This is a genomic window from Piscinibacter sp. HJYY11 (genome assembly GCF_016735515.1).
GTDB lineage: Bacteria > Pseudomonadota > Gammaproteobacteria > Burkholderiales > Burkholderiaceae_C > Rhizobacter.
Genome location: NZ_JAERQZ010000001.1, coordinates 4,226,840 through 4,284,510, shown reverse-complemented (window position 1 = coordinate 4,284,510; position 57,671 = coordinate 4,226,840). Strand labels below are relative to the sequence as shown.

Sequence of the window (57,671 nt, the reverse complement as noted above, 5' to 3'; positions counted from 1 at the left end):
ACATGTCGGACTGGCGCATCACCGCCACCGGCGCGGGCGCGGCCTGCAGCACTTCTTCGGCGGCCTTGCGGCGCAGCGCGACCACCGCATGGCGGCGGCGCGACTCGGCGTAGGCCAGCAGGCACAGCAGCATCACGACGCCGCAGGCCTCCACCCACAGGCCGCGCAGGGCCGTGAGGCGCAGTTCGGCGCGGTCGACCATGAGCACGTAGCGCCAGGGCGTGGCCTCGATGTCGAACACGGCGGCCGATTCGGCGCCCAGGTGGAGCCGGTTGTTGGCTGGCGCGGTGCTCAGCAAGGCCCAGCTGCCGGGCGCTGCACCCCGCGTCTGCGCCACCTCGTCGAGCGTGGGCGCCTGCGCGGTCGACACAGTCACCAGCGTGGGGTGGGCGATGACACGCTCGTCGTCGTTCAGCACGAAGGCGGTGGCGATGCCGAGCGCGGGCCGCCGCAGGTACTGCGAGAGGTTGTCGAGCTGGAAGTCCATCGCGGCCACGCCGCGGTAATGGCCTTCGGCGTCGTCGATGGGGATGGCCAGCGTGCTGATGAGGCCGTTGCCCTTCGGGTCGTCGTAGGCCACCGACCATGCGGGCAGGCGGCCCGGGTTGGAAGCGACGAGCCCGCTGCGGTAGGCCACGCCCTGCAGCATGTCGGGCGTGAAGAGCTGCAGGTCGTCTTGCGCGGGCGGGTAGACGAGGTGGAAGCCCTGGCCCGAGAGGTAGTACACCGCGACGGCGGCCGACTGCGTGTGCTTGGCGCGGACGAGTGCCGGGCTGAGCGAGAGGGCGAGCTCGATCTCGCGCGCGAGATCGCTGCCGCGCGCGGGCACCGCGCCCACCAGGCTGAAGGCGGGCCAGTCGCGGTGGATGGTGTTGGTGAGGCGCGCTTCGCGGTGCACCGCCATGGCGTTCGGCATGAGCACGAAGGTGCCCGGCAGGTCGAGCCGCTGGACGATCTGCGTGCGCCGTGCCTCGCTCATCTGGATGCCCGGCTGGCGAAAGAGCCCGTTGGCCACGCCCTGCAGCATGTAGACCGCATCGCGCGCCGAGCGGGTCGAGAGGCTCACCTCGCGCGCGGCGTCACGGCCGGCGTCGACCATGCCCTGCCACAACTGGTCCTGGCGGGACGACCAGGCCGCCGCAAACGCGCCGAGGGCTGACGCCGCCACGGCGAGATACGCAACCCACAACCAACGAGCGCTGACAGACTTGAGCACGGTGCCTCACTGCAGCCCTCACCACTGCGTTCCCCGGGATAGGGCGTGAGACTGCAACACTGGTATCGGCAGCCCGAAAGCGCTCTTGATACCGCTGCGCTCCCAAAGGCGCACCTTTCGCACGAAAACGGTGCGGACTACCTCACCCAACGCACCTTTCCGCGCAGCGCCGGTTCTGAGAACTCGCAGTGTTGCTCGAAGCGCATCTCAAGGGACGTGATTTCGTCGCCAGCGTAAGTGACGCTGTCGACCATGAACCATCCCCAAAGGTCGTTGCAGGCGCGACCTTCGCCAGACCACTCCATCCCTCCCTTCGCCGGGTTGTGGAACGGCGCGCGAAACACTCCGAAATAGAAACCAGGAGCAAGTCGCGGCAGCGAGCTCATGGGGTAGAACTCGCCGTCCCAGGATCGGTCATTGCCCACCAGGACGCGCACGCTCCGGTCTACATAAGCCGTGACCCGAATAGGGGACTCCGGCGCAGTGAACAAACGCGTCATACCTTGGCCGATGTAGTCGCCCGCATCGGACTCTAGGTAGACGTAGTTCCCCGTCCCGGGCGTGCTGCCTGCGGTAGGCTGCCAGAGCCCGGGGGGTGGCACCTGCGGCCCAGGCGGCTCAGTAGTATCGCTGGCCAACCACCTCGCCTGTCCTCGAAACACACTCACGTTGTTGACACACTGCTGTTCGAAGCGAAGACTGAGCGAGGACAGGGCTCCGCCGGTGTAGGTCACCTCGTCGATCACGACCCACCCGGAGGGCCGCTCGCACGCCTGAAGGCTGGAAAAGAAGCGGCCTCGCGCAGGGTTTCCGGCGAGCGAGACGCCGCGATAGAACCCTGGCTGCAACAGCGTCAGGTTCTGCATGGTCGTGAAATCGAGGTGCCACGTTTCATCGCCGTTCACACGGATCTCGAGTCGACGTCCGTCCGCGTCCACTTGCATGACCGAATCCGAGCGCGTGAAGAGGCGTGTGGCGGCGTTGCCGAGCACGGGATCGGACGGAGCCCGGTGCAGGTACAGGAAGCTGCCGTCGGCCGGCACCGCACCCGATGGCGCGCGCCAGAGACCGGTAGGCGGCGGAACGATCGGAGCCGGCGGCTGCGTCGAATCTCGGGCGACCCATCGAACGCGCCCGCGCAAGGCCGCGGCTGAACCCTCGCATCGCTGCTCGAAGCGAAGGTCGATCAGCGTCGGCGTCGATCCGCTGTAGGTCACCTGATCCACGACGATCGAACCGTTGACCGAGCTGCAACTCCGCCCTTCCCCGGACCAGAACAAGCCGCCTGCCGCCGAGGGAACGGTCAGCCTATTAAGGTTCAGATAGGTGCCAGGCGCGAACTGGGCGAGATTTCCAGGCAATTGGAAGCGCCCATCCCACAGTTCGTCAGCGATCACCCTGACGCTGAGGGTGGAGCTGTCCGGCTCGAACACGAGCATCGCGTTCGCCTGGTCGTACACGTGCCGCTCACCTTGCAGCACGAAGTCTCCCGGGTCGCTCTCCAGCACGACCAAACTGCCGGGGTTCGCAGGAATGGCGACTCGAGCGCTCGCCACCGCGCTGTTGTCGTAGACGAAAGGGTCACCCAGGGCGCTGACGTACAGCTTGTTGGTGACCGGGCCGACCGTTCCCGGCCAGGGCAGCGCCGTGACGGAGAAGTGCAGGCTTGCGCCCACGGGCAGCTCCGGAACGCTCATCGCCGCGCCGACGACAGCAGGGCAGGTGGCGCCCCCGTCCGCTGTGCAGGTGACGCCTTGCAACAACTGCTCGGCATCCACGAAGTTGTGGATCGCCACGCGCACCGCTGGATCCGGTCCCGCATTGGTGACGGACATCGTGTAGGAGATCGGCGCGCCAGCGCTCGTTTCCAGAGCCGGCGCAGTCCCGCTGACCTGTAAGTCGGCGGAGTAAGCCCGCAGGTCGATGTGCGCCGAATCGTTGCTTCGGACAAGCATGTCATTGGCAGCGGTGACCCGTGCTGTGAACCGCGTCGAACCTCGTTGGTTCTGCCGCACGAACACCCGATACCGAAGGACTCCGCCCACCGGGAGCGCGGCCACCCGCAGGGTCTCGGCAGACGCCGGACAGGTGGCCCCTTGAGATGCGAAGCACATCACATCGATCGGCGACAGCGCATCGGGACGGTGTGTCTGCACGCTCACGTCGCTCGCCTCGTCAGGCCCCTCATTGGTCACGACCATGTCGAACCAGTGCGGCTCCGCGACGGGTGCCGGATTCGCGCCCGGTTCGATCGCAATCGACACATCGGCAACCGAAGCCCGAGGCGGCGGGGTCGATGCCCCAGGCGAGTCCCCGCTTCCACCGCCACCCCCACAGGCGCCGAGTGCCCACACTGCGGCTACGGCCGCGATCGTCCAAAGTTTCATTTCTTGTGTCCCTGCTGCACACAGATCCGTGCACAGACCCCTCACCTGGCTGGATGTCAGCCGCCTCCCGGAAGGATAGCGCCGAGTGACCTGCTCAACGCGCCAACACCGGCCGCAAGGCCGCCCCGGTGTGGCTCGCCTTCACCTTCACCAGCGAGGCCGGGTCGGTGGCCGAGACCACCGTGCCGCCGGCCGCGCCGCCTTCGGGGCCCATGTCGATCACCCAATCGGCCTCGGCGATCACGTCGAGGTCGTGCTCGATGACGATCACGCTGTGGCCGCCGTCGACCAGGCGGTGCAGCACGCGGATGAGCTTCTCCACGTCGGCCATGTGCAGGCCCACCGTCGGCTCGTCGAGCACGTAGAGCGTGTGCGGCGCCTTCTGGCCTCGTCGGGTGACGTCGTCTCGCACCTTGGTCAGCTCGGTGACGAGCTTGATGCGCTGCGCCTCGCCGCCGGAGAGCGTCGGTGACGGCTGGCCGAGCGTGAGGTAGCCGAGGCCCACGTCCTTCATCAGCTGCAGCGGGTGCGCGATGTTGGGCATGCTGGCGAAGAACTCCACCGCTTCGTCGATCTCCATCTGCAGCACGTCGCCGATGCTCTTGCCGCGCCAGGTCACCGCCAGCGTCTCGGGGTTGAAGCGGGCACCGTGGCACACGTCGCAGGGCACCTTCACGTCGGGCAGGAAGCTCATCTCGATGGTGCGCATGCCCTGCCCTTCGCAGGCGGGGCAGCGGCCCTCGCCGGTGTTGAAGCTGAAGCGGTTCGGCGCGTAGCCGCGGGCACGCGACTCCAGCGTGTCGGCGAAGAGCTTGCGGATCACGTCCCAGAAGCCGATGTAGGTCGCCGGGCAGGAGCGCGGAGTCTTGCCGATGGGCGTCTGGTCGACTTCGAGCACGCGGTCGATCTGCTGCCAGCCGTCGATGCCGTCGCAGCCCTGCCACTTCGGTTTCGCACCGCGGGTGTTGATGAACTGCAGGTTGGCGAGCAGCACATCGCGCGCGAGCGTGCTCTTGCCGCTGCCGCTCACGCCCGTCACCGCGACGAGGCGGTGCAGCGGGAACGGCACGTCGACCTGCTGCAGGTTGTGCAGGCTCGCGCCGCGCAGCAGCAGCTGCGGTTGCTCGGCGCCGACGTCGCGCCGCGCTTGCAGCGGGTGCAGCAAGGGCTTGGCGAGGAAGCGGCCCGTCAGCGAGTCGGGGTGCGAGGCGAGCTCGGTCACCGTGCCTTGCGCGACGAGGCGGCCGCCACGTTTGCCGGCGCTCGGGCCGATGTCGATGATGTGGTCGGCACGCCGGATGGTGTCTTCGTCGTGCTCCACCACCACCAGCGTGTTGCCCTTGTCACCCAGCTTGTGCAGCGCGTTGAGCAGCACCTGGTTGTCGCGCGGGTGCAGGCCGATGGTGGGCTCGTCAAGCACATAGCAGACGCCTTGCAGGTTGCTGCCGAGCTGCGCGGCGAGGCGGATGCGTTGCGCTTCGCCGCCGCTGAGCGTGGGCGCCGCGCGGTCGAGCGTGAGGTAGCCGAGGCCGACCTCTTCCAGGAACTCCAGGCGGTTCTTGATCTCGATGACGACGTCGCGGGCGATCTCGGCATCACGCCCGGTCAGCTTCAGGTCTTCGATCCACTCGCGGCACTGGCTCACCGACCACTGCGCGATCCAGGCGATGGAATGTTCGTCGAAGGTCACGGCGCGCGAGACGGGGTTGAGGCGCGTGCCGGCGCAGATCTCGCACGGCGCGTCGACCACGCCTTCGACTTCTGCCTCTTCGGCCGGGAAGCTCTGCTCGCGGCCCTGCTCGTCGCGCTCGATCACCGAGTCGTCGTAGGCCTTGCGCTGCTCCTTGGTCAGCGCAAGGCCGGTGCCCACGCAGCCGGGGCACCAGCCGTGCTTGCTGTTGTAGCTGAACATGCGCGGGTCGAGCTCGGGGTAACTCGTGCCGCAGGTCGGGCAGGCGCGCTTGGTGGAGAAGACCTTCACGCCGCCGATGCGCTTGGTGCTGCTGCCCGCCATCAGCGCGCCCTTCAGGCCGTCGAGCGGGGTGAGCAGGTGCATCACGCCCTTGCCGAGGTCGAGGGCCTGCGTGAGCAGTGCACGCAGCTCGGCTTCGTTGTTGACGCTCACGACGAGGTCGCCGACCGGCAGCTCCAGCGTGTGCTCCTTGAAGCGGTCGAGACGCGGGAATGGGTCGACCGGCAGGAACTCGTCGTCCACCCGCAGGTGTGAATGGCCGCGCTGCTTGGCCCATTTCGCGAGGTCGGTGTAGACGCCCTTGCGGTTGACCACCAGCGGCGCGAGCAGGCCCACGTGCTGGCCCTTGTGGTCGCGCACGATCTGCGCGGCGATGCTCTCGGCGCTCTGCGGCTTGACCGGCGAACCGTCCTTCACGCAATGCTGGATGCCGAGCTTCACGTACAGGAGGCGCAGGAAGTGCCACACCTCGGTGGTGGTGGCGACCGTGCTCTTGCGGCCGCCGCGGCTCAGGCGCTGCTCGATGGCGACGGTCGGCGGGATGCCGTACACCGCATCCACCTCGGGCCGGCCCGCGGGCTGCACGATGCTGCGGGCGTAGGCGTTGAGCGACTCAAGGTAACGGCGCTGGCCTTCGTTGAAGAGGATGTCGAAGGCGAGCGTGCTCTTGCCCGAGCCCGAGACGCCGGTGATCACGCTGAACTTGCCGCGCGGGATGCTGACGTCCATTGACTTCAGGTTGTGCTCGCGCGCGTTGACGATGCGGATCGATTCGTCGATCGGCTGGCGCAGCACGGTCTGCAGCGGGCGGCCTTCTTCCACACGCAGTGCGCCATTGAGGCCGAGTGCGCGGTCATAGGCGGCCAGGGCACGGCCGGTGTGCGAGCTCGGGTGCTGCTTGACGTCTTCGGGCGAACCGACGCACACCACCTCACCGCCGCCTTCGCCGCCTTCGGGGCCGAGGTCGATCAGCCAGTCGCTGGCGCGGATCACGTCGAGGTTGTGCTCGATCACGATCAGCGAGTGGCCGGCTTCGAGCAGCTTGCGGAAGGCGCGCATCAGCTTGGCGATGTCGTCGAAGTGCAGGCCGGTGGTCGGCTCGTCGAACATGAAGAGCGTGCCCTTCTTGGCCACCGCCTGCTTGCTCGCGGTCGCGCTCTGCGCCGCTTCGGCCAGGAAGCCGGCGAGCTTGAGGCGCTGCGCTTCGCCACCGCTCAAGGTCGGCACCGGCTGGCCGAGCTTCACGTACTCCAGGCCCACGTCGAGGATGGGCTGCAGCACACGCAGCACCTCGCGGTCCTGCGCGAAGAGTTGCACGGCTTCGCTCACGGTGAGCTCCAGCACATCGGCCACGCTCAGCTCGCGCATCGCCTCGCCGGGCAGGCGGCGGTCGATCTTTACCTCCAGCGTTTCGGCGCGATAGCGCGTGCCGTCGCAGTCGGGGCAGCGCAGGTAGATGTCGGAGAGGAATTGCATCTCCACATGCTCGAAGCCCGAGCCGCCGCAGGTCGGGCAGCGCCCGTCGCCGGCGTTGAAGCTGAACATCGCCGCCGTGTACCCGCGCTGCTGCGCGAGCGGCGATTGCGCGAAGAGCTTGCGGATCTCGTCGAAGGCGCCGACGTAGCTCGCCGGGTTGGAGCGCGCCGTCTTGCCGATGGGCGACTGGTCGACGAAGACGGCATCGCTCAACCAGTCGCCGCCCAGCAGGCGGTCGTGCTCACCGGGCGTTTCGGTCGCCTTGCCGAAGTGGCGGGCCAAGGCGGGGTAGAGCACGTCCTGCATCAGCGTGCTCTTGCCGGAGCCGGAGACGCCGGTCACGCACACCAGGCGCTGCAGCGGGAACTCGACCGTCACGTTCTTCAGGTTGTGGTCACGCGCGCCTTCGAGGATGAGCCGCGGCGTGCTGTCGGTCACCAGCCGCTTCATGCCCATGCCGACCTGCTTGCGTGCGCCGAGGTAGGCACCGGTCAGCGTGTCGGCGTCGCGGATGGCCGCGGGCGTGCCGTCGAACACGATCTGACCGCCGCGCTCGCCGGGGCCGGGGCCCATGTCGATCAGGCGATCGGCGGCGAGCATCACCGCGGGGTCGTGTTCGACGACGACCAGCGTGTTGCCGGCATTGCGCAAGCGGTGCATCGCTTCGACGATGCGGTCCATGTCGCGCGGGTGCAGGCCGATGCTGGGCTCGTCGAGCACGAACATGGTGTTGACCAGCGAAGTGCCGAGCGCGGTGGTGAGGTTGATGCGCTGCACCTCACCGCCGCTGAGCGTGCGGCTCTGGCGGTCGAGCGTGAGGTAGCCGAGGCCGACGTCGCAGAGGTACTTCAAGCGCGTGCGGATCTCGTCGAGCAGCAGCTTGAGCGCGTCGTCGAGCATGCTGCTGGGCAGCGAGATGCCGTCGAAGAAGCGCCGGATGCGGTCGATGGGCATCAGCATCAGGTCGTGCACCGTGAGGCCGGGCAGCGCTTCGAGCTGCTCGCGCGACCAATCGACGCCCTGCGGCATGAAGCGCTTCTCCGGCGCGAGCACACCATCGGCATCGGCCTTGGTGCCCATGCGCCACAGCAGCGCCTCGGTCTTCAAGCGCGCGCCATTGCAGGTTGGGCAGGTGGTGTAGCTGCGGTACTTCGACAAGAGCACGCGGATGTGCATCTTGTAGGCCTTCGATTCGAGGTACTCGAAGAAGCGCTTGATGCCGTACCACTGCTTGTTCCACTGGCCCTTCCAGTTGGGCGAGCCGTTGATGACCCAGTCGCGCTGCGATTCGCTGAGCTGCGACCAGGGTGTGTCGCGCGGGATGCCGGCGTCGCCGGCGTACTTCAGCAGGTCGTCCTGCGATTCCTTCCATGCGGGCGTCTGGATGGTCTTGATCGCGCCGGCACGGAGCGTCTTGCGGTGGTCGGGGATCACGAGGCCCCAGTCGACGCCGATCACGCGGCCGAAGCCGCGGCAGGCGTCGCAGGCGCCCATCGCGCTGTTGAAGGAGAAGAGCGCGGGCTGCGGGTCGGCGTAGCGGATGTCGCTGTCGGGGCAGTGCAGGCCGGTGGAGTAGCGCCAGAGCTGCGGCTCGGGGCCTTCCTCGGCCGGCAGCACGTAGACGTTGACCCGGCCGCTGCCGCGCTTGAGCGCCATCTCGATGGCCTCGATCGCCCGCACCTTCTCCGTGCCCTGAAGGCGAAACCGGTCGGCCACCACGTCGAGCACCTTGCGCGGGCCGGTGGGCGACGCGACCTCGCGCTCGGCCTGCACACGGGTGAAGCCGCTCGCGGCCAGCCACTGGTCGATCTCGGTGGCGGTGGTGTTGGCGGGCAGCTCCACCGGGAAGGTGACGACCAGACGAGGGTCGTCTGGCTTCGTGCGCGCCATCAGCTCCGCATGGATCGTCTCCGGCGAGTCGTGCCGCACGAGCTGCGCCGTCTTCTTGTCGAACAACTCCGAGGCGCGCGCAAAGAGCAGCTTCAGGTGGTCGTTGAGCTCGGTCATCGTGCCCACCGTCGAGCGCGACGTGCGCACGGGGTTGGTCTGGTCGATGGCGATCGCCGGCGGCACCCCGTCGACACGCTCCACCGCCGGCCGGTCCATGCGGTCGAGGAACTGGCGCGCGTAGGCGCTGAAGGTCTCAACGTAGCGGCGCTGCCCTTCGGCATACAGCGTGTCGAACACCAGGCTGGACTTGCCCGAGCCGCTGGGCCCGGTCACCACCGTCATCTCGCCGGTGCGAATGTCGAGGTCGAGGTTCTTGAGGTTGTGCTGGCGGGCGCCGCGGATGCGGATGAGGCCGGAGGTCATGGGGGGAGGAGGCGCGCAGACGGGGAGGGGCGGGAATTCTAGGAAAGCGCTCCTGCCAGACAGCCGACAAGGGCCATCACAATACAAGTCCAGTTGCCGCCTGCCTGTAGACCCCCATGCCCGACACCCTGCACCACCTGCTTTCCCGCGGCGCCGACGAGGCCATCGCCATCTCGGCCCCCGGTCGCCCTGCCCTGCGCTACCGCGAGCTGCGCGCGCTCGTCGAAGCGACGCTCGCGAGCCTCAACGCCCTGGGCGTGGGCCGCAACGACCGTGTGGGCATCGTGCTCCCCAACGGCCCCGAGATGGCCACCTGCTACATGGCCTGCGCCTCGGGCACGACCAGCGCGCCGCTGAACCCGGCCTACCGCGCCGACGAGTTCGAGTTCTATTTGTCGGACCTGAACGCCAAGGCGCTGATCGTCGAGCAGGGCAGCACCTCGCCCGCCATCGACGTGGCCCGGAAGCTCGGCGTGCGGGTGGTCGACCTCGTCGTGCCGGCCGGCGCCCCCGCGGGCAGCTTCACGTTGCAGCCGCGCGAAGCGGGCACCGCGACGCCGACCCCCGATGGCGGCTACAGCCAACCGGAAGATGTCGGCATGGTGCTGCACACCTCGGGCACCACCTCGCGGCCGAAGATCGTGCCGCTGTCGGTGGGCAACCTCGTCGCCTCGGCCGGCAACATCCGCACGACGCTGCAGTTCACCGAGAAGGACGTCGGCCTGAACATCATGCCGCTCTTCCACATCCACGGGCTCATCGCCGGGGTGCTGGCGCCGCTGTCGGCGGGCTCGCAGGTCTTCTGCACGCCGGGCTTCAACGCGCTCAAGTTCTTCGCGTGGATGGACGAGGCCAGGCCCACCTGGTACACCGCGGTGCCGACCATGCACCAGGCCATCATCGGCCGCGCCAAGGGCAACCTCGACGTGATCGCGCGCCACCCGCTGCGCTTCCTGCGCTCGAGCTCGTCGTCGATGCCGCCGCAGGTCATCAAGGAGCTGGAAGAGATCTTCAAGGCGCCGCTGATCGAGGCCTACGGCATGACCGAGGCCACGCACCAGATGGCCTCCAACCCGCTGCCGCCGCTTCCTCGCAAGCCCGGCACTGTGGGCCTGGCCGCCGGCCCCGAGGTGCAGATCATGGGCGAAGACGGCCGGCTGCTCGGCCCGGGCGAGATCGGCGAGATCGTCATCAAGGGCCCCAACGTCACGCTCGGCTACGAGAACAACCCCAAGGCGAATGCCGAGGGCTACCTCAACGGCTGGTTCCGCACCGGCGACCAGGGCACGAAAGACGCCGACGGCTACATCAGCCTGACCGGTCGCCTGAAGGAGATCATCAACCGCGGCGGCGAGAAGGTGAGCCCACGCGAAGTCGACGAGATCCTGATGGACCACCCCGCGGTGAACCAGGTCGTCTGCTTCGGCATGCCCCACCCCAAGCTCGGCGAGGAAGTGGCCGCGGTGGTGGTGCTGAAGGAAGGCCAGGCCACCACCGAGCGCGAGCTGCAGGAGTTCGTCGGCACGCGCGCCGCCGAGTTCAAGGTGCCGAAGAAGATCCTCTTCATGGAGGAGATTCCCAAGGGCGCCACCGGCAAGCTGCAACGCATCGGGCTGGCACAGAAGCTCGGGCTGGCATGAAGATCGCGATCGTCGGTGCGGGCGCCATCGGCGGCTACCTCGGCGCGAAGCTGTCGCTGGCCGGAGAAGACGTCACCTTCATCGCCCGCAACCAGAACCTCGCGGCCATCAACGCCCGCGGCTTCAGGCTGATCCTCGAAGACGGCCGCGAGCAGCACGCCCCCGCGGTGCGCGCCGTGCAGGCGATGGCCGAGGCGGGCCCGCAAGACGCGGTGCTGCTCACGGTGAAGGCGCACCAGGTGAAGGACCTGCTGCCCGGGCTGCGCGCCCTCTTCGGCCCCGACACCATGGTCGTCAGCATGATCAACGGCCTGCCCTGGTGGTATTTCCACAAGCTCCCCGGCCCGTACGAAGGCCGCCAACTGGAAAGCGTGGACCCGGGCGGCGTCATCGCGCGGCACATCGAGCCCGAACGTGTGATCGGCAGCGTGGTCTACCCGGCGGCCGAGCTGGTGGCGCCCGGCGTGGTGAAGGTGATCGAAGGCAACCGCTTCACGCTCGGTGAACCCGACGGCAGCCGCAGCCCACGCGTCGAGGCCTTGTCGCAGGCCATGATGAAAGCCGGCTTCAAGGCGCCGGTCAGCAAGGACATCCGCGGCGAGATCTGGGTGAAGCTGTGGGGCAACCTGAGCTTCAACCCGATCAGCGCGCTGACGCACGCGACGCTGCAGGACATCTGCCGCGACCCCGGCACCCGCGAGCTCGCGGCGAACATGATGCGCGAGGCCCAGGCGCTGGGCGAGAAACTGGGCGTCGAGTTCAAGGTCTCGCTCGAGAAGCGGATCGCCGGCGCCGAGGCGGTCGGCGCGCACAAGACTTCGATGCTGCAGGACGTGGAGGCCGGGCGTGCGCTGGAGCTCGAGGCGCTGGTGGGCAGTGTCCGCGAGCTGGGCCGCATCACCGGCACGCCGACGCCGACCATCGATGTGGTCTATGCGCTCGCCCGCCTGCTCGGCCAGACCCTTGCCGACCAGAAAGGTCGCCTGCCGGTGCAGCCTCTGGGCTGAGTGGCATCACTCCAAGGTGCCGTAACCGGCTTGTCACCGGCAATATCTCTCACCACACGCCCATTCGACCTGAAACCGTACGTAGTTGCACTGGCGTCAGGTAGCGATCACTGCCTAACATCGCGCTCTCTCTTACCGGAGGGTCGACATGAAGAAGCAGTGGCTGACAGCCGTGTGGGCAGTGGTTTCGGCGCTGGGCATCACCAGCACGCCGGCGTGGGCGCAACTCAGGATCGGCCAGACGGCCGGGTTCAGCGGCGCGGTGGCCGCCTCGGTCAAGGAAGCGACCGATGGCGCCAAGCTGTACTTTGATGCGATAAACGCACGCGGCGGCATCAACGGCCAGCCGATCGAGCTGGTGTCGCTCGACGACAAGTTCGACCCCAAGCTCGCCGCGGCCAATGCGAAGGAGCTGATCGACAAGGGCGTGCTCTGCCTCTTCCTCAACCGCGGCACGCCGCACACGCAGGGCATCATGCCCCTGCTCACCGAGCACAAGATTCCGCTTATCGGCCCGTCGACCGGCGCCATGGTGCTGCACCAGCCGGTGCACCCGTGGCTCTTCAACGTGCGCGCCACCTACCAGCGCGAGGCCGAGCGCGCGATCTCGCACCTGAGCCTGATCGGCGTCGACCGCATCGCCATCGTGCAGGTGGACGACAGCTTCGGTGCCGACGCGGTGCAAGGCGCGCTCAAGGGCCTGAAGTCGGTCAACAAGGAGCCGCTGGCGCTGGAGAAATACGACCGCGCCAAGCCTGACTTCAGCGGCATCGCCCCTCGCGTGGCCCAGAAGGAGCCGCAGGCGGTGATGTTCATCGGCTCGGGCACCGCGATCATCGAGGGCATGCGGGCGGTGCGCGCCGCCGGCTCGAAGGCGCAGCTCGTCACGCTGTCGAACAACGCCTCGACCGGCTTCATCAAGGACCTCGGCCCCATCGCCCACGGCGTGGTGGTGAGCCAGGTGTTCCCCTACGAGCGCTCGATCGCCTCACCGGTGGTGAAGGAAGCCATGGAGCTCGCGAAGGCGAAGAACCTCGAGCTCTCGCCCATCACGCTCGAAGGCTTCGTCTCCGCGAAAGTGGTGGTGGAAGGCCTGCGCCGCGCCGGGCCCAACCCCAACCGCGAGAAGCTGCGCCGTGCGCTCGAGACCTTCAACCGCTATGACCTGGGCGGGCTGGAGCTGAGCTACTCGCCGACCGACCATTCCGGCCTCGACTACGCCGACCTCTCCATCATCGGACCGGACGGCCGCTTCCGTCGCTGAGCCGCGCCGGCCGCGCACGGCCCTCGTGACCGCCGGCTGACCCCGGCCCCCCTCGCTTCTGCTGCAGGCGCCTGACCCTGGCGCTTGCGGCGTTCCCGCGCCCACCCGGCGCATCCTGACCGACCGCTCCCATGAGCTCCACCCTTTCTCTCGCGCGCCGCCTCGCCGTGGCGCTCGGCACCCTCGTCTTCGCCGCGGCGGCGCAAGCCCAGATCGTGATCGGCCAGACGGCCGCCTTCACCGGGCCGGTGGCCGCCGGCGTGGAGGAGACCACCGCCGGCGCGCGGCTCTACCTCGACGCCATCAACGCCGCCGGCGGCGTGCACGGCAAGACCGTGCAGCTCGTGTCGCTCGACGACAAGTTCGACCCGAAGCTCGCCGGCGAGAACGCCCGCAAGCTGATCGTCGAGCACCGCGCGGTGGCGCTCTTCCTGAGCCGCGGCACACCGCACACGCAGGCCATGCTGCCGGCGCTCAACGAGTTCAAGGTCCCGCTGGTCGGCCCGTCGACCGGCGCGATGGCGCTGCACAAGCCGGTGCACCCCTATGTGTTCAACGTGCGCGCCACCTACCAGCGCGAAGCCGAACGTGCGGTCAAGCACCTGAGCCTGATCGGCATGGACCGCATCGCGGTCTGGCACGTCGACGATGCCTTCGGCGCCGATGCCGCGGCCGGTGCGGCCAAGGGCTTCGACGACGTGAAGAAGCAGCCGCTGGCGGTGGAGAAGTTCGACCGCAACAAGCCCGACTTCAGCACCATCGCGCCGCGGCTGGCCGCTGCCGAGGGGCAGGCGGTGCTGATCATCGGCACGGCGGCGGCACTGGTGGAAGGCACCAAGGCGATCCGCGCCGCCGGCTCGCGCGCGCAGGTGGTCACGCTCTCGAACAACGCCTCGGGCGGCTTCATCAAGCAGATGGGCCCGCTCGCCGCCGGCGTGATCGTGACGCAGGTCTTCCCCTACGAACGCTCGCTCGCAGCGCCCATCGTCAAGGAAGCCGTGGACCATGCCCAGGCGAAAGGCCTGCAGGGGGTGTCGCCGGCCATGATGGAAGGCTACGCCGCCGCCAAGGTCCTGGTGCTCGGCCTGCGCCGCGCCGGGCCGAACCTCACGCCGGCGAAGCTCGTGGAAGCGCTCAACGGGCTCGGCAAGGTCGAACTCGGCGGCATGGACCTGCACTACGCGCGCGACGACCACACCGGGCTGGTGTTCACCGACCTGTCCATCATCGGACAGGACGGCAAGTTCAGGCGCTAGCCGTCAGGAACCGTTCGACCAGGGCGAACTGCGACGGCGTGTTGAGCGCCGGGGCATGCCCGCAGCCGGGGATGGTCGCCACCACGGCGCGAGGGCCGCGCTGGCGCATGCGCTCGGTCACGTCGACCGGCAGCAGGTCGGAGGTCTCGCCACGCAGGCAGAGCACGGGGATGTCGAGGCTGTCCCACGCGTCCCACTGGTCGTAGTCGTGCGGGAAGGTCGAGAACTGCATCGCCATCGCCGGGTCGTAGTGCGGCGTCACGCGGCCGTCGGGCAGGCGGCGCACCGAGGTCTCGGTGAGGCGGCGCCACTGCGCGTCGCTCAGCCAGCCGTAGGGCTCGTAGATGGTGCGGAAGTACTTCTCGAGCTCGGTCACCGTGCCGAAGGCCGAAGGCGAGCCGGCGTAGGCGCGGATGCGGTCGGTGGCGGCCTTGGCGATCTCGGGGCCGACGTCGTTCATCACCAGGCGCAGCACGCGGCCGCGCAAGGTGGTGGCCGCCGCGCGCAGGCCGATCGCGCCGCCCATCGAGGTGCCGAGCCAATGGAACCGGTCGAGGCCGAGCTGGTTGACGAGCGAGGTGGCCTGGCGCACGTAGAACTCGAGCGAGTACTCCACCTCGGGCTTGGGGCTCCACTGGCTCAGGCCGCGGCCAAGCGTGTCGGGGCAGATCACGCGGTAGCGCTGCGACAGGTGCGCGGCGATGTCGTCCATGTCGCGCCCGGTGCGCGCGAGGCCGTGCCAGGCCAGCACCGTCTCCTGATGCTGTGCACCCCACTCGGTGTAGTGCAGCTCGCGGCCTTCGCAGACCAGGTAGTGGGAGGTCATGTGGGAAGAGAGGCTCATGGTCAGCGCCCTTTGGATCGCAGCGCCCGCAGCCGCCCCACTACCCCGGTCGGGAAGTGGTAGACCGAGAGCACGAAGAGCAAGCCCAGCCACAGCAGCCAGCGGTCGGGCGAGACGAGTTGCGACACGACGGGCACGCCTTCAACGGCTCCGGCGCCGAGCTTGAGCAGGTCTTGCAGGTAGTTCTGGGCGATGACGAAGAGCACGCTGCCCACGACTGCGCCATACACCGTGCCCATGCCGCCGATCACGACGATCAGCAGGATGTCGAGCATGATCTCGAAGCTGAGCGAGGTGTCGGGCCCGTTGTAGCGCAGCCAGATCGCGAGCAGGCAGCCCGCGAGCGTGGCGAAGAGCGCCGACAGCACGTTGCTCAGCGTGCGGTACACGACGACGCGGTAGCCGATGGCCTCGGCGCGGAAGTCGTTCTCGCGGATGGCCTGCAGCACGCGGCCAAAGGGCGAGTTGACGATGCGCAGCATCACGAGCACCAGCACCACCGTCGCGACGAAGAGCAGGTAGTAGCTCAGGAAGCGGCCATCGATGCTTGCGCCGAGGAAGGGCTCTTCCAGGTATTGCGTGCCGGGCTGCAGCGCCTCGGGCACCTTGAAGTTGAGGCCGTCTTCGCCACCGGTGAGGTCCGACAGCTGCGAGGCGAGCGACAGGAAGGCCGAGGCCACCGCCAGCGTGATCATCGCGAAGAAGATTGCCTTCACCCGCAGGCTGAAAAGGCCGATCACGAGCGAGAGCGCAAGCGCCAGCACGAGCGCCACGCCCACGCCGAGCGCCAGCGAGCCCCAGCCGGGGCCGAGGCGCGTGCTGGCGATGGCGACACCATATGCCCCGATGCCGAAGAACATGGTGTGCGCGAAGCTCACGATGCCGGTGTAGCCGAGCAGCAGGTCGAAGCTCGCCACGAGCACGATGAACACGAGGATCTTCGCGCCGACGTTGAGCGCCTTGGTGCTCGGGAAGAGAAACGGCGTGAGCGCGAGGCCCAGCACGATCACGATCAGGATGGCCGCGAGCCAGCGGTTGCGCGGCAGGTCGTTGGAGAGGAGTCTGCTGAACATCATGCTCACCGGTTTGCCACGGGATAGAGGCCCTGCGGCCTCCAAAGCAGGATCGCGACCATCAGCCCGATGTTGGAGAACATCGCGGCCTTCGGCGCGAGGAAGCCCACGTAGTTGGCGAGCAGGCCCACGAGCAGCGCCCCCACGAAGCAGCCGAAGGTGGAGCCCAGTCCGCCGATGATGATGACGATGAAGATCAGCGTGTTGACCTGCGCGCCGATCTGCGGGATCACGTTCTGCTGGTACAGGCCCCACAGCACGCCGCCCAGGCCCGCAAGCGCGGAGCCGGCGACGAACACGCCGACGAACAGGCGGCGGATGCGGTAGCCCAGGCTCTCGACCATCTCGCGGTCCTGCACGCCGGCGCGGATGAGCAGGCCGAGCTTGGTGCGGTTGAGCGTGAAGAGCATCGCGAGCAGCACCACGGCGCCGATCACGACCGCGACGAGGCGGTATTTCTCGACCACCGCATCGCCCCACAGCAGCGAGCCGCGCAGCGTGGTGGGCAGGGGCAGCGGGATCTGCTGCGGGCCCCACACGACCTTGATCAGCTCTTCGCCGATGATCATGCCGCCCATGGTCACGAGGATCTGCTTCAGGTGCTGGCCGTAGACGGGCCGCACCATCACCCGCTCGAAGCCCCAGCCGATGGCCGCGGTGATGCTCATCGCCGCGAGCATCGCGCAGAAGAGCACCGCCAGGTTCTTCAGCATGCTGTCGGCGTCCGACCAGCCGATCATCGCGCCGAACACGCTGGTCGCCACGAAGGCGCCGAAGGCGATGAACACGCCGTGGCCGAAGTTCAGCACGTCCATCAGGCCGAAGACGAGCGTGAGGCCCGAGGCGATGATGAAGATGATCATGCCCATCGCGAGGCCCGCGACCGTGAGCGTGAGCCACGACGACGGCGAGCCGATGGCGGGGAGCGCGACCAATGCCAGCAGCGGCACGAGCGCGAGCGGGATCCAGTCGAACGCGGCTTTCGGGATCGCCTCGGCCTTGGCGGCCGGCGCGGCGGTGGGGGTGGTCGTGGTGGTGTTCATTGATGCGCTCCCAGCGAGAGGCCGAGAAGGCGTTGCTGAAGTTCGTCGTTGTCGGCCAGCTCCTGCATCGGGCCGGTGTGCACGACGCGGCCGTCGTCCATCACCGCGACACGGTCGCCCAGCGCCTTGGCCATCGCGAAGTTCTGCTCGACGAGCAGCACCGTGGTCTGCGTGCGCTTGAGCTCGCGCAGGGCTTCGATCAGGTTCTGCACGATGGCGGGGGCGAGGCCCTTGCTGGGCTCGTCGATCAGCAGCAGGCGGCGCGGCTCGACCATCGCGCGGGCGATGGCCAGCATCTGCTTCTGCCCGCCCGAGAGCTTGCCGGCCGGGTAGAGCCAGAACTTCTTCACCGCGGGGAAGAGGCCGAACAGCCACTCGAGGCGCTGCGTGTCCATCTGCTCGGCCGTGCGCGCGCCGCGCGCGGCGAGCAGCAGGTTTTCCTTCACCGAGAGGTCGCTGAAGATGCCCATGTTCTCGGGCACGTAGGCGATGCCGAGCTGCGCGATGTCGGGCGTCGGCTTGCCGGCGATCGGCTGGCCGTCGAAGGTGATCGTGCCCTGCGACGCGGCCCACAGGCCCATGATCGTGCGCAGCGTGGTGGTCTTGCCAGCCCCGTTGCGACCGAGCAGCATGGTCACCTGGCCGGTGGGCACCTCGACGTCGACGCCGTGGAGGATGTGGTACTGGCCGATGTGCGTGTGCACGCCTTGCAGCTTCAACAAGGTGCTCATGCGGCCTCCTTCGTCGCGGTGCCGAGATAGGCCTGCTGCACGACCGGCGAGGCGATCACCGTCGCCGGGTCGCCATCGGCCACGAGCTGGCCGTTGTGCAGCACGATGATGCGGTCGGCCAGCTCGCGCACCACGTCCATCTTGTGCTCGACGAGCAGGATGGTCGCGTCGCGCCGCGCCTTCAGCCGGCGGATGAGGTCGAGGATCACCGGCACCTCGTCGACGCTCATGCCGGCGGTGGGCTCGTCGAACATGAAGACCTGCGGGTCGAGCGCCATCAGCATCGCCACCTCGAGCTTGCGCTGGTCGCCATGCGGCAGGCTGCTCGCGGTGGCATGGGCCTTGTCGCCCAGCTGCACCTGCTCGACGAGCTCGTGGGCGCGCGCGAGTGTCTCCTTGCGATCAAGCCACACCGACCACAGGTTGAGCCCTTCGCGGCGGCGCGACTGCACGACCAGGCGCACGTTTTCCACCACCGTGAGATTGGGGAAGAGCTGCGTGAGCTGGAAGGCACGCCCGAGGCCGCGGTGCGTGCGCGTCGAGGCGGGCTCGGCGGTGATGTCCTGCCCGCCCAGCAACACCTGCCCTTCGGTCGCGCGCAGCTGGCCGGAGATCAGGTTGAAGTAGGTGGTCTTGCCGGCGCCGTTGGGGCCGACGATGGCGGTGAGCGTGCCGGGCTGGAAGGCACAGCTCACGTGGTCCACCGCCACGTGGCCGCCGAAGCGGATGGTGAGGTTGCGGGTTTCGAGCATGTCGGGGCGGTAGAGGGCCAGCCAGCCTCGGTCACGAGGCTGGCATGTCGCGTGGCGTCGAGGCGATCAGCGCTTGTTGCGGATCGGGATGTTCATCTCTTCCGGCTTGATCTCGCGCACGAGCTCCGGCACGCCCCAGGAGAAGGCCGGGTCCACCTTGATGCGGAAGTGGTACATCGACTGCATGGCCTGGTGGTCTTCCTTGCGGAAGGTCATCTTGCCCTTGGGCGTCTCGAAGCTCATGCCTTCCATCGTCTTGATCAGCTTCTCGGTGTTGGTGTCACCGTTGGTCTTTTTCAGCGCTTCGACGATCGCGATGCCGGCACTCATGCCACCGGCGGTGAAGAAGTCGGGCGGAGTCTGGTACTTCTTGTAGTGGTTGGCGACCAGCCATTCGTTGGCCGGGTTCTTGGGCATGCCGAAGTAGTAGTAGGCCGCGCCTTCCATGCCGGGGAACTGCTTGTAGGCAATCATCGCGGGCAGGATGTTGCCGCCGCTGCCCACCTCGATGCCGTAGCGCTTCTTGAGGTCGAGCGCGGCCAGGGCGTTGAAGGGCGGCGTGGCGCCGGCCCACACGACCGAGATGACCTTGCGGCCCGGCTTGTCCTTCAGCGCATCGACGATGCGCTGGATGCCGGCGGTGAAGTCGGTCGTGTTCGGCGGCAGGTATTCCTCGTGCACGATCTTCGACTTCTTCAGCGCTTCCTTGAAGGCCTTGACGCCGTCGCGGCCGAAGGCCCAGTCCTGGGCCAGCATCGCAATCGACATCGCCTCGGAGTCCGCGACGACCGCGTTGGCGATGGCGTCCTGCGAGCTGTTGCGGCCGGTGCGGAAGATGTACTTGTTCCACTTGTCGCCGGTGATGGAGTCGGCCACCGCGGGCTCGACCAGCAGGATCTTCTTGTACTCCTCGGCCACCGGCAGCATGGCCAGCGCCACGCCCGAGCCGGTGGTGCCGACGGCGAGGTCGGCCTTGTCGTCGCCGTAGGCGGTGGCGAGCAGGTTCTTGCCCACGTCGGGCTTGCCCTGGTCGTCTTTCTCGATCACCACCAGCTTCTTGCCGGCCACCGTCATCGTGCCGCCGGTCGCGTATTCGAGGCCCATCATCAGGCCGGTGTGCGACTGCTTGGCGTAGGCCTCGAGCGGGCCGGTCTTGCCGTAGACGTGGGCGATACGGACCTCGGTCTTCGACTGGGCCTGCGCAAGCGGCGCGGCCAGGGCCAGCGCGGCGGCGGCGGCAACGGTGGTGAGGCCGGTGTGGACAACGCGGCGGCGGGTGGCGAAGTGCATGGTGTCTCCTGGGTTTTCTGGCGGCGCCGGTGCCGCCCGTGGGCGATCAAAGCGCAAAGCCTGTGCCCAGAAGCACCATGTCAGGGCAAACACTGAGTTCGCCTGGGAATGTCTGCGAGATTCCACACTTTGGGGCGCAACATGGCGCCTGAAGTCCAGACAGTGGCGTCCGGCGCGTGTCCACAGTCGAGACACTGCCTGAAGTTGAGACAGTCCTAGAGCTTCATTTCCAGACGCAGTTGCCAGTTGATGTAGGACTGGGTGTCGGTCTCACTGGTCTCGCGGATGGCGCCATTGTCGAAGCGGCTGCCGGTCACGTAGTCGCGTGCGGCGAGGTTGCTGCCCGACAAGCGCAGCTGCACGCCCGGCCGCAGGATGTAGAGCACGAAGGCGTCGACCACCCGCTTGTGGTCCTGCACGACCCACTGGCTCTCGCTGATGCGCGTGGTGTAGCCCGGCTGCCAGCTGACGTTGCCGCCCACGCTGATCGGCGTGCCGCGGAAGCGGTGGTCGGCGCCGAGGTTGACGATGCCGCCCGGCTGCTGGTCGAGCCGGTTGTCGGGGCCGGGCACATCCTTGACCCGGGATCGAAAGACGCTGCCGTTGAGGCGCAACTCGACCGGCGGCGCGTCGGCGATGGCGTCGCTGAGCCGGAACTTGGCCTCCAGCTCGATGCCCTGGGTGCGAGCCTTCCCCAGGTTCTGCATGCGGGAGACATAGCGTGTGCCCTCGAGCGAGGTCACGCTGCGCATGTAGCCCTCGATCTCGCGGTGGAAGACATTGGCGCTCAGGACACCACCGGCGGGCAGATAGCGTTCGATGGCCAAGTCGAGCCCGGTGGCTAGCTCGGGCTTGAGGTTGGGGTTGCCCGCCCGGTCTGGCCGCGTGGGCGAGTTGTCGTCGACGGTGCGGGGCCGGCCGATGAGGTTCTGCACGGTGGGGGCCTTGTAGCTGCGCGTGAGGCTCAGGCGGACCTGGTCGCGGCTGCGCGCATCGGGCTTCCACATGGTGTGCAGCAGCGGCGTCCAGACGCTGCTGCGGTTGGCGCTGTCGTCGAGCGACGTGCCGGCGAGCGACGCGCGGCTCCGCGTGCGAATGCCCTCCCAGCGCAGCCCCGCGTGCACCGCCCAGTTGGGGGTCGGGTTCCACTCGTCCTGGCCATACACCGCGGTGCGCAGCGTCGTCGCGGAGAACTGGTCGCCTTCCGACACCTCGCTGTGCGCTTCGTCGCCACGGTGATGCTCCAGCTCCGCGCCGGTGACGATGCTGTGGTCGTTCGCCGCCAGCGTGACGAGCTTGGAGCCGAGCGTCGCGGTGGTGCCGCGGCTGCTGTTGACGTCGTCGAACTGCGTCGCGCTGCGCTGCGTGCGCCCGCTCCAGCGGCCCTGCCCGAGGCCCCCTCGCAGCTCCAGCCGGCCCAGCGTCTCCAGCGTCTGGTTCCACTGCGCGTTGAGCCTGGCGTTCGCGTAGTGGCCGGTGGTGGTGATGACGTTGCGGTCATACGGCGGCGTGCCCACGTCCTGCGTGAGAACCGTCGTGCCCTCGTTGTCGTGCTGCGTGTAGAGCAGGAGCGGCGACAGCACCAGCGACGAGCCCTTCTCTCCACGCCACTGCAGCCGGCCGGTCGCGTGCATCCCGGTGCGCTTCTCGCGCGAGTCGGTCGCCTCGCGCTGGACGGTGCCACCGGCCTCTTCGCGCACGGTGCTGCTTTCGCTCAGCCTGTCGCTGCGGAAGACGGACAGCGAGAGGTTGTAGATCAGGTCGTCGACGCTGTCGTTGCGCGTCCACGAGAGCCCGGGCTGCAGGTGGCCGTTTTCCAGCCCCGTGCCGAGACGCAGGTCGTTCAGCCGCTTCTTGAACCCCTCGCGGGTGATGATGTTGATGGTGCCGGCGATCGCGCGCGCGCCGGTCTCGGCGGTGGGCGCGCGCAGGATCTCGATGCGCTCGATCTGCTCGGGCGTGAGGGTGTCGATCGAGAAGCCCGGCGGCAGGCGCTCGCCGTCGATCAGGATCTGCGTGTACCCACTGCCCAGGCCGCGCATGCGGATCGCGCCACCGCGGCCCGGCGGGCCCTGCAGCGTGATGCCGGGCAGGCGCTTCAGCACCTCGCCCAGCGTGCTGTCGCCGAAGCGGTCGATCTCCTCGCGCCCGATGACGATCTTGGCGGCAGTGGACTGGCGGCGCTCGGCCTGGTCGTTGTTGCGCGTGCCGGTGATCTCGACACGCTCCAGCTGCGGCGCCGGCGGCGGTGGAGCGGCGGGAGCCGGTGCGGGCGAAGGCGCAGGTGCAGGTGCGGGAGGGGGCTCGGCGACGGGTGCCTGCGCGTTGGCGGTCAGCGAGGCCACCGCGAGGGCCATCAAGGTGAGCGAGGTGGGAACGAGGTGACCAGCGGCGTGACGGACAGGCATGACAGGGCAGACACGAAAAGACCCTGAAGCATGCCCGGCTTCCGTGACCCCTGCATCGGTGACACCTCGGGCTTTGGTTTCCGCGAGGTAAAGATGCTCAGCCGGAGCCGAGCTTCTCGTACAGCGTGGCGCGCGAGATGCCCAGCAGCCGCGAGGCGGCGAGCTTGTTGCCGCCGGTCGCTTCGAGGGCCTCGCGGATGGCGCGCTGCTCCAGCTCGGCAATCGCCTGCGGCAGGGGCTTGATGGTGGCGGCCGCCGCGTCGGCCGCGCCCGCACGCGGCACGGCTTCTGCCGCCGGCACGGGGATCGGCGGGCTCAGGCGCGGCACGCCGTCGATCAGGCTCTGGAAATGCGAGGCGTTGAGCACCGCGTCGTCGGTCATCAGCGTGGCCTGCTCCAGCACGTTGCGCAGCTCGCGGATGTTGCCGGGCCACGACTGGCGCGCGAGCAGCTCCAGCGCATCGGCCGACACGCTCTTGTGCGGCAGGCCGCTGCGGCGGGCGATGTCTTCGGCCAGCGCGTCGACCAGTGCTTCGAGGTCGGGCAGGCGCTCGCGCAACGCGGGCAGGCGGATCGGCAGCACGTTGAGCCGGTAGTAGAGGTCGGCGCGGAAGCTGCCCGCGGCCACCATCGCCGGCAGGTCGCGGCTGGTGGCGGCGATGATGCGCACGTCGACACGCTCGACCTTGTTGCTGCCGAGCGGCTCGATCTCCTGCTCCTGCAGCACGCGCAGCAGCTTGCTCTGCAACGCGAGCGGCATGTCGCCGATCTCGTCGAGGAAGAGCGTGCCGCCGTCGGCCAGCTTGAACTTGCCGTCGCGGCCCTTGCGGTCGGCGCCGGTGTAGGCGCCGGGGGCCACGCCGAAGAACTCGGCTTCGAGCAGGGTGTCGGGCACGGCCGCGATGTTGACGCCGACGAAGGCGCGTGCGGCGCGCGTGCTCGCGGCGTGGATGGCGTGGGCCAGCAGCTCCTTGCCGGTGCCGGTCTCGCCGAGCAGCAGCACGGTGCTGTCGGTCTGGGCCACGCGGCGCGCCTGGCGCTTGGTCTCCATCGCCACCGGGCTCGAGCCGATGAAGCTCGCGATCGTGTACTTGGGCCGGCGCTGCGCGGCAAGCTGCTGGCGTGCGTCGTCGAGCTCGCGCTGCAGGCGGCTGAATTTCGTCATCAGCGGCTGCATCGTGGTCTCGGGGTGGTCGAGCAGCACGAGGCCGAGCGCGCCGATCACCTCGCCTTTCGCATCGCGCAGCGGCAGGCGGCTCACGAGGAAGGTGCCAGCCTGGTTGGTCAGCAGGTCCACCAGCATCGACTGGCCGGTGTCGACCACGTGGGCCATCAGCGTGTTGGGCACCACCTCCTCGACACGGCGGCCGACGAAGTCGTTTTCCTCATGGCCGAGGCCTGGCAGGAAGCGCTTGTAGCCTTCGCTGATCCACACGATGCGGTGCTGGCGATCGACCACCATCATGCCCATCGCGGCCTGGGCGAGTGTGTCGAACATGCTTTGCGCGGCGAGCTTGAGAACGCCGTCGGCGTCGGCTGGAAGTGTGGTCGTCGTCATGGGGCAGTGTCGTGTGCCGGACACTTTACGCCCCACGCAAGCGCTCAGCCCTCAGGGACTTCCTTGTTGGCGGAGACGGGTTCGACCACGGCAAAGACGCCGCTGCAGCGCACCACGACCTTGTCGCCGACCTTCAGCTCGCACTCGGCGAACGAGAGCCGCGCGCCGTGCTTGCGGATCGTCACGTGCGCCTCCAGCCAGTCGCCCACCTTGGCCGCGCCGAGGAAGTCGGTCGACAGGTTGACCGACACCATCGGCGCCGAGGGCTTGCGCGTGAGGTGCATGTTGCGGCCGAGCGCGCTGTCGGCCAGCGTGACCAGCATGCCGCCGTGGGCGATGCCGCGCATGTTGGTGTGCTTCTGCGCGAGGCGCAGGGCGATGATCACGCCGCCGTTGGGCGCGTCCTTCTGGTACAGCGGGCCGGCGTGGGTGAGCCAGGTGCCGCCGGGGACGAGCGGCACGAAACCCTCGGGGACGTTGTCTTCGGTGCTCATCAGAACCACGCGTCCTGCATCGTCAGGGTCGAATCGTTGAGGCTGCGCAGCAGCTCATGCTGAGGCTTGCAGCGCGGCAGCTCCCAGTCGAAGAACCAGGCGCTGGTGTGCAGCTTGCCACGGTAGAAGTTGACCTCGTCGTCACCCTTGGCATCTTTCAGGGCGCGCGTGGCGACCACTGCCTGGCGCAGCCACTGCCACGCGACCACCGTGTGGCCGAAAGCCTCGAGGAAGACGACCGAGTTCGCCAGTGCAAGCTCGCCCTTCTCCTTCAGGAGCGGCGCCAGCGCCTTGACCGTCTGCACGACGTTGGACCAGGCGATGCTCAGCGCATCGGCATTCGCGCTCAGGGTCTCGTAGACCGACGCGTCCTTCACCGTCGCGGCGATCTCGCGGCCCAGCAGCTCCAGGGCGGCGCCTTGCTGCATGACGACCTTGCGGCCCAAGAGGTCGATCGACTGGATGGCGTGCGTGCCCTCGTGGATCATGTTCAGCCGGTTGTCGCGGTAGAACTGCTCGACCGGGTACTCGCGTGTGTAGCCGTAGCCGCCGTGGATCTGGATCGCGAGGCTGTTGGCCTCCAGGCACCACTGCGAAGGCCAGCTCTTGACGATGGGCGTGAGCAGCTCCAGCAGCAGGCCGGCTTCTTCGCGCCTGGTCTCGTCGGGGCCGGTCTTCTGCTCGTCGACCAGGCGCGCGGCGTAGAGGCCCAACGCGAGGCCCCCTTCGACATACGCCTTCTGCGCGATGAGCATGCGGCGGATGTCCGCGTGCTCGATCAGCTTGATCTGCGGTTCGTTCGGGTCCTTGCTGCCGGCGCGGCGGCCTTGCGGGCGTTCACGCGCATATTGCAGCGAGGCGAGGTAGCCGCGGTAGCCCAGCATCACCGCGCCCATGCCGACGCCGATGCGGGCCTCGTTCATCATGTGGAACATCGCGGCGAGGCCCTGGTTCGGCTGGCCGATCGACTCGCCGTAGCACTGGCCCTTTTCACCAAAGGACAGCATGGTCGAGGTGGTGCCACGCCAGCCCATCTTGTGGATGAGGCCGGCGAGTGCCACGTCGTTGCGCGCACCCAGCGAACCGTCGTCGTTCACCATGAACTTCGGCACGATGAAGAGCGAAATGCCCTTCACGCCGGCCGGTGCGCCGGGCAGGCGGGCGAGCACGAGGTGGATGATGTTCTCGGAGAGCTCGTGGTCGCCGCCCGAGATGAAGATCTTGTTGCCGGTCAGGCGGTAGCTGCCGTCGGCCTGCGGCACGGCGGTGGTGGTGATGTCCGACAGGCTGGAGCCGGCCTGCGGCTCGGTGAGGCACATGGTGCCGAAGAAGCGGCCGCTGAGCATGTGCGGCAGGTAGCGCTTCTTCTGTGACTCGGTGCCGAAGCGGTTGATGACGTTGGCATTGGCGATGGTCAGGCCGACGTACGAGTTCGTCGCTGCGTTCGCGCTCTTGAAGATGGCCGAGAAGGCCTGGCCCATCAGCACCGGCAGCTGCATGCCGCCGAGTTCGTAGTCCTGCGTCGGCGCGATGAAGCCGGCTTCGCAGTAGGCCTGCAGCGCGTCTTTCACCTGCGGAATGATCTCGACCTGCTTGCCGTCGAATTCGGGCTCCTGCTCGTCGCTCTCGCGGTTGTGGGTGAAGAACTTGTCGGCGGCAATCGCCATCGCGGCGTCGAGCGCGGCAACGAAGGTCTCGCGGCTGTGGTCGGCGTGGCGCTCGCGCTGCGTCAGCGCTTCGGCATCGTTGACCTCGAAGATCTGGAAGTCGAGGTCGCGGCGGTTGAGGATGAGGTCAGCGGTCATGTTGTTCTGGATCTGATTGAAGAAGGGCCCGCAGCGTGTGGCATGCGGGCCCTTGGTCGAGAGCGAGGCGCGTCAGGCTGCGAGCAGCGTGTCGCTGAACTTGCCCAGGTGGTGGTCGACGTCACCGAAGGTCTGGTTGATGACCGTCAGGCGCTTGAAGAGGTGTGCCGCCATCAGCTCGTCGGTCACGCCCATGCCGCCGTGCATCTGCACCGCGCCCTGACCGACCGTGCGCGCCGACTGGCCGATGTAGGCCTTGGCGGCCGACACATGGCGACGGCGCTCGGCCGCATCCTTCGAGTCGACCTTCACCGCGGCGAGCAGCGCCATCGCGCGGCCGTACTCAGCGGCCATTGCCATGTCGGCCATGCGGTGCTGCAGCACCTGGAACTTGCCGATGGGCTGGTCGAATTGCTTGCGGTTCTTCAGGTACTCAAGCGTCTGCGCGTTCAGCGTGGCCATCACGCCCACGGCTTCGGCGCACAGCGCGGCAATGCCCCGGTCGAGCGCCCATTCGATCGCCGGCAGGGCCTGGTTGACCTGGCCCACAAGCGCATCGGCGCCGACCTTCACGTCCTTCAGGATCACGTCGGCGGCGCGCTGGCCGTCTTGCGTGCCGTAGGGGCGCAGGGTCAGGCCAGAGGCCTTGGCGTCGACGACGAAAAGCGAGATGCCGTTGGCGTCGAAGGCCGAGCCCGAGGTGCGGGCCGAGACCAGCAGCTTGTTCGCCGACGCGGCGGCCAGCACCACGGCCTTGTGGCCGCTCAGCGACCAGCCGTCGCCGTCTTTCTTCGCGGTGGTCGCAACGTGGTGGGTGTTGTAGCGCGCGCCCGGCTCCTGGTGGGCCAGCGTGGCAATGGTCGTGCCTTGCGTGATGCCGCCCAGCAGCGTGTCTTTCTGCGCCGCGTTGCCGATGTCGTTGATCAGGCTGCCCGAGATCACGATCGAGGGGATGAAGGGCTCGAGCGCGAGTGCGGTGCCCAGCGTCTCGGCGATCAGCATCGTGTCGATCGCGTTGCCGCCCAGGCCGCCCACCTCTTCGGGGAACGGCAGGGCCAAGAGGCCCAGCTCGGCGTAAGTGGACCAGGCCTCGGCGCTGTGGCCGAGCTCGCTCTTGGTGAGCGCGCGGCGGTGCTCGAAGCCGTAGTCCTTGGCGAGGTAGCGCTTCAGGCTGTCCTGGATCGCGGTCTGTTCTTCGCTGAGATTGAAATCCATGGTGATTCCTTTCGTGTTCTGTGATGCTTCAGAGGCCCAGGATCATCTGGCTGATGATGTTCTTCTGGACTTCGCTGGAGCCGCCATAGATCGTCGTCTTGCGGGTGTTGTAGTACGCGCCGGACAGCAGCGTCTCGCGGGCGGCGAAGAACTCCGTCAGCGGCTGCGGGTTGCCCGACAGGTCCTGCTGCTCGCGCAGCCAGGGCACGCCATAGGGGCCGAGCGCCATCATCGAGAGCTCGGTCAGCATCTGCTGGATCTCGGAGCCCTTGATCTTCAGCATCGAGGCCTCAGGGCCGGGCGCGTGGGACTTGCCCTCTTGCGACACGACCTTGAGGTTGGTGATCTCGAGCGCCATCAGCTCCATCTCCACTTGCGCAAGGCGGTCGCGGAAGCGCACGTCTTCGATCAGCGGCTTGCCGTTGTCGCCCGGCACCTTGCGGGCCAGCGTCTTCAGGCGCTTGATTGCCACCTTGGAGCGGCCCACGCCCGCGATGCCGGTGCGCTCGTGGCCGAGCAGGAACTTGGCGTAGGTCCAGCCCTTGTTCTCTTCGCCGATGCGGTTCTCGACCGGCACGCGCACGTTGTCGAACCAGACTTCGTTCACCTCGTGGCCACCGTCGAGCATGATGATCGGCTTGACCGTGATGCCCGGCGTCTTCATGTCGATCAGGAGGAAGCTGATGCCTTCCTGCTTGCGGCCTTCAGTGCTGGTGCGCACCAGGCAGAAGATCCAGTCGGCGTACTGGCCGAGCGTGTTCCAGGTCTTCTGGCCGTTGACGATGTAGTGCTCGCCCTTTTCGTCGGTGCCGCGCACGGCACGGGTCTTGAGCGAGGCGAGGTCGGAGCCGGCGCCCGGCTCGCTGTAGCCCTGGCACCACCAGTCTTCACCCGACAGGATGCGCGGCAGGTAGTAGGCCTTCTGCGCGGCATTGCCGAAACGCATGATCACCGGCGCGACCATCTTGATGCTGAAGGCCAGCTGCATCGGCGTGCCGGCCTCGGCGCACTCCTCGTCGAAGATGTGCTTCTGCACCGCGTTCCAGCCCGTGCCACCGAACTCCACCGGCCAGCTCGAGCCACCCCAGCCCTTCTTGTAGAGGATGTTCTGCCACTTGGTGATGTCTTCGGCCAGGTGACGCTCGCCCGAGGCGCCGCGATTGCGGATCTCCTGCGGCAGGTTCTCGGCGATGAAGCTGCGCACTTCCTCGCGGAATTTCTGTTCTTCTGGGCTGTATTCGAGATCCATGAAAAGTCTCCTGCGGCTGAGCCGTATTGCGGATGAGCGAAAAATGGATGCACATTCTGCATCGCAAAACGCCAAAGTATAAATTGGAACTTCTACCAAGCACCTTGCCCGCAACCCATCCTAAACCCTGTCACGCGGGCGACAACCCCGGGGAACACGCCCCGGTTCGGTCGGGATTCACCTTGTTTACAGTCAGGCCCTCAGCGGCTACGATGGTCGCCTTTGCAAAATAGTGTTCTGCATCGCGGAACTACAAATCACGCATCAACCTTCCCGCCTGGGGAGCGCCATGCGGCCATCGCTGTCCCTCCCGTGCCTTTCAGGAGCCAATCCCCATGAGCAATCAACCGACCTCCACCCAGTACGACGTTCGCGGCTCGGTGGCCGTGGTCACGCTGAACAACCCGCCGGTCAACGGTCTTGGGTATGGCCTGCGCAGCGGCATCGTTGCCGGCCTGGACAAGGCGCTGGCCGACCCCATGGTCACGGCCGTGGTGCTGATCGGCAGCGACCGTGCGTTCTCGGGTGGGGCGGACGTGAAGGAATTCGGCACGGCCAATGCCGGCAAGTCGCCCAACCTGCCCGACGTCATCAAGGCCCTGGAGAACTCGCCCAAGCCCGTGGTCGCCGCAATCGGCGGCATGGCCCTCGGCGGCGGCCTCGAGCTCGCGATGGGCGCGCACTTCCGCGTCGCCAAGGGTGACGCCAACCTCGGCCTGCCCGAAGTCAAGCTCGGCCTCCTGCCCGGTGCCGGCGGCACGCAGCGCCTGCCGCGCCTGATCGGCCTCGAATCCGCCCTGAACATGATCGTCTCCGGCGCGCCGGTGCCGGCCAAGAAGTTCGAAGGATCGCCGCTCATCGACGCCATCATCGAAGGTGACCTGGTGGAAGGCGCCCTCAAGTTTGCGGAGAAGGCCGTCGCCGACAAGCTGCCGCTCAAGCGTGCACGCGACCTGAAGGTCAAGCCCGTCGCCCCGGGCACCGAAGCCTTCCTGCAATTCGCCCGCAACACCGTGGGCGCAACGGCCAAGAACTACCCCGCCCCGCTCAAGTGCGTGGAAGCCGTGGCCGCCGCAGCGACCAAGCCCTTCGACGAAGGCCTGACCTACGAGCGCGAACTCTTCCAGGGGCTGATGCTCACGTCGGAGTCGCGCGCGCTGCGCCATGTGTTCAATGCCGAGCGCGCGGCCGGCAAGATCCCCGATGTGCCCGAAGACACGAAGCAGCGCGAGATCAGACGCGTTGGCGTCATCGGCGCCGGCACCATGGGCGGCGGCATCACGATGAACTTCCTGAACGTCGGCATCCCCGTCGTGCTGCTCGAGATGAAGCAGGAGGCCCTGGACCGCGGCCTCGGCACCATCCGCAAGAACTACGAGAACTCCGCCGCCAAGGGCAAGCTGACCGCCGAGCAGGTCGAGCAGCGCATGGCGCTGATCACCCCGACGCTGACCTACGACCCGATGAAGGACGTCGACCTCGTCATCGAGGCCGTGTTCGAGAGCATGGACGTCAAGGAGCAGGTCTTCAAGACGCTCGACGAGGTGTGCAAGCCGGGCGCGATCCTCGCGTCCAACACCTCCTACCTCAACATCGACAAGATCGCGTCGTTCACCAAGCGCCCGCAGGACGTGATCGGCCTGCACTTCTTCAGCCCGGCCAACGTCATGCGCCTGCTGGAAATCGTGCGCGGCGCCAAGACCGCCGATGACGTGCTGGTCACCAGCCTCGCGCTCGGCAAGAAGATCAAGAAGGTCGCGGTCATCTCCGGCGTGTGCGACGGCTTCATCGGCAACCGCATGCTGGCGCGCTACGGCGCTGCCGCCCAGGGGCTGATCAACACCGGAGCCCTCCCGCAGCAGATCGACGGCGCGCTGCAGAAGTACGGCATGGCGATGGGTCCGTTCCGCATGGGCGACCTGGCCGGCCTCGACATCGGCTGGGCCACCCGCAAGCGCAAGGCCGCAGAAGCCGGCGTCGAGCTCAAGCCCATCGTGGCCGACAAGCTGTGCGAAGCCGGGCGCTTCGGCCAGAAGACCGGTGCCGGCTGGTACCGCTACGAAGCCGGCAAGCGCGACCCGATTCCCGATGCGATGACCGAGCAGCTGATCAACGAATACCGCGCCGCCAGCGGCATCACCCCGCGCAAGGTCGAGGACAGCGAGGTCGTGGAGCGCTGCATCTTCGCGCTGGTCAACGAAGGCGCCCGCATCCTCGAAGAAGGCATCGCCGCCCGCGCCTCCGACATCGACCTCGTCTACCTCAACGGCTACGGCTTCCCCGCCCACCGCGGCGGCCCCATGCTGTACGCCGACATCGTGGGCCTGCCCAACGTCGTGCGCGCGCTGCGCCGCTTCGCCGCTGAACCGGGTGCCGATCCGTCCTGGCAACCCGCTCCGCTGCTGGTGAAGCTCGCCGAAGAAGGCAAGACCTTCAACTGAGCCCCCGCCGACCGCAGAACACACAGACAAGGAACCATCATGACCGACGCAGTCATCGTCTCCACCGCGCGCACCGGCCTGGCCAAGTCCTGGAAGGGCGCCTTCAACATGACCTACGGCGCCACGCTCGCCGCCCACTCGATCGAGCACGCCGTCAAGCGCGCCGGCATCGACCCGGCTGAAGTCGAGGACGTGTTCCTCGGCGGCTCGCTGTCCGAAGGCACCACCGGCGGCAACATCGCCCGCGTGGCCGCGCTGCGTGCCGGCCTGCCCGTGACCACCGCCGGCGTCACGATCAACCGCTTCTGCTCGTCGGGCCTGCAGGCGATCGCAATGGCGGCCCACTCGATCATCGTCGACGGCGTGCAGGTCGCCATCGGCGGCGGCGTGGAGTCGATCTCGTGCGTGCAGAACGAGACCAACCGCCACATGCGTGCCGACCCGGCCATGCTCGAGAAGAAGCCCGAGATCTACTGGAGCATGCTGCAGACCGCCGAGATGGTGGCCAAGCGCTACAACATCTCGAAGCAGTCGCAGGACGAATACGGCGTGCGCAGCCAGCTGCGTGCCGCCGCCGCGCTCGAAGCCGGCAAGTTCAAGGACGAGATCGCCCCGATGACCACCATCATGGGCGTCGTCGACAAGGCCACCGGCCGCCTGACCACCAAGGAAGTGACGATTGCCGCCGACGAAGGCATCCGCCCCGACACCACGCTGGAAGGCGTGGCGAAGATCCGCTCGGCCCTGCCGGGTGGCGTGGTGACCGCCGGCAACGCGAGCCAGTTCTCCGACGGCTCGTCGGCCTGCGTGCTGATGAACGGCAAGCTGGCCGAGCAGCGCGGCATCAAGCCGATGGGCATCTTCCGCGGCTTCGCGGTCGCCGGCTGCGAGCCCGATGAAATGGGCATCGGCCCGGTGTTCGCGATCCCCAAGCTGCTGAAGCAGACCGGCCTCAAGATCGACGACATCGGCCTGTGGGAGCTGAACGAAGCCTTCGCCTGCCAGGTGATCTACAGCCGCGACAAGCTCGGCATCCCCGACGACCGCCTGAACGTGAACGGCGGCGCCATTGCGGTGGGCCACCCCTACGGCGTGACCGGCTCGCGCCTGACCGGCCATGCGCTGATCGAAGGCAAGCGCCGTGGCGCGAAGTACGTGGTCGTGACCATGTGCATCGGCGGCGGCCAGGGTGCGGCAGGCCTGTTCGAGGTGGTCTGAGCCAAGCGCCCCCACAGCATGAGCAAAGACACGTCGGCCCTCCAGTTCAGCGGCACCAAGGCGGTCGCCCCGCAGCACGCGTTCGACGTGCAGAAGCTCGACGCCTACATGCGCCAGCACGTGGCCGGCTTCAGCGGCGACCTGCACGTCGAGCAGTTCAAGGGCGGGCAATCCAACCCGACCTTCAAGCTGACGGCCGGCGGCAAGAGCTATGTGATGCGCCGCAAGCCGCCCGGCGTGCTGCTGCCCTCGGCCCACGCGGTGGACCGCGAATACAAGGTGATCAGCGCGCTCGCCCGGACCGACGTGCCCGTCGCCAAGGCCTACGCGCTGTGCGAAGACCCGTCCGTGATCGGCACCGCCTTCTACATCATGGACTGCGTGGAAGGCCGCATCCTCTGGGACCCGCTGCTGCCCGACTACGACAACGCGCAGCGCGGCGAGCTCTACAGCGAGCTCAACCGCGTGATGGCCGCGCTGCACCGCGTCGACCCGAACGCCATCGGCCTTGGCGACTACGGCAAGCCCGGCAACTACATCGAGCGCCAGGTCGCCCGCTGGACCAAGCAGTACAAGGCCGCCGAGACCGAGACGATCGACGCGGCCGACCGGCTGATCGAATGGCTGCCCAAGTACATCCCGCAAGGCGACGAAGTGGCCATCGTCCACGGCGACTACCGCTTCGACAACGTGATCTTCCACCCCACCGAGCCGCGCATCCTCGCGGTGCTCGACTGGGAGCTGTCGACGCTCGGCCACCCGCTGGTCGACTTCGCCTACCACTGCATGACCTGGCGCATGGGCGGCGGGCAAGGCGGGCGCGGCATGGCCGGTGCCGACATCAAGTCCCTTGGCATCCCCAGCGAAGCCGAGTACGTGAAGCTCTACATGGAGCGCACCGGCCGCAAGGTCGCCGTGTCGCCCGCCGAGTGGAACTACTACATGGTGTTCAACATGTTCCGCCTCGTCGGCATCCTGCAAGGCATTGCCCACCGTGCGGTGCAAGGCAACGCATCGAGCGAACATGCGGTAGCGTCGGGCAAGCGTGCGCGCCCGCTCGCCGAGCAAGCCTGGGCCCTGGCCCAGCAGATCGACGCCTCGCGCTGATTTTCCTGTCGTACCCCTTCACATGAGAGCGCCGCCATGTCGGACCGCCACCTTGCCCACTGGCCGCCGGGGCTGCCCAAGCACCTGACCCTGCCCGAGACCAGCGTCTTCCACAACGCCGAGGTCTCGGCGCAGCGTTTCCCGAACAAGCCGTTCATCGTCTTCTACGACACGCCGGTCACCTTCGCCGAGTTCAAGGACGAGGCCGAGCGCATCGCCGGCTACCTGCAGCAGGTCTGCGGCGTGAAGGCCGGCGACCGCGTGCTGCTCTACATGCAGAACAGCCCGCAATGGGTGCTGGCCTTCTACGGCATCCTGCGTGCGAATGCGGTCGTCGTGCCCGTCAACCCGATGAACATGACGGAGGAGCTCAGGCACTACGTCCAGGACACCGGCGCGACCACGGCCTTCGTGCCGCAGGACCTCTACGCGCAGATGCAGCCGCTCATGGGCGAGCACGGCCTGCAGCACCTGATCGTCGTCACCTACAGCGACTACCTGAAGCGCCCGACCGACCTCACGGTGCCGCCCTTCGTCGCCGAGCGGCGCAAGACCTTCGACGACAAGGGCAGCATCGCCTGGGCCGAGGTCCTCGCGAAGAACCTGCGCCCCGGCCCGCTGACCGCCGGCCCCGACGACCTTTGCGTGATGCCCTACACCTCGGGCACCACCGGCCACCCCAAGGGCTGCATGCACACGCACCGCAGCACCCAGAGCACGCTGGTCGGCGGCGTGCACTGGTTCGGACGCACGCAGGACGCGGTGTTCCTCTCGGTTCTGCCCTATTTCCACGTCACCGGCATGGCCGGCAGCATGAACGGGCCGATGTACGTGGGCGGCACCATCGTCATCCTGCCCCGCTGGGACCGCGATGCCGCGGCGCAGCTGATGCAGCGCTACAAGGTGACGGTGTGGCAGGTCATCTCGACCATGATGATCGATTTCCTGTCGAACCCGAAGCTCGGGCAATACGACCTGTCGAGCCTGCAAGGCATCCGCGGCGGTGGCGCGGCGATGCCCGAGGCCATTTGCGCCAAGTTGAAAGAACTCACCGGCCTCGATTACGTCGAAGGCTATGGCATGAGCGAAACCCTGGCCGCGACCCACATCAACCCGCCGCACCGCCCCAAGAAGCAGTGCCTGGGCATCCCCGTGTTCGACGTCGACGCGCGGGTGGTCGACCCCGAAACCCTGCGTGAACTGGGCGTGGGCGAAACCGGCGAGATCGTGGTCCACGCGCCGCAGGTGATGCGCGGCTACTGGAACAACGAGAAGGCGACGCAGGAGACCTTCGTCGAGATCGACGGCAAGCGCTTCCTGCGCACCGGCGACCTCGCGCAGGTCGACGAAGACGGCTACTTCTTCATGGTCGACCGGCTCAAGCGAATGATCAACGCCGCTGGCTTCAAGGTGTGGCCCGCCGAGGTGGAAGCCCTGATGTACCACCACCCCGCGATCCACGAAGCTTGCGTGATCGGCGTGCGCGATGCGCGCCGCGGCGAGACCGTCAAGGCGCTCGTCGTGCTGAAGCCAGAATACAAAGGGAAGGTAAGCGAACAGGAGATCATCACCTGGTCGCATGACCACATGGCGGCTTACAAGAGCCCGCGCATCGTGGAATTTGTGGAGTCGCTGCCCAAGTCCGGATCGGGCAAGGTGCAGTGGCGCGAACTTCAAGAGCAAGAGGCTGCACGACAAGCAGCCCAGGCATGAGTTTTCCCCAACCCCTATCGGAGACATCCAGGATGACCCCCTCTCTGCAACGCCTGCGCCGTGCCCTCGTGCTGGCCACTGCCAGCGCCGCACTGGCTGCCCCCTTCGGCACTGCATTGGCGCAGGCCTACCCCAGCAAGCCCATCACGCTGATCGTGCCCTGGCCCGCCGGCGGCTCGACCGACCGCCACCACCGTGCACTGGCCGAGATCGCCAGCAAGCACCTGGGCCAGCAGATCATCGTCGAGAACAAGCCCGGCGCCGGCGGCACGCTCGGCCCGAGCAGCATGGCCATGACCGCCAAGCCCGACGGCTACACCATCTCGCAGTACCCGATGGGCATGCTGCGCATCCCGCACATGAACAAGGTGCAGTGGAGCCCCATCAACGACTTCACCTTCATCATCGGTGTGTCGGGCTACACCTTCGGCTTCGTGGTGAAGAGCGACTCGCCGCACAAGAGCTTCAAGGAATACATCGAAGCCGCGCGCAAGCAGCCGGGCAAGATCGACTACGGCTCCACCGGCATCGGCACCAGCCCGCACCTGCTGCTGGAAGAGCTGGCCGACAAGGCCGGCGTGCAGCTCAACCACATCCCGTTCAAGGGCAACGCCGACCTGATGCAGGCGCTGCTCGGCGGCCACGTGATGGCGGCGAGCGACGCGTCGGGCTGGGACAAGTTCGTCGACGGCGGCCAGATGCGCCTGCTCGTCACCTTCGGCGAGAACCGCACCAAGCGCTGGCCCAACGTGCCCACCGCCAAGGAGCTGGGCTACGGCATCGTGTCGCAGTCGCCCTACGGCCTGGTCGGCCCCAAGGGCATGGACCCGGCCATCGTGAAGACGCTGCACGATGCGTTCAAGAAGGCAATGGACGACCCGAAGCACGCCGAAGTGCTGGCCACGCTGAACCAGGACATGTGGTACCGCACCGGCGAGCAGTACAAGTCGTGGGCCATCGCGACCTACGCGAAGGACAAGCTCCTGATCGACCGCCTCGGCCTCGCCGCGAAGTAAGCCGTTTCACCCCACCCGGCGCGGGAGGTCGTGCCGGGTGGACTCTCATTTTTCAAACCTAGAAAGTGACTGTTGACATGAAAGTGCTGGTAGCCGTCAAGCGAGTGGTGGACTACAACGTGAAGGTGCGTGTGAAGAGTGACGGCAGCGGTGTGGACATCGCCAACGTCAAGATGAGCATGAACCCCTTCGACGAGATTGCGGTGGAAGAGGCCGTGCGTCTGAAGGAAAAAGGCGTGGTCACCGAAGTGATCGCCGTCTCTGCCGGCCCGGCCCAGTGCCAGGAGACCCTGCGCACCGCCATGGCCATCGGTGCCGACCGCGGCATCCTGGTCGAGACCCTTGATGGTCCAGGAAACGAGCTCCAGCCGCTGGCGGTCGCCAAGATCCTCAAGGCACTCGTCGACAAGGAACAGCCCGGCCTCGTCATCCTCGGCAAGCAGGCCATCGACGACGACTGCAACCAGACCGGCCAGATGCTCGCCGCCCTCGCCGACCTGCCGCAAGCCACCTTCGCCAGCAAGGTCGAGCTCACCGCGGACTCGGCCACCGTCACCCGCGAAGTCGACGGCGGCCTGGAGACCCTGAAGCTCAGCCTGCCGGCCGTGGTCACCACCGACCTGCGCCTGAACGAGCCGCGCTACGTCACGCTGCCCAACATCATGAAGGCCAAGAAGAAGCCGCTGGAGACCGTCAAGCCCGACGCCTTGGGTGTGGACGTCGCCCCGCGCATCAAGACCCTGAAGGTCAGCGAGCCCCCCAAGCGCAGCGCCGGCATCAAGGTGCCCGATGTCGCCACGCTGGTCGACAAGCTCAAGAACGTCTCCAAGGTCATCTAAGGGAAGCAGGAGAACACAACATGACCACGCTCGTCATTGCTGAACACGACAACAAGTCCGTCAAGGGTGCGACCCTGAACACCGTCACCGCTGCCGCCGCCATCGGGGGCGACGTGCACGTGCTCATCGCCGGCAACAGCGCCGGTGACGCCGCCAAGGCCGCCAGCCAGATCGCCGGTGTGGCCAAGGTGATCCACGCCGACGGCGCCCAGCTCGACCACGGCCTGGCCGAGAACGTCGCCGCCCAGGTCTTGACCATCGCCGGCCACTACAGCCACATCCTCTTCCCGGCCACTGCCAGCGGCAAGAACGTTGCCCCGCGCGTGGCCGCCAAGCTCGACGTCGGCCAGATCAGCGACATCACCAAGGTGGTGAGCCCGGACACCTTCGAGCGTCCGATCTACGCCGGCAACGCGATTGCCACCGTGCAGAGCGCCGACAAGGTGAAGGTGATCACCGTGCGCACCACCGGCTTCGATGCCGCGGCCGCCACCGGTGGCAGCGCCGCCGTCGAGACGGCAGCAGCCGCCGCCGACTCCGGCAAGAGCAGCTTCCAGGGCAGCGAGATCGCCAAGAACGACCGCCCCGAGCTGACCGCCGCCAAGATCATCGTCTCCGGTGGCCGCGCACTCGGCTCGAGCGAGAAGTTCGTCGAGGTGATGACGCCGCTGGCCGACAAGCTGGGTGCGGCCATCGGGGCCAGCCGTGCTGCGGTGGATGCGGGCTACGCCCCCAACGACCTGCAGGTCGGCCAGACCGGCAAGATCGTCGCGCCGCAGCTGTACATTGCCGCCGGCATCTCGGGGGCCATCCAGCACCTGGCCGGCATGAAGGACAGCAAGGTGATCGTGGCCATCAACAAAGACCCCGAGGCACCGATCTTCTCGGTCGCTGACTACAGTCTCGAAGCCGACCTCTTCACCGCCGTGCCCGAGCTGGTGAAGGCGCTCTGAATCGCGCGGCAATCACCCAGGTGACAGAGCGGAGCAAGCGATGCGGTCGCACCAGCGTCCACTTCGACAAGCCCCGCTCCAGTCGCTATAAAACCGGGTTCCACTCAACAGGAGACATGACATGAATGCACCGCTTGAATTTGCGTCGCTCAAGAACCAGGTCTCCGAAGCAGAGTGGCAGACACGGGTGGACCTGGCCGCTGCCTACCGGCTGGTGGCCTTGTTCGGCTGGGACGACCTGGTCTTCACCCACATCTCGGCCCGCGTGCCCGGCGAGCCCGACAACTTCCTGATCAACCCCTACGGTCTCTTCTTCGACGAGATCACGGCCTCCAGCCTGGTGAAGGTCGACCACCACGGCGCGAAGGTGTCGGCCTCCAAGTACGACATCAACCCGGCCGGCTTCACGATCCACAGCGCCGTGCACGAGGCGCGCCCCGAGGTCAACTGCGTTCTACACACCCACACGCTGCACGGCGTGGCGGTGTCGGCGCAGAAGCACGGCCTGCTGCCGCTGTCGCAGCACTCCACGCTGCCGCTCAACCAGATCGCGTACCACGACTACGAAGGCATCGCGCTGCGCGACGACGAGAAGCCCCGCCTGTGCGCCAACCTCGGCAAGGCCAACTGCCTGATCCTGCGCAACCACGGCCTGCTGACCTGCGGCCGTTCGGTGGCCGAAGCCTTCCAGGGCATGTACATGCTCGAAGCAGCCTGCCGCATGCAGATCCTCGCGCAGTCGGGCGGTGTGGAGCTCAACCACATCCCGCAAGACGTGGTCGAGCTCAACATGCAGCAGGCCCGCGATGCCTCACGTGGCCAGGGCTCCAACCTCGTGTGGCCGGGCCTCCTGCGCCGGCTCGATCGCCGCAACCCGGGGTACGACGCTTAAACGCAGAAAGAGTCCATGGCCATCCTGGTGCTGTCGAACCCTCTTCCGTCGGCACCGTTCGCCGCCGCTCTGCGACAAGCCTCCGGGGGCATCCCGGTCTGGACCGAACAAGACACCCCACCGCCCGAAGCGGTGGAATGCATCCTCGCCTGGCGCATGCGCGCCGGCATCCTGCCGCAGTACCCCAACCTGCGCGTGCTCTGCTCCACCGGCGCCGGCGCCGAGAAGCTGCTGGTCGACGACCTGCCCGAGCACGTGCCCGTCACGCGCGTGGTCGACCCGATGCAGGGCATCGAGATCGCGCAGTACGTGGTCGCGACCACGCTGCAGTTCACGCGTGACCTGGGCCTCTACGCCGAGCAGCAGATGCGCGCCGAGTGGAAGCGCCACCCGGTGCGCACCGCGGTGCGCTGCCGTGTCGGGGTGATGGGCCTGGGCGCCGTCGGCCAGGCCATCGCACGCGCCTTCCTCCCGCTCGGCTACCCGGTCGGCGGCTGGAGCCGCACGCCGCGCCAGGTGCCGGGGGTCGCCACCTTCGCCGGCCTGGACGAGCTGCCCGAGTTCCTCTCGCAGGCCGACATCCTCGTCTGCGCGCTGCCGCTCACCGACGAGACGCGCGGCCTGCTCAACCACCACACGCTGGCGCAGCTGCCGCGCGGCGCCTACTTCATCAACATCGGCCGCGGCGAGCAGGTGGTCGAGCCCGACCTGCGTGCGCTGCTCGATGGCGGCTACCTCGCCGGCGCGGCGCTCGATGTCTTCGAACGCGAGCCACCGCCGCCCGACAACTGGGTCTGGTCGCACCCGCAGGTGGTGGCCACGCCGCACATCGCCGCGCAGGCCTCCTTCGACACCGTGGCCCAGCAGTGCGTCGATGCGCTTCGACGCGCGCGCGACGGGCTGCCGCAACCCTTCGCAGTAGACCGACAACGCGGCTACTGACGCTCTTCCCCTTCCGCAAAAACAAAACAGGAGACAAGCCCATGACCCAATACCCCTCAACCTTGCGACGCACGCTCCTGGCCACCCTCGCGGCGAGCGCCGTGCTGCTCGCCGGCTGCGCCACAAGTGGTGGCGAGGCGGGCAAGACCCCCGGCACCATGAACGCCGCCGCGTTGCAGAAGCTCGACGACCTCGTGACCCGCGACGCCGCCGCCGGCCGTCTGCCGGGCGCGGTGATCCTGCTCTACCGCGATGGCAAGGTCGTGCATGAGAAGGCCATCGGCGTGCGCAACCCGCAAGCGCCCTCGCCGATGACGCCCGACACGATCTTCCGCATCTACTCGATGACCAAGCCCATCGTCTCGGTCGGCACGATGATGCTGGTGGAAGACGGCAAGGTCATCCTGCAGGCGCCCATCTCGCGCTACCTGCCCGAGTTCAAGGACCTGAAGCTCGCCGTCGAGAAGAAAGACGCCGCCGGCAACCCGGTGCTCGAGCTCGTGCCGTCGCCGCGCCAGCCCACCGTGCAGGACCTGCTGCGCCACACCTCGGGCCTGACCTATGGCGTGTTCGGCAAGTCGCTGGTGAAGAGCGAGTACCTGAAGGCCGGCGTCGAAGGCACCAACCTCAGCAACACCGACTTCTCCAAGCGCATCGCCACGATGCCGCTGGCCTACGTGCCCGGCACCACCTGGGAGTACAGCCGCTCGACCGATGTGCTGGGCGCACTCATCGAGCGGGTGTCGGGCCAGACGCTCGGCGCCTATCTGCAGCAGCGCATCCTCGGGCCGCTGGGCATGAAGGACAGCGGCTTCTCGGTGCCGGCCGACAAGCACGGCCGCATCGCCGAGCCCTACAAGGTCGATCCCGACAGCAAGCAGCCCGTGGAGCTGATCGACATCACCAAGCCCCCGGTCTATGAATCGGGCGGCGGCGGCATGGTGTCGACCGCAGCCGACTACCTGCGCTTCGCTCGGATGATGCTCAACGGCGGCGAGCTCGATGGCGTGCGCATCCTCTCGCCCAAGACGGTGGCCTCGATGATGAGCAACCACCTGAGCGACGACATGCTGCGCGCGAGCCGCGTGCCCGGCGCCACCACCGGCTACCTGCCCGGTCCGGGCTACGGCTTCGGCCTCGGCTTCGCGGTGCGCATGGCGCCCGGCGAATCGGCCAGCGCCAGCAGCGTGGGCGAATCCAACTGGGGCGGCTTCGGCGGCACCGCCTTCTGGATCGACCCGAAGGAAAAGCTCATCGCGATCTGGATGATGCAGGCACCGGGGCAGCGCGAGTACTACCGCGCGGTGTTCCGCAACATGGTGTATGGGGCGTTCTGACGACGCGCCTCGGCATGACCGCAACGGAGACACCATGACCCGCTGGAAACGCCGCCCCGAAGGATCGACCTGGGGCGACTTCGGGCCCGACGACCAGTTGGGCCGCCTGAACCTGCTGACGCCCGAGAAGGTGAAGCAAGGCATCGCCGAGGTGAAGGAAGGTCGCTCTTTCTGCCTTTCGCTCCCGCTCGACTACCCCGGTGGCGCCAAGCTCAACCCGCGCCGCAAGCCGCCCGACCTGCGCCCCACCGACCTGAGCGGCGACCCGTTCATGAACATGCCGCTGAAGCGCTTCGACAAGCGCAACACCGACATCGTCTGCGATGACCAGGTCAACATCACGCTGCAGTACTCCACGCAGTGGGACACCTTCGCCCACGTCGGCTCGTGGTTCGATGCCGATGGGGATGGCGAGCCGGAGAAGGTCTACTACAACGGCTTCCGTGCGCATGAAGACGTGCTCGGCCCGGGCGACCTGAAGCTCGCGGCCTGCGGCTGCGGCGAAGGCAACTCCTATGCGCTGAAGCTCGGCGTCGAGAACTTCGCAGTGAAAGCGATCCAGGGCCGCGGCGTGCTCGTGAACCTGCATGCGCACATCGGCAACACCCGCGAGCGGGTGGGCTACGAGCACCTGATGCGCATCCTCGACGCCGACAAGGTGCAGGTCGAGCCAGGCGACATGCTGCTCTTCTACACGGGCTTCGCCGACCTCATCCTCTCGATGAACAAGGAGCCCGACATGAAGGTGCTCAACAACGCCTGCGCCACGCTCGATGGCCGCGACGAGAAGCTCCTGCAATGGGTGACCGACAGCGGCGTGGCCGCGCTCATCGCCGACAACTACGCCGTCGAGGCCTACCCCGCGCGCGATACCGAAGGCGACGCCGAGCGCGCCGCGCTGCCGCTGCACGAGCACTGCCTCTTCAAGCTGGGCGTGCCCTTGGGCGAACTGTGGTACCTGACAGAACTCGCCAGCTGGCTGCGCGCCCACAATCGATCGCGTTTCCTGCTCACGGCACCGCCGCTGCGGCTGCCGGGTGCCGTCGGCTCGCCGGTGACCGCAGTCGCCACTGTCTGACCTTTCTATCCTCTCGCTCTCGTTCCCACATGGACCCGATCGCTGCCCCCTTCGAAAAAGACTTCGGCGTCATCGCCGACCAGGTGCGCGCGCACGCCAAGCGCGACCCGCAACACCTTGCCGTGGTCGACAAGACCGCGAGCGTCACCTACGCCCAGCTCGACGCGATGATGGACCGCGTGGCCGCCGCGCTGAAACGCGACGGCGTGAAGCCGCAGCAGGCGATCGCGATCTGTGCGTATTCGTCGGTGCATTACGCGGCGATCTTCCTCGGTGCGCTGCGCGCCGGCGTGGTGGTGGCCCCGCTCGCCCCGGGGTCGACCCCCGAGCAGTTGAAGGGCATGCTGACCGATGCCGAGGCGAAGATCCTCTTCACCGAAGAAGCCACCGCCGAGGCGGTGAACGGGGCCGAAGCGCTCGGCATCCGTCGCGTGTCACTCGACGGCTCGGCGGTCGGCGAGCAGCTCGTCGACTGGGTCGCGCCCTTCGGCACGACGTTCAAGGAAGTGAAGCCCGACCCCGACTGGGCCTTCAACATCATCTATTCCTCCGGCACCACCGGCACGCCCAAGGGCATCGTCCAGCCGCACAAGATGCGCTGGGCGCACGTGCGCCGCGGCGGCGATGCCTACCAATACGGCCCGGGCGGCACCACCATCCTCGCCACGCCGCTGTATTCCAACACCACGCTCGTCGTCTTCTTCCCCACCATCGCCTGGGGCGGCACCGTGGTGCTGATGCCGAAGTTCGATGCCAAGGGCTACCTCGAACTGGCACAGAAGCACCGCGTGACCCACACCATGCTCGTGCCGGTGCAGTACTCGCGCATCATGGCCGTGCCGGAGTTCGACTCCTTCGACCTGTCGAGCTTCAAGTTCAAGTTCTGCACCAGCGCGCCCTTCGGCGCCACGCTCAAGGCCGACATCCTCAAGCGCTGGCCAGGTGGCCTGGTCGAGTTCTACGGCATGACCGAAGGCGGCGGCACCTGCATCCTGGAAGCGCACACCTATCCGAACAAGCTGCACACCGTGGGCAAGCCCGCCGAGGGCCACGACATCCGCCTGATCGACGAGCACGGCAAGGTGGTGCCGCAAGGCGAGATGGGGGAAGTGGTGGGCAGGAGCGTCTCGATGATGAGCGGCTACCACCAGCAGCCCGGCAAGACACGCGACGCCGAGTGGTACAGCCCCGAGGGTGAACGCTTCATCCGCACCGGCGATGTGGGCCGCTTCGACGAAGACGGCTTCCTCACGCTGATGGACCGCAAGAAGGACATGATCATCAGCGGCGGCTTCAACATCTACCCGAGCGACCTCGAAGCGGTGATGCGCCAGCACGCCGCGGTGGCCGACGTCGCAGTGGTGGGCGTGCCGTCCGAAGCCTGGGGCGAGACGCCCGTCGCGTATGTCGTCAAGAAGCCCGGCGAGCCCATCACGGCAGAGGCGCTGCAGGACTGGTTCGCCCACCAAGTGGGCAAGACCCAGCGTGTGTCCGCGGTGCACTACATCGACGAACTGCCGCGCAGCGCGATCGGCAAGGTGTTGAAGCGCGAGCTGCGCGACCAGCACGTCAAGGGCCACGCGTGAGCGGCCAGCGCATCGGCTCGATCGACGAGCTGCTCAGCCTCTATGGCGAGCCCAGCGAGCGGGCGATGCGCAAGCAGCTCACGTCGCTCGAGAAACACACCCGCCGCTTCATCGAGCTCGCGCCCTTCGTCGTCGTCGCCACCAGCAGCGCGCAAGGCATGCCCGATGCGTCGCCGCGCGGCGGTGCGCCCGGTTTCATCAAGCCGTGGGACGACCGCACCCTGCTGATCCCCGATTCGCCCGGCAACAACCGCCTCGACTCCATGCGCAACATCGTCGAGACCGGCAAGATCGGCCTGATCTTCATGATCCCCGGCGTCGACGAGACGCTGCGCATCAACGGCGCCGCCCACCTCTCGCGCGACCCGGCGCACCTGGCGGCCCTGCCCGACGACAAGCGCCCGCCCAAGCTCGCGATCGTGGTCAGCACCGACGAGGTCTACCTGCACTGCCCCAAGGCCTTCATGCGCTCGAAGTTGTGGGAAGCGAGCGCGCAGATCCCGCGCGCCACCCTGCCCTCGCTCGGCGAGATGATCCGCGACCAGAGCGGCATGGAAGGGCCGGTCGAGACACAAGAACAGATGATCGAGCGCTACAGAGCGAATCTGTAGGCTCGACGAGAAGGGAAGGAGGGGAGAAGCCCGCCGCGGCGCGGGCAGCACACGCGTCATCGATGCGCGCGCACCCATGCAGGTGCGGCAGCCGCATCGCCACGCCCCAACAAAAGCGGAGCTGCAAGCTCCATCCAACACGTCAATGGAGGGTTGACCCATGTCCTACGAATTCATGTCCCGCGTGCTGAAGATCGCCACGCTCATCATCGGCGCTGCCGTGCTGCAAGGCTGCGTCACGGCGCAGTTCAAGCCGGCCGCACCCGGCACCACGCTCGCGATCCGCGGTGCGAGCGACAAGCAGGAACTGCCTCGCAGCGAAGACCTCGCCGCCAAGACCACCGGCCAATACGAGTTCATGGCCGTCTCGCCCAAGGGCGACAAGATGTACGGCCTCCTGCCGCTCAAGGTGAACCCCGGGAAGATCGTGATGAGCGCGCTGTTCTTCGCGCCAGCGATCTTCATCGCAGGCATCCGCGACCCGTTCAACTTCTACGAAATGGACCCGGCAGCCAACACCTTGCGCTACAAGACGAACGAAGCCGATGAGTGGACGGCCTACGTGCCGACCAAGTCGGAGTCCGATCGCGCGAGGCAGTACTTCGAAGCAGTGGCTCGCGGCTGCACGTTCCAGTGGGTGAACGGACAACAGACGGCCGTGTGCCCGCCTGCGGCGGCACCGGGCCTCCCCACGTCCCCCCCGGCCGGCGCGCCAACGGCGAACACGGCGGCCACGCCCACGAAGTAAGACGGGGGCCGGGGCGCAGACGCCCCGGTCACCCTGGTTCCCATGGGATCCAGGGTCGTGCCGATTGACGGTCTCCATTCATATCTATAGCCTTAACAGATATATCTGATAAGGCCATGACCGAACCGATCGTCACCACGTCCCTGGGCCCTGTGCGCGGCCGCAGCGCCGCACGGAGCATCGCCTTCAAGGGCATCCCGTACGCGGCTTCCACCGCCGGCGCCAACCGCTTCCTGCCACCGCAGCCTGCCATCCCATGGCAGGGCATCCGCGATGCCACGGCCTACGGCCCGAGCTGCCCCCAGCTCGTCACGCCACGCACGCGCATCTTTGAATGGCTCTCGAGCGAGGCCGCGCTCGGCGAAGAGTGCCTCGTGCTCAATGTCTTCACGCCGGCTGCCGACACCGCCCGGCGCCCGGTGATGGTCTACCTCCACGGCGGCGCGTTCGCCCTCGGCTCGGGCAGCTCGCACGTGTACGACGGCGGGGCGCTCACGCAAGGGGAAGACGTGGTGGTCGTCACCGTCAACCACCGGCTCAACCTCTTCGGCTACCTGACGCCGCTCGCGAACACGCACCCGCGTTTCGCCGACGCCGGCAACGCCGGCATGCTCGACCTCGTGGCCGCGCTGCAATGGGTGCGCGACAACATCGCGCGCTTCGGCGGCGACCCGGGCTGCGTGACGATCTTCGGCCAGTCGGGCGGCGGTGCGAAGGTCGCCATCCTGATGGCGATGGACGAAGCGAAAGGCCTCTTCCACCGCGCCATCGTGCAGAGCTCGTCTTCGGGCTTTCGCGTGCAGCCGCGCGAGGAGTGCGAGGCCGCCACGCGCAAGCTCTTCCAGAAGCTGGAGCTGGCTGAAGGTGACTTCGACGCATTGCAGGCCGTGCCGGCACAGACCTTGTTGCATGCCATGCAATCGGTGGTCGGTGCGAGCGGCGGGCAGGACAGCTTCCGCCCGGTGATCGACGGCCGCACGCTGAAGCGCCACCCATTCCACCCCACCGCACCCGAGGTGTCAGCGAGCGTGCCGCTGATGATTGGCCACACCCGCACCGAAGCGACCTTCTTCCTCGCCGCCGACCCGACGAACTTCACCGTCGACGGCGACGAAGCGCGCCAGCGCATCCGGCGTTTCCTGCGCGTCGACCCCGCGCAGGCCGATGCGGTGATCGCCGTCTATGAGCAGCACCACCCCGGCGCACCGGGCAGCGAACTGCTGGCCTACATCGCGAGCGACTACCTCTACCGCCTCAACAACATCACCGGCGCCGAGCAGAAGGTGAAGCAGGGCACGGCGCCCGTCTTCGCCTACGAGTTCGCGTGGGAGAGCTCCGTGTTGGGTGGCAAGTTCATGTCACCGCACACCGCCGAGATCCCCTTCGTGTTCGGCAACGTCGCGCTTGCCCGCGCCTTCACCGGTGACGGGCCGGAGCTTCCGAAGCTGGAGCGCCAGGTGATGAAGGCCTGGGCCCAGTTCGCCCGCAGCGGCAACCCGCAACACGACGAGCTGCCAGCCTGGCCCACCTACTCGCTCGAGACACGGGCCACGATGGTCTTCTCGGCCGACACGCAGGTCGTGAACGACCCGCGCGGCGCCGAGCGCATCGCCATCGCGCAGGTGCCTGCCTTTCACCCCGGCAGCTCGCTCTACGCGCGCTGAACAAGAGCCATGACGACCGCCCTGCCCCTCTCGCGCTACACCGTGCTGGACCTCACCATCGCCCGCGCCGGGCCCACGGCCGTGCGCCTGCTCGCCGACTGGGGCGCGCGCGTGATCCGCATCGAAGCGCCCCCCCGGCAGTCGACCGGCAACATCACCGGCGCCCTGCGCCGCAACGCCGACGAGCAGAACCTGCACCGCAACAAGCGCAGCCTGTGCATCGACCTCAAGCACCCGAAAGGCGTGGCGCTGCTGCACGAGCTCGTCAGGAAGGCCGACGTGGTGGTCGAGAACTTCCGCGCCGACGTGAAGACGCGCCTGGGCCTCGACTACGCGCAGCTGAAGGCCATCAACCCGCGCATCATCCTCGCGAGCATCTCCGGCTTCGGCCAGGACGGCCCGTATCGCGACCGCCCCGGTGTCGACCAGATCGTGCAGGGCCTCGCCGGCCTGATGTCGATCACCGGCGAGCCGGGCCGCGGGCCGATGCGTGCCGGCATCGCGGTGAGCGACACCTCGGCCGGCATGTTCCTCGGCCAGGGCATCCTGCTGGCCCTCCTGCACCGCGAGCACACGGGCGAGGGCCAATGGGTGCACACCTCGCTGCTGGAGGCCATGCTCAACAAGCTCGACTTCCAGGGCGCGCGCTACACCATGAGCGGCGAGGTGCCGCGCCAGCAGGGCAACTTCCACCCGACGGCCGTGCCGATGGGCGTGTTCGAGTCGAAGGACGGCCTCGTCAACCTGGCGGCGAGCACGCAGAAGATGTGGGCGGCCCTGTGCAAGACGCTCGGCGCCGACGATCTTTTCACCGACGCCGACTACGTGGACGTGCGCTCGCGCGTCAAGCATCGCGAGCGGCTCAACGTCGACGTCAACACCTTGACGCGCCGCTTCTCGACCGATGAGCTCGTCGAGAAACTCAACGCCGTCGGCGTGCCCTGCGGCCCGATCAACGACATCGGCCAGGCCTTCAACGACCCGCAGACGCAGCACCTGCGCATGACACGCCCGGCCCGGCACCCGGTGCTCGGCGAGGTGACGCTCGTGCGCTCGCCGATCAACCTCTCGGGCTTCCCGCACCCAGAGGCCTTCCACCATGCCGCGCCCGATGCCGGCGAGCACTCGCGCGAGCTGCTGGCCGAGCTGGGCTTCGACGCCGACACCATCGACCAGATGAAAGAACAAGGAGCCATCGCGTGAGCGCCATCCCCCTCAAGACCGACAAGCTCATTGCCACCGTCGAAGGCGGCATCGGCTGGCTCACCTTCAACAACCCCGAGCGCCGCAACGCGATCTCGCTGGAAATGTGGGCCGGACTCGGCGATGCGCTGGCCGCCTTCCAGCACGACGACGACGTGCGCGTGGTGGTGATGAAAGGCGCCGGCGGCAAGGCCTTCGCCTCGGGCGCCGACATCTCCGAGTTCGGCGAGAAGCGCGCCAACGCCGAGCAACGCAAGCAGTACGGCGAGGTGGCCGAGGCCGGCCGCCAGTGGCTGTCGAAACTCGACAAGCCGCTGATTGCGATGATCCAGGGCTTCTGCATCGGTGGCGGTCTCGCGGTCTCGCTGAGCGCCGACGTGCGCTTCGCGTCCGAAGGCTCGACCTTCGGCATCCCCGCCGCGAAGCTGGGCCTCGGCTACGACTACAGCGGCGTCGCCGCCCTGGCACGACTCGTGGGCCCCTCTTCCGCCCGCGACATCCTCTTCAGCGCCCGCTTCTTCGACGCCCAGGAAGCCCTGCGCATGGGCCTGCTCAACGCCGTGCTGCCCGAGGCCACGCTCGAAGAGCACGTGCGCCAGTACGCCGGCACCATCGCCCGCAACGCGCCGCTCACGATCCGCGCCGCCAAGGCGGCGGTCAACACCTTCGAGCGCTACTCGCGCACCGACGCCTCGCACGTGGCCGCGATGATCGACCAGTGCTTCAACAGCGAGGACTACATCGAGGGCCGCCAGGCCTTCATGGAAAAGCGCAAGCCGGAGTTCAAGGGCCGCTAGAGACGTGGGCCCCTCGGCCCGGCACGCACCTTCGCGCAGAATCGGGGCATGACACCCGAGCTCACGATCCGCGACCATGTCGCCACCATCACGCTGCGCCGCCCGCAGCAGGCGAACCGGCTCGCCCCCGAAGACCTGGCCGCACTCTCGGAGCACGTGGCCGCCATCAACGCACGCGACGAAGTGCTGGTGCTGCGCCTGCAGGCCGACGGCAAGTACTTCTGCAGCGGCTACGACATCGGCCAGATCGGCAGTGCCCGCGACGTGAGCTTCGACCAGATGGTCGACGCGCTGGAAGACGCGCGGCCCGTCACCATCGCCATCCTGCAAGGCGGCGTGTACGGCGGCGGCACCGACATGGCCCTGGCCTGCGACTTCCGCATCGGCTGCGACACGGTCGACATGTTCATGCCCGCTGCGCGCCTGGGCTTGCACTTCTACCAGCGCGGCATGGAGCGCTACGTGAGCCGGCTCGGCATCAACATGGCCAAGCGCCTCTTCCTCACCGCCGAGCGCATCGGCGCGCGCGAGATGCACGCCTGCGGCTTCCTCACGCACCTGGTGCCGGCCTATGAACTCACGCACACCGCCGACCAGCTGACGAACACGCTGTCGAGCATGGCACCGCTCGCGCTCCTCGGCATGAAGAAGCACCTGACGCGCATCGCCCGCGGCACGCTCGACGCCACCGACCTGCAGCGCGACATCGCGCGCGCCGCGCAGTCGGACGACCTGAAGGAAGGCGCCGCGGCCTGGGCCGAGAAGCGCACGCCGCAGTTCAAGGGCCGCTGATGCAGACGGCCAGCAGCTCCACCGCCCGCCACGAGGGACTGGACCGGCTGAAAGCCGGGCTGACGCTGCTGGTCATCTTCCACCACACCTCCATCACCTACGGCGGCGCGGGCGGCTGGTTCTACCGCGAGGTAGGGCAAGGCGACACACCCTCGTCGATCCTGCTCACCTTCTTCTGCGCGGTGAACCAGGCCTATTTCATGGGCCTCTTCTTCCTCATCGCCGGCTACTTCACGCCGCGTGCCTTGCAGGAGAAGCGCCCGGCGCAGTTCCTGCGCGACAAGTTCGTGCGACTGGGCATTCCGCTGCTGGTCTTCGGCTGGCTGCTCGGGCCGATGACCATCGCGCTGGTGCAGTCGGTGCAGCGCGAACTGCCACTCACCGACGTGCTGCTCTCGCTGTGGCGGCGCGCTGTATTCGAGCAGGGGCCGCTGTGGTTTGCGAAGGCGCTGCTGGTGATGGCGCTGGTGAGCCTGCTCGTGCACCGGCTGCTTGGCTGGCCCCGCGAGGGCTCGCGCCCGTTTCCGTCGAACGGGCAGCTGCTCGCCGCCGCGCTCGTGTGCGGCGCCGTGGCCTTTGCGTTGCGGCTGGTGTGGCCGGTGGGCCGCGAGTTCTGGGGCCTGCAGCTCGGCTACTTCGCCAGCTACGTGATCCTCTACATCGCGGGCGGCCTGGCGGCACAGCGCGGCTGGCTGCAGCAGCTCTCGCAGCCGGCGCCCGAGGCGCAGGTGCGCCGCTGGCGCCGCATCGCGTGGATCACGCTGCCGCTGCTCGCACCACTCGCGCTGCTGAAGGATGCCTCGCCGCTGTTCCAGGGCAACCCGATGGGCGGCTGGAACGTGCCGGCGCTGATGTATGCCTTCTGGGAGCCGTTCGTCGCCTGGGGCGTGATCCTCCTGCTGCTGGCGCGTGCGCAGCGGCCGGTGGCGTCGTCACCGCTGTGGCAGAAGCTGTCGCGGCGTGCGTATGCGATGTACGTCATCCACCCCTTGCCGGTGGTGGCGATCGCGCTGGCCACGCGCATGGTGCCGGCCCCGGCGCTGGTCAAGTTCGCCGTCGTCGGCAGCCTCAGCTGCATCGCCTGCTACCTGATCGCCGGGGCGCTGTTGCGCCTGCCCGGGGTGCGGCGCGTGCTGTAATTCCGGCACCCCACTCCGGGCCCGTCGCCACACCATGCCAGCCAAGAAGACCGCCGCTGCCGCCGTGCCCGGCCCTGCCGAAGGCGCCTTGCGCGAGGAGCAACTCATCACCATCGCGGCCCACCTCTTCGCGCAGAAGGGCTACGAAGGCACCTCGCTGCGCGACATCGCCGAGCAAGCCGGCGTCACCAAGGCCGCGCTGTACTACTGGTTCCCCGAGAAGGAAGCGCTGTTCCAGCGCGTGGTGGCCGGGCGCATGGCCGCCCTGGTGCAGATGGCCACCGAAGCGGTGGCGTCGGCGGCCACGCCGGTCGAGAAGATCCGCGCCTTTCTCATCTGCAGCGCCGAGCAGATCGACCACGACCGCCCGGGCTGGATCAGCACGTCCAACACCTTCTGGTCCAACTTCGACCCCGAACAGCGCAAGGCCATCGTGCCCGAGCGAGACCGCTTCGAGCGCCTGTTGCGCCAGTGCGTGAGCGATGCGGTCGCCGATGGCAGCTTTCGCGACGTCGACCCCGCACTCGCCACCCGGCTGCTGCTGTCGGGCCTGAACCAGCTGCCGCGCTGGCACAAGCCCGGGGGGCCGCTCACCGCGGTGCAGGTGGTCGAGCAGTACCTCGACATGCTGCTCGCGGGCCTGGCCGCGCCGCGAAAAGACTGAGACCCCCCATGAAGCTCATCGACTGCACCGAAGACCGCCACGCCGCCGCCATCCTCGAGATCTTCAACGACGCCATCGTGAGCTCGACCGCGCTCTACGACTACAAGCCGCGCGCGCCCGAGTCGATGGTGGCCTGGTTCGCCACCAAGCGCGCCAATGGCTTCCCGGTCATCGGCGTGAAAGACGAGGCCGGCACGCTGCTGGGCTTTGCGAGCTACGGCACCTTCCGCGCGTGGCCGGCCTACAAGTACAGCGTGGAGCATTCGATCTACATCCACCGCGATCACCGCGGTCGGGGCCTCGGCCGCACCCTGCTGCAGGCCATCGTCGACGCCGCGCGCGAGCGCCAGGTGCACACGCTGATCGGCGGCATCGACGCGGCCAACGACGCGAGCATCGCGCTGCACCGCGCGATGGGCTTCGAGCACGCCGGCACCATCCGCCAGGCCGGCTTCAAGTTCGGCCGCTGGCTCGACCTGGCCTTCTACCAGCGCATCCTCGAGACGCCAGCGCAGCCGGTCGACGGCTGACCGAGCGCCGCGCGGCGGCCCTGTGGCGGCCCCCGACCTGAAAAGCCGCGCCTGTCCTACAGCCTGCGGCCGCGGCAGCGCCTACTGTGTGGACTCTCGCTGGCATCGCACGAGGTCACCCCATGGCACAAGCAGCACTGAGACTCTCCCGCCCCGCGTGGGCCGCCCTCGCCGGCGCGCTGGCGCTCACCGCCGCCGGCGTGGCGCGGCACGTCCTCCGGCAGCGCGGGCGCCGCACCGTGGCCGGCCCCGCCGGCAAGCTCGTCGTCGACGATGGCGGCCAGGGCGGCGTGCCGGTGCTCTTCGTGCATTCGTATGCCGGCACCAGCGCGCACTGGGCGGCCCAGCTCGCGCACCTGCGGCGGCATCGGCGCGCCATCGCGCTCAACCTGCGTGGGCACGGCGGCTCGGCCGCGCCGGCGGACCGCGACTACGCCGTGCCCTCGCTCGCGCACGACATCGCCGCGGCGGCCGATGCGCTCGGGCTGCAGCGCTTCGTGCTCGTCGGCCACAGCCTGGGCGGCACGGCGGCTGCGGCCTATGCCGCCCAGCACCCGGAGCGCCTGGCCGGCCTCGTGCTCGTGGCGACACCCGGCCCCACGCCGGCCGAGATCTCGCAGGAGGTGCTGCGCGCGCTGGAGCGCGACTACACGCGGGTGATGGCCGACTACTGGCCGTCGATGACCCAGGGCGCGCGACCGCAGGTCCAGGCGAGGCTCAATGCCGACATGCGCCGGCTCTCACGCAAGGACTCCAAGGCCCTGATCGCGGCCGGCTTCGCGTACGACCCATCGCCCGCGCTCACGAGCTACCGCGGCCCGGCGCTGCTCATCGACACGGTGCATGGCGAGACGTCGAGTGCCCTGCACCTGCTCGTGCCGCAGGTGCCGCGCCAGCGGCTCACCGGCACCAGCCATTGGCCGCACCTCGACGACCCCGACACCGTCAACCGCCTGCTGGATCGCTTCCTCGCCAGCGTGCCGGCGCAGGCCCCGCTGAAGGTGGTCTCAGGCTGACTCAGTACTTCTTCAACTGGGCCAGCAGGTCGGCGTGGTAGGTCGCGTCGCCGAACAGCTCCTGCAGCACCCGCGCGCGCTTCATGAAGAAGCCCATCTCGAACTCGTCGGTCATGCCGATGCCGCCGTGCATCTGCACACCCTCCTGCACCGCGAGCGTGACCGTCGTGCCGGCCTTGGCCTTGGCGACCGAGGCAAGGCCGATTGCAGTGGGCGTGCCTTCGTCAAGCGCCTGCAGCGCCTTCAGCACCGCCGAGCGGGTGAACTCGATCTCGCAGTAGAGGTGCGCCGCACGGTGCTGCAGCGCCTGGAACTCGCCGATGATCTTGGTGAACTGCTGGCGTTCCTTGAGGTAGTTGACGGTGCGGGCGAACACCTCGTCCGCGATGCCGAGCATCTCGGCCGAGGCCGCCACACGGCCGGCACTCAGCGCAGCGTTGAGCGGCAGCAGGCCTTCGCCCACCTTGCCGAGCACGGCGCTCTCGGGCACCGGGATATTGTTCAAGGTGACACGCGCGGCGTTGTGCGCATCGACCATCACCACACGCTCCACGCTCACGCCCTTCGTCTTGGCATCGACGAGGAAGAGCGTCACGCCCGCGAGCTCACCCTTCGCGCCGCTGGTGCGGGCGGCGACGATGAAGAGATCGGCCACGTGGCCGTCGAGCACGAAGGTCTTGTGGCCGTCGAGCGTGTAGCCGCTGGCTGACTTCTCTGCCTTGAGCGCGGTGTTGCGCGGGTTGTGCTTGCTGTGCTCGTCGACCGCGAGCGTGGCAATGAGTTCGCCGGACGCGATCTTCGGGAGGATGGCCTGCTTCTGCGCCTCCGTGCCGGCGGCGAGGAGCGCGGTGGCCGCAACGACGTTGGAGGCGAGGAAGGGCGAGGCGGTGAGGTTGCGGCCGATCTCTTCCATCACCACGCCGGCTTCGACCAGGCCGAGGCCCATGCCGCCATAGGCCTCGGGGATCAGCACACCGGTGAAGCCCATCTCCGCGAACTGCTTCCACAGGCTGCGGCTGAAGCCGTCGGCGTTGCGGGTGTCGCGCAGCTTGCGCAGCTCGGAGACGGGGGCGTTGTCGGCGAGGAAGGACTTTGCGCTGTCGCGCAGCATCCCCTGCTCTTCAGTGAGGACGAGTGCCATGAGGTGTTCAGGCTCCGGGAAGGTTCAGGATGCGTTTGGCGATGACGTTGAGCTGGACCTCGCTCGTGCCACCTTCGATGGAGTTGCCTTTCGTGCGCAGCCACGCACGCGCCAGCGCACCTTCGCGCGAGCGCGGGCTTTCCCAGTCGAGTGCATCGCTGCCACCCGCCTGCATCATCAGTTCATGGCGCCGCTTGTTGAGCTCGGCGCCGTAGTACTTGAGCACCGAGCTGAAGGCCGGGTTGCCCTGGCCGGCGCGGGCCATGTCCATTGCGCGCTCCATGGTCAGGCGGAACGCGGCCTCGTCGACCTCGAACTGCGCGATCTGCGCGCGCAGCACCGGGTCGGCGACCTTGCCTTGCGCATCGGCGCCCACCTGCTCGAGCGCGAAGACGCCGAGCGGCTTGGCCGCGCCGCGGTCGCCGATGCCACCGATCATTTCGCGCTCGTGCGTCAGCAGGTACTTGGCGACATCCCAACCGGCGTTGAGCGTGCCCACGAGGTTCTTCTTCTCGACGCGCACGTTGTCGAAGAAGGTCTCGCAGAAGGGCGACTTGCCCGAGATCAGCAGGATGGGCTTGGTGGTGACACCGGGCGTCTCCATGTCGAACAGCACGAAGCTGATGCCGGTGTGCTTCTTCGCCTGCGGGTCGGTGCGCACCAGGCAGAAGATCCAGTCGGCCTTGTCGGCGTAGGAGGTCCAGATCTTCTGGCCGTTGACGATGAAATGGTCGCCCTTGTCTTCGGCCCGCGTCTGCAGCGACGCGAGGTCGGAGCCGGCATTGGGCTCCGAGTAACCCTGGCACCAGCGGATCTCGCCACGCGCGATGGGCGGCAGGAACTCGAGCTTCTGCTCGTGCGTGCCGAACTTCAGGAGCGCGGGCCCGAGCATCCAGATGCCGAAGCTCTGCACCGGCGCGCGGCAGTTGAGCGCGCGCATCTCCTGCGCGAGGATCTTGGCCTCGTCGCCACTGAGCCCGCCACCGCCGTATTCCTTCGGCCAGGTCGGCACCGTCCAGCCCTTGGCGGCCATGCGCTCGAGCCACACCTTCTGGGCGTCGGACGAGAACTTCCACTGGCGACCGCCCCAGCAGACGTCGTCTTCGCTGGTGACGGGCTTGCGCATCTCCGGGGGACAGTTCTGCTCCAGCCACGCGCGCGTGGCCTCGCGGAAGGTCTTGAGCTCGGGCTTCTCTGCCATCGCAGTGCTCATGAACCGGCTCCGATCAGATGGTCACGCCGCCGTCGATGACGAGCGCCTGGCCCGTCATGAACGAGCCTGCCTTGGAGGCGAGGAACACCGCGGCGCCGGCGATCTCGTCAGGCTCGCCGATGCGGCGCAGCGGGGCATTGGCGGTCGAGCGCTTGAGGGTCTCGGGGTTGTCCCACAGCGCTTTCGCGAAGTCGGTCTTGATGAGGCCGGGGGCGATGCAGTTCACGCGCACGTTGCTCGGGCCGTACTCCACGGCGAGGTTGCGCGCGAGCTGGAAGTCCGCTGCCTTGGAGATGTTGTACGCGCCGATCACCGGCGAGCCGCGCAGGCCGCCGATCGATGACACGATGATGATCGCACCGTCTTTCCGTTCGATCATCTGCGGCGCGGCAAAGTTGATCAGCCAGTGGTTGGCGATCACGTTGTTCTCGAGGATCTTGCGGAACTGGTCGTCCTCGATGCCGGCGAGCGGGCCGTAGTACGGGTTCGACGCGGCGTTGCACACCACGATGTCGATCTTGCCGAACTGCTTGTTCGTTTCCTCGACGAGGTGCTGCAGGTCGGCCTTTGACGAGATGTTGGCCGGGATCGAGATCGCGCGGCCCGCACCATGGGCCTTGTTGATGGCGGCGGCCACCTCGGCGCAGGGCTCGGGCTTGCGCGACGAGATCACGACCTTGGCGCCCTGCTCGGCCATGCGCTCGGCGATCGCCTTGCCGATGCCGCGCGACGAACCGGTGATGACGGCGACCTTGCCTGTGAGATCGAACAACGACATGAGAGCTTCCTTGCTGGTTAAATGGAGGCGGTTTCGAACCGGGTACAAGGCCGGCCAGAACGACCAACCCATTTTTCTAACCCGTTGCCTCCGAGTGATGATCTTCCCTGTGAGAACAGGGCTTTTTCTGAGCCTCGGAAAACATACCAGATTGTTTGAAAGAGGACTATGAGCATTAGCTTTGACGGCCGTGTCGCGATCGTGACAGGTGCAGGGGGCGGCCTGGGCCGCGAGCACGCACTCGGGCTCGCCCAGCGTGGCGCCAAGGTGGTGGTGAACGACCTCGGCCCTGGCGCGCAAGCCGTGGCCGACGAGATCAAGGCCGCCGGTGGCCAGGCCCTCGCGGTGTCGTGCTCGGTGACCGACTTCGATGCGGTGCAGGCGATGGTCAAGACCACGATGGACACCTGGGGCCGCGTCGACATCCTCGTCAACAACGCCGGCATCCTGCGCGACAAGAGCTTCTCCAAGATGGAGATGGCCGACTTCAAGCTCGTGGTCGACGTGCACCTGATGGGCGCGGTGTACTGCACGAAGGCGGTGTGGGACATCATGCGCGCGCAGAAGTACGGCCGCATCGTCAACACCACCTCGTCGTCGGGCCTGTACGGCAACTTCGGGCAGTCGAACTATGGCGCCGCGAAGATGGCACTCGTCGGCCTGATGCAGACGCTCTCGATCGAAGGCGCGAAGGACAACATCAAGGTCAACTGCCTCGCCCCCACCGCGGCCACGCAGATGACCGAAGGCCTGATGCCGCAGGTGGTGCTGGACGCGCTCAAGCCCGCCGCGGTGACGCCGGGCCTGCTCTACCTCGTGAGCGAAGACGCGCCGAGCCGCGTGATCCTCAACGCCGGCGCCGGCACTTTCGAGCGCGCCTACGTCACCATGACCAAGGGCGTGCACATCGGCATGGTGGATGACGCCGACGACCAGGTGGCCGCGCAGTTCGAGGCCATCTCCGACCGCGACGAGGAAGTGGTGCCGCAAAGCGGCAGCGAGCAGGGGCGCAACGAAGTCGGCCAGGCAATGGCCGCGGCGCAGAAGTAAACAAGGCGCGCCGGGAGACCCGGCGTCAGGCGGCGAGCGACGCGGACAGCGGCGCCGCCGCGGGCAGCTCCAGCGTGAACACCGAGCCGCGGCCCGGCTGCGAGCGCAGCGTGAGTGATGCGCCCATCAGCGCAGACAGGCGTTGCGCGATCGAAAGACCCAGCCCCAGGCCCTTGCGGTCCTGAGGGCCTGGCGCCTGCTGCACATCGG

The 57,671-nt window shown here is 67.8% G+C and carries 46 protein-coding genes (2 of these 46 running past the window's edge); 27 read left to right on the top strand and 19 right to left on the bottom strand.

Annotated elements, in window-relative coordinates:
- From JI745_RS26825 to uvrA, 3 genes are all read right to left on the bottom strand, one after another.
- On the bottom strand, positions 1-1,216 hold the 5' portion of the coding sequence (locus tag JI745_RS26825; RefSeq protein ID WP_201811111.1) for a diguanylate cyclase. The gene continues 848 nt to the left of window position 1, outside the view; the window shows 1,216 of its 2,064 coding nt (coding positions 1-1,216); the start codon lies at positions 1,214-1,216; its stop codon lies off the left edge, out of view.
- A gap of 137 nt (positions 1,217-1,353) precedes the next feature.
- Complete coding sequence (locus JI745_RS20080; RefSeq protein WP_201811109.1) at positions 1,354-3,480, bottom strand: DUF11 domain-containing protein; 2,127 nt, start codon at positions 3,478-3,480, stop codon at positions 1,354-1,356.
- 217 nt (positions 3,481-3,697) lie between these two features.
- Complete coding sequence (uvrA, locus tag JI745_RS20075) at positions 3,698-9,364, bottom strand: excinuclease ABC subunit UvrA (protein WP_201811107.1); 5,667 nt, start codon at positions 9,362-9,364, stop codon at positions 3,698-3,700.
- 116 nt (positions 9,365-9,480) lie between these two features.
- Here uvrA and JI745_RS20070 point away from each other — a divergent pair, with 116 nt between their 5' ends.
- From JI745_RS20070 to JI745_RS20055, 4 genes are all read left to right on the top strand, one after another.
- A complete protein-coding gene (locus tag JI745_RS20070) occupies positions 9,481-11,004 on the top strand; it encodes an acyl--CoA ligase (protein WP_201811105.1) in 1,524 nt (507 codons plus the stop codon).
- On the top strand, positions 11,001-12,011 hold the full coding sequence (locus tag JI745_RS20065) for a 2-dehydropantoate 2-reductase (protein WP_201811103.1): 1,011 nt from the start codon (positions 11,001-11,003) through the stop codon (positions 12,009-12,011). The genes JI745_RS20070 and JI745_RS20065 overlap by 4 nt, the downstream gene beginning before the upstream one ends.
- 148 nt (positions 12,012-12,159) lie before the next feature.
- Entirely contained in the window at positions 12,160-13,275 is a 1,116-nt protein-coding gene (locus JI745_RS20060; protein WP_201811102.1) for an ABC transporter substrate-binding protein, read from the top strand.
- Between the two features lie 131 nt (positions 13,276-13,406).
- The gene (locus JI745_RS20055) at positions 13,407-14,531 is read left to right on the top strand and encodes an ABC transporter substrate-binding protein (protein ID WP_201811100.1); all 1,125 of its coding nucleotides are present in this window, start codon (positions 13,407-13,409) and stop codon (positions 14,529-14,531) included.
- On the opposite strand, the gene JI745_RS20050 is transcribed toward JI745_RS20055, so the two are convergent.
- The 12 genes from JI745_RS20050 to JI745_RS19995 form a co-directional block, all read right to left on the bottom strand.
- Complete coding sequence (locus tag JI745_RS20050) at positions 14,521-15,375, bottom strand: alpha/beta fold hydrolase (RefSeq protein WP_201811098.1); 855 nt, start codon at positions 15,373-15,375, stop codon at positions 14,521-14,523. The genes JI745_RS20055 and JI745_RS20050 overlap by 11 nt on opposite strands.
- Before the next feature lie 2 nt (positions 15,376-15,377).
- Positions 15,378-16,451, bottom strand: coding sequence for a branched-chain amino acid ABC transporter permease (locus JI745_RS20045; RefSeq protein ID WP_236675062.1), 1,074 nt, complete (start codon positions 16,449-16,451; stop codon positions 15,378-15,380).
- A 2-nt stretch (positions 16,452-16,453) separates the two neighbouring features.
- The gene (locus tag JI745_RS20040; RefSeq protein WP_201811094.1) at positions 16,454-17,491 is read right to left on the bottom strand and encodes a branched-chain amino acid ABC transporter permease; all 1,038 of its coding nucleotides are present in this window, start codon (positions 17,489-17,491) and stop codon (positions 16,454-16,456) included.
- The gene (locus JI745_RS20035) at positions 17,488-18,222 is read right to left on the bottom strand and encodes an ABC transporter ATP-binding protein (RefSeq protein WP_201811092.1); all 735 of its coding nucleotides are present in this window, start codon (positions 18,220-18,222) and stop codon (positions 17,488-17,490) included. The genes JI745_RS20040 and JI745_RS20035 overlap by 4 nt, the downstream gene beginning before the upstream one ends.
- Positions 18,219-18,974, bottom strand: a complete 756-nt coding sequence (locus JI745_RS20030) for an ABC transporter ATP-binding protein (RefSeq protein WP_201811090.1) — start codon at positions 18,972-18,974, stop codon at positions 18,219-18,221. Before JI745_RS20030 ends, JI745_RS20035 begins: the two co-directional genes overlap by 4 nt.
- A 66-nt stretch (positions 18,975-19,040) precedes the next feature.
- Entirely contained in the window at positions 19,041-20,264 is a 1,224-nt protein-coding gene (locus tag JI745_RS20025; RefSeq protein WP_201811088.1) for a substrate-binding domain-containing protein, read from the bottom strand.
- A 215-nt stretch (positions 20,265-20,479) separates the two neighbouring features.
- The gene (locus JI745_RS20020; RefSeq protein WP_201811086.1) at positions 20,480-22,672 is read right to left on the bottom strand and encodes a TonB-dependent siderophore receptor; all 2,193 of its coding nucleotides are present in this window, start codon (positions 22,670-22,672) and stop codon (positions 20,480-20,482) included.
- A 97-nt stretch (positions 22,673-22,769) separates the two neighbouring features.
- Complete coding sequence (locus JI745_RS20015) at positions 22,770-24,230, bottom strand: sigma-54-dependent Fis family transcriptional regulator (protein ID WP_201811083.1); 1,461 nt, start codon at positions 24,228-24,230, stop codon at positions 22,770-22,772.
- A 44-nt stretch (positions 24,231-24,274) separates the two neighbouring features.
- Positions 24,275-24,724, bottom strand: coding sequence for a PaaI family thioesterase (locus JI745_RS20010; protein WP_201811081.1), 450 nt, complete (start codon positions 24,722-24,724; stop codon positions 24,275-24,277).
- Complete coding sequence (locus tag JI745_RS20005) at positions 24,724-26,529, bottom strand: acyl-CoA dehydrogenase (RefSeq protein ID WP_201811079.1); 1,806 nt, start codon at positions 26,527-26,529, stop codon at positions 24,724-24,726. The genes JI745_RS20010 and JI745_RS20005 overlap by 1 nt, the downstream gene beginning before the upstream one ends.
- Positions 26,530-26,601: 72 nt before the next feature.
- Positions 26,602-27,744 carry an acyl-CoA dehydrogenase family protein gene (locus JI745_RS20000; protein ID WP_201811077.1) on the bottom strand — a complete coding sequence of 381 codons (1,143 nt, stop codon included), beginning with the start codon at positions 27,742-27,744 and terminating at the stop codon, positions 26,602-26,604.
- A gap of 28 nt (positions 27,745-27,772) precedes the next feature.
- Positions 27,773-28,993 carry an acyl-CoA dehydrogenase family protein gene (locus JI745_RS19995; RefSeq protein ID WP_201811075.1) on the bottom strand — a complete coding sequence of 407 codons (1,221 nt, stop codon included), beginning with the start codon at positions 28,991-28,993 and terminating at the stop codon, positions 27,773-27,775.
- A gap of 335 nt (positions 28,994-29,328) precedes the next feature.
- Between JI745_RS19995 and JI745_RS19990 the strand changes: the two genes are divergently transcribed.
- From JI745_RS19990 to JI745_RS19885, 22 genes are all read left to right on the top strand, one after another.
- Positions 29,329-31,434, top strand: a complete 2,106-nt coding sequence (locus tag JI745_RS19990) for a 3-hydroxyacyl-CoA dehydrogenase NAD-binding domain-containing protein (protein ID WP_201811073.1) — start codon at positions 29,329-29,331, stop codon at positions 31,432-31,434.
- 39 nt (positions 31,435-31,473) lie between these two features.
- Positions 31,474-32,652, top strand: a complete 1,179-nt coding sequence (locus tag JI745_RS19985) for an acetyl-CoA C-acyltransferase (protein ID WP_201811072.1) — start codon at positions 31,474-31,476, stop codon at positions 32,650-32,652.
- A gap of 18 nt (positions 32,653-32,670) precedes the next feature.
- On the top strand, positions 32,671-33,759 hold the full coding sequence (locus JI745_RS19980) for a phosphotransferase (RefSeq protein ID WP_201811070.1): 1,089 nt from the start codon (positions 32,671-32,673) through the stop codon (positions 33,757-33,759).
- Positions 33,760-33,795: 36 nt separating this feature from the next.
- Positions 33,796-35,472, top strand: a complete 1,677-nt coding sequence (locus JI745_RS19975; protein WP_201811068.1) for a long-chain fatty acid--CoA ligase — start codon at positions 33,796-33,798, stop codon at positions 35,470-35,472.
- 32 nt (positions 35,473-35,504) lie between these two features.
- Positions 35,505-36,488 carry a tripartite tricarboxylate transporter substrate binding protein gene (locus JI745_RS19970; protein WP_201811066.1) on the top strand — a complete coding sequence of 328 codons (984 nt, stop codon included), beginning with the start codon at positions 35,505-35,507 and terminating at the stop codon, positions 36,486-36,488.
- A 77-nt stretch (positions 36,489-36,565) separates the two neighbouring features.
- Positions 36,566-37,327, top strand: coding sequence for an electron transfer flavoprotein subunit beta/FixA family protein (locus JI745_RS19965; protein WP_201803858.1), 762 nt, complete (start codon positions 36,566-36,568; stop codon positions 37,325-37,327).
- Between the two features lie 20 nt (positions 37,328-37,347).
- Complete coding sequence (locus JI745_RS19960) at positions 37,348-38,280, top strand: electron transfer flavoprotein subunit alpha/FixB family protein (protein WP_201811064.1); 933 nt, start codon at positions 37,348-37,350, stop codon at positions 38,278-38,280.
- A gap of 121 nt (positions 38,281-38,401) precedes the next feature.
- Entirely contained in the window at positions 38,402-39,172 is a 771-nt protein-coding gene (locus tag JI745_RS19955; RefSeq protein WP_201811062.1) for a class II aldolase/adducin family protein, read from the top strand.
- A 15-nt stretch (positions 39,173-39,187) separates the two neighbouring features.
- Entirely contained in the window at positions 39,188-40,114 is a 927-nt protein-coding gene (locus JI745_RS19950) for a glyoxylate/hydroxypyruvate reductase A (protein WP_201811060.1), read from the top strand.
- Between the two features lie 41 nt (positions 40,115-40,155).
- Entirely contained in the window at positions 40,156-41,451 is a 1,296-nt protein-coding gene (locus JI745_RS19945) for a serine hydrolase (protein WP_236675061.1), read from the top strand.
- A gap of 34 nt (positions 41,452-41,485) precedes the next feature.
- Positions 41,486-42,529, top strand: a complete 1,044-nt coding sequence (locus JI745_RS19940) for a cyclase family protein (RefSeq protein WP_201811058.1) — start codon at positions 41,486-41,488, stop codon at positions 42,527-42,529.
- 29 nt (positions 42,530-42,558) lie between these two features.
- A complete protein-coding gene (locus JI745_RS19935) occupies positions 42,559-44,115 on the top strand; it encodes a class I adenylate-forming enzyme family protein (protein WP_201811054.1) in 1,557 nt (518 codons plus the stop codon).
- Complete coding sequence (locus JI745_RS19930) at positions 44,112-44,726, top strand: pyridoxamine 5'-phosphate oxidase family protein (protein WP_310738708.1); 615 nt, start codon at positions 44,112-44,114, stop codon at positions 44,724-44,726. Before JI745_RS19935 ends, JI745_RS19930 begins: the two co-directional genes overlap by 4 nt.
- A gap of 160 nt (positions 44,727-44,886) precedes the next feature.
- Entirely contained in the window at positions 44,887-45,474 is a 588-nt protein-coding gene (locus JI745_RS19925; protein WP_201811051.1) for a hypothetical protein, read from the top strand.
- 116 nt (positions 45,475-45,590) lie between these two features.
- Positions 45,591-47,138 (top strand): carboxylesterase/lipase family protein, encoded by a 1,548-nt coding sequence (locus JI745_RS19920; RefSeq protein WP_201811048.1) that lies wholly within the window; start codon positions 45,591-45,593, stop codon positions 47,136-47,138.
- Between the two features lie 9 nt (positions 47,139-47,147).
- Positions 47,148-48,341, top strand: a complete 1,194-nt coding sequence (locus tag JI745_RS19915) for a CaiB/BaiF CoA-transferase family protein (protein ID WP_201811046.1) — start codon at positions 47,148-47,150, stop codon at positions 48,339-48,341.
- A complete protein-coding gene (locus JI745_RS19910; RefSeq protein ID WP_201811044.1) occupies positions 48,338-49,138 on the top strand; it encodes an enoyl-CoA hydratase in 801 nt (266 codons plus the stop codon). Before JI745_RS19915 ends, JI745_RS19910 begins: the two co-directional genes overlap by 4 nt.
- A 48-nt stretch (positions 49,139-49,186) precedes the next feature.
- Positions 49,187-49,930 (top strand): enoyl-CoA hydratase/isomerase family protein, encoded by a 744-nt coding sequence (locus tag JI745_RS19905; protein WP_201811041.1) that lies wholly within the window; start codon positions 49,187-49,189, stop codon positions 49,928-49,930.
- Positions 49,930-51,069: an acyltransferase gene (locus tag JI745_RS19900; protein WP_201811039.1), complete on the top strand. Its 1,140-nt coding sequence runs from the start codon at positions 49,930-49,932 to the stop codon at positions 51,067-51,069. Before JI745_RS19905 ends, JI745_RS19900 begins: the two co-directional genes overlap by 1 nt.
- Before the next feature lie 34 nt (positions 51,070-51,103).
- Positions 51,104-51,733, top strand: a complete 630-nt coding sequence (locus tag JI745_RS19895; RefSeq protein WP_201811035.1) for a TetR/AcrR family transcriptional regulator — start codon at positions 51,104-51,106, stop codon at positions 51,731-51,733.
- A gap of 8 nt (positions 51,734-51,741) precedes the next feature.
- The gene (locus JI745_RS19890; protein WP_201811031.1) at positions 51,742-52,263 is read left to right on the top strand and encodes a GNAT family N-acetyltransferase; all 522 of its coding nucleotides are present in this window, start codon (positions 51,742-51,744) and stop codon (positions 52,261-52,263) included.
- A gap of 122 nt (positions 52,264-52,385) precedes the next feature.
- Positions 52,386-53,279, top strand: coding sequence for an alpha/beta fold hydrolase (locus tag JI745_RS19885; RefSeq protein WP_201811029.1), 894 nt, complete (start codon positions 52,386-52,388; stop codon positions 53,277-53,279).
- 1 nt (position 53,280) lies between these two features.
- Here JI745_RS19885 and JI745_RS19880 read toward each other — a convergent pair whose 3' ends face one another.
- The 3 genes from JI745_RS19880 to JI745_RS19870 are packed head-to-tail and all read right to left on the bottom strand — an operon-like array spanning position 53,281 to position 56,411.
- Positions 53,281-54,420 carry an acyl-CoA dehydrogenase family protein gene (locus tag JI745_RS19880; protein ID WP_201811026.1) on the bottom strand — a complete coding sequence of 380 codons (1,140 nt, stop codon included), beginning with the start codon at positions 54,418-54,420 and terminating at the stop codon, positions 53,281-53,283.
- Between the two features lie 7 nt (positions 54,421-54,427).
- Entirely contained in the window at positions 54,428-55,633 is a 1,206-nt protein-coding gene (locus JI745_RS19875; RefSeq protein ID WP_236675060.1) for an acyl-CoA dehydrogenase family protein, read from the bottom strand.
- Between the two features lie 13 nt (positions 55,634-55,646).
- Positions 55,647-56,411 carry an SDR family oxidoreductase gene (locus tag JI745_RS19870; protein ID WP_201811023.1) on the bottom strand — a complete coding sequence of 255 codons (765 nt, stop codon included), beginning with the start codon at positions 56,409-56,411 and terminating at the stop codon, positions 55,647-55,649.
- A gap of 168 nt (positions 56,412-56,579) precedes the next feature.
- Here JI745_RS19870 and JI745_RS19865 point away from each other — a divergent pair, with 168 nt between their 5' ends.
- Complete coding sequence (locus JI745_RS19865; protein ID WP_201811020.1) at positions 56,580-57,461, top strand: SDR family NAD(P)-dependent oxidoreductase; 882 nt, start codon at positions 56,580-56,582, stop codon at positions 57,459-57,461.
- A gap of 25 nt (positions 57,462-57,486) precedes the next feature.
- Here JI745_RS19865 and JI745_RS19860 read toward each other — a convergent pair whose 3' ends face one another.
- Positions 57,487-57,671, bottom strand: partial view of a HAMP domain-containing sensor histidine kinase gene (locus JI745_RS19860; protein ID WP_201811017.1) — the 3' portion only. Its footprint extends 1,234 nt past the window's final position; only the last 185 of its 1,419 coding nucleotides appear in the window; the start codon falls outside the window, past its right edge — the gene reads right to left on this strand; the stop codon is at positions 57,487-57,489.

Bases quoted from the DNA above. Each gene is read 5' to 3' on its own strand.
- uvrA (WP_201811107.1), bottom strand. From the start codon at position 9,364: ATGACCTCCGGCCTCATCCGCATCCGCGGCGCCCGCCAGCACAACCTC.
- JI745_RS20070 (WP_201811105.1), top strand. From the start codon at position 9,481: ATGCCCGACACCCTGCACCACCTGCTTTCCCGCGGCGCCGACGAGGCC.
- JI745_RS20065 (WP_201811103.1), top strand. From the start codon at position 11,001: ATGAAGATCGCGATCGTCGGTGCGGGCGCCATCGGCGGCTACCTCGGC.
- JI745_RS20060 (WP_201811102.1), top strand. From the start codon at position 12,160: ATGAAGAAGCAGTGGCTGACAGCCGTGTGGGCAGTGGTTTCGGCGCTG.
- JI745_RS20055 (WP_201811100.1), top strand. From the start codon at position 13,407: ATGAGCTCCACCCTTTCTCTCGCGCGCCGCCTCGCCGTGGCGCTCGGC.
- JI745_RS20050 (WP_201811098.1), bottom strand. From the start codon at position 15,375: ATGAGCCTCTCTTCCCACATGACCTCCCACTACCTGGTCTGCGAAGGC.
- JI745_RS20045 (WP_236675062.1), bottom strand. From the start codon at position 16,451: ATGATGTTCAGCAGACTCCTCTCCAACGACCTGCCGCGCAACCGCTGG.
- JI745_RS20040 (WP_201811094.1), bottom strand. From the start codon at position 17,491: ATGAACACCACCACGACCACCCCCACCGCCGCGCCGGCCGCCAAGGCC.
- JI745_RS20035 (WP_201811092.1), bottom strand. From the start codon at position 18,222: ATGAGCACCTTGTTGAAGCTGCAAGGCGTGCACACGCACATCGGCCAG.
- JI745_RS20030 (WP_201811090.1), bottom strand. From the start codon at position 18,974: ATGCTCGAAACCCGCAACCTCACCATCCGCTTCGGCGGCCACGTGGCG.
- JI745_RS20025 (WP_201811088.1), bottom strand. From the start codon at position 20,264: ATGCACTTCGCCACCCGCCGCCGCGTTGTCCACACCGGCCTCACCACC.
- JI745_RS20020 (WP_201811086.1), bottom strand. From the start codon at position 22,672: ATGCCTGTCCGTCACGCCGCTGGTCACCTCGTTCCCACCTCGCTCACC.
- JI745_RS20015 (WP_201811083.1), bottom strand. From the start codon at position 24,230: ATGACGACGACCACACTTCCAGCCGACGCCGACGGCGTTCTCAAGCTC.
- JI745_RS20010 (WP_201811081.1), bottom strand. From the start codon at position 24,724: ATGAGCACCGAAGACAACGTCCCCGAGGGTTTCGTGCCGCTCGTCCCC.
- JI745_RS20005 (WP_201811079.1), bottom strand. From the start codon at position 26,529: ATGACCGCTGACCTCATCCTCAACCGCCGCGACCTCGACTTCCAGATC.
- JI745_RS20000 (WP_201811077.1), bottom strand. From the start codon at position 27,744: ATGGATTTCAATCTCAGCGAAGAACAGACCGCGATCCAGGACAGCCTG.
- JI745_RS19995 (WP_201811075.1), bottom strand. From the start codon at position 28,993: ATGGATCTCGAATACAGCCCAGAAGAACAGAAATTCCGCGAGGAAGTG.
- JI745_RS19990 (WP_201811073.1), top strand. From the start codon at position 29,329: ATGAGCAATCAACCGACCTCCACCCAGTACGACGTTCGCGGCTCGGTG.
- JI745_RS19985 (WP_201811072.1), top strand. From the start codon at position 31,474: ATGACCGACGCAGTCATCGTCTCCACCGCGCGCACCGGCCTGGCCAAG.
- JI745_RS19980 (WP_201811070.1), top strand. From the start codon at position 32,671: ATGAGCAAAGACACGTCGGCCCTCCAGTTCAGCGGCACCAAGGCGGTC.
- JI745_RS19975 (WP_201811068.1), top strand. From the start codon at position 33,796: ATGTCGGACCGCCACCTTGCCCACTGGCCGCCGGGGCTGCCCAAGCAC.
- JI745_RS19970 (WP_201811066.1), top strand. From the start codon at position 35,505: ATGACCCCCTCTCTGCAACGCCTGCGCCGTGCCCTCGTGCTGGCCACT.
- JI745_RS19965 (WP_201803858.1), top strand. From the start codon at position 36,566: ATGAAAGTGCTGGTAGCCGTCAAGCGAGTGGTGGACTACAACGTGAAG.
- JI745_RS19960 (WP_201811064.1), top strand. From the start codon at position 37,348: ATGACCACGCTCGTCATTGCTGAACACGACAACAAGTCCGTCAAGGGT.
- JI745_RS19955 (WP_201811062.1), top strand. From the start codon at position 38,402: ATGAATGCACCGCTTGAATTTGCGTCGCTCAAGAACCAGGTCTCCGAA.
- JI745_RS19950 (WP_201811060.1), top strand. From the start codon at position 39,188: ATGGCCATCCTGGTGCTGTCGAACCCTCTTCCGTCGGCACCGTTCGCC.
- JI745_RS19945 (WP_236675061.1), top strand. From the start codon at position 40,156: ATGACCCAATACCCCTCAACCTTGCGACGCACGCTCCTGGCCACCCTC.
- JI745_RS19940 (WP_201811058.1), top strand. From the start codon at position 41,486: ATGACCCGCTGGAAACGCCGCCCCGAAGGATCGACCTGGGGCGACTTC.
- JI745_RS19935 (WP_201811054.1), top strand. From the start codon at position 42,559: ATGGACCCGATCGCTGCCCCCTTCGAAAAAGACTTCGGCGTCATCGCC.
- JI745_RS19925 (WP_201811051.1), top strand. From the start codon at position 44,887: ATGTCCTACGAATTCATGTCCCGCGTGCTGAAGATCGCCACGCTCATC.
- JI745_RS19920 (WP_201811048.1), top strand. From the start codon at position 45,591: ATGACCGAACCGATCGTCACCACGTCCCTGGGCCCTGTGCGCGGCCGC.
- JI745_RS19915 (WP_201811046.1), top strand. From the start codon at position 47,148: ATGACGACCGCCCTGCCCCTCTCGCGCTACACCGTGCTGGACCTCACC.
- JI745_RS19905 (WP_201811041.1), top strand. From the start codon at position 49,187: ATGACACCCGAGCTCACGATCCGCGACCATGTCGCCACCATCACGCTG.
- JI745_RS19900 (WP_201811039.1), top strand. From the start codon at position 49,930: ATGCAGACGGCCAGCAGCTCCACCGCCCGCCACGAGGGACTGGACCGG.
- JI745_RS19895 (WP_201811035.1), top strand. From the start codon at position 51,104: ATGCCAGCCAAGAAGACCGCCGCTGCCGCCGTGCCCGGCCCTGCCGAA.
- JI745_RS19890 (WP_201811031.1), top strand. From the start codon at position 51,742: ATGAAGCTCATCGACTGCACCGAAGACCGCCACGCCGCCGCCATCCTC.
- JI745_RS19885 (WP_201811029.1), top strand. From the start codon at position 52,386: ATGGCACAAGCAGCACTGAGACTCTCCCGCCCCGCGTGGGCCGCCCTC.
- JI745_RS19880 (WP_201811026.1), bottom strand. From the start codon at position 54,420: ATGGCACTCGTCCTCACTGAAGAGCAGGGGATGCTGCGCGACAGCGCA.
- JI745_RS19875 (WP_236675060.1), bottom strand. From the start codon at position 55,633: ATGAGCACTGCGATGGCAGAGAAGCCCGAGCTCAAGACCTTCCGCGAG.
- JI745_RS19870 (WP_201811023.1), bottom strand. From the start codon at position 56,411: ATGTCGTTGTTCGATCTCACAGGCAAGGTCGCCGTCATCACCGGTTCG.
- JI745_RS19865 (WP_201811020.1), top strand. From the start codon at position 56,580: ATGAGCATTAGCTTTGACGGCCGTGTCGCGATCGTGACAGGTGCAGGG.